The 56591-nt window shown below is 66.0% G+C and carries 56 protein-coding genes (2 of these 56 running past the window's edge); 17 read left to right on the top strand and 39 right to left on the bottom strand.

The window, feature by feature from the left end; translation table 11 throughout:
- The 15 genes from QY917_RS09540 to QY917_RS09470 form a co-directional block, all read left to right on the top strand.
- A protein-coding gene (locus QY917_RS09540) for a sigma-E factor negative regulatory protein (RefSeq protein WP_123675898.1) crosses the window boundary here: on the top strand, nt 1-158 show its final stretch. Its footprint begins 466 nt before the window's first position; 158 of the gene's 624 nt are visible here — the last part of the coding sequence; its start codon lies beyond the left edge, outside the window; the stop codon is at nt 156-158.
- Nucleotides 159-367: 209 nt separating this feature from the next.
- Nucleotides 368-1249, top strand: a complete 882-nt coding sequence (locus QY917_RS09535) for a MucB/RseB C-terminal domain-containing protein (protein ID WP_302076540.1) — start codon at nt 368-370, stop codon at nt 1247-1249.
- A gap of 94 nt (nt 1250-1343) precedes the next feature.
- A complete protein-coding gene (locus QY917_RS09530) occupies nt 1344-2819 on the top strand; it encodes a DegQ family serine endoprotease (protein WP_123675900.1) in 1476 nt (491 codons plus the stop codon).
- 440 nt (nt 2820-3259) lie between these two features.
- The gene (gene lepA / locus QY917_RS09525; protein ID WP_011806391.1) at nt 3260-5068 is read left to right on the top strand and encodes a translation elongation factor 4; all 1809 of its coding nucleotides are present in this window, start codon (nt 3260-3262) and stop codon (nt 5066-5068) included.
- Between the two features lie 5 nt (nt 5069-5073).
- Nucleotides 5074-6051, top strand: a complete 978-nt coding sequence (gene lepB / locus QY917_RS09520; protein WP_088888474.1) for a signal peptidase I — start codon at nt 5074-5076, stop codon at nt 6049-6051.
- A gap of 27 nt (nt 6052-6078) precedes the next feature.
- A complete protein-coding gene (locus tag QY917_RS09515; protein ID WP_123675901.1) occupies nt 6079-6456 on the top strand; it encodes a DUF4845 domain-containing protein in 378 nt (125 codons plus the stop codon).
- A gap of 5 nt (nt 6457-6461) precedes the next feature.
- Entirely contained in the window at nt 6462-7148 is a 687-nt protein-coding gene (gene rnc / locus QY917_RS09510) for a ribonuclease III (RefSeq protein ID WP_123675902.1), read from the top strand.
- The gene (era, locus tag QY917_RS09505) at nt 7145-8158 is read left to right on the top strand and encodes a GTPase Era (protein ID WP_011806387.1); all 1014 of its coding nucleotides are present in this window, start codon (nt 7145-7147) and stop codon (nt 8156-8158) included. The genes rnc and era overlap by 4 nt, the downstream gene beginning before the upstream one ends.
- 253 nt (nt 8159-8411) lie before the next feature.
- Nucleotides 8412-9200 (top strand): DNA repair protein RecO, encoded by a 789-nt coding sequence (recO, locus tag QY917_RS09500; RefSeq protein ID WP_011806386.1) that lies wholly within the window; start codon nt 8412-8414, stop codon nt 9198-9200.
- Nucleotides 9201-9409: 209 nt separating this feature from the next.
- Nucleotides 9410-11098, top strand: a complete 1689-nt coding sequence (locus QY917_RS09495) for a DUF4153 domain-containing protein (RefSeq protein ID WP_302076529.1) — start codon at nt 9410-9412, stop codon at nt 11096-11098.
- 139 nt (nt 11099-11237) lie between these two features.
- Nucleotides 11238-12017 (top strand): pyridoxine 5'-phosphate synthase, encoded by a 780-nt coding sequence (locus QY917_RS09490; RefSeq protein WP_103737430.1) that lies wholly within the window; start codon nt 11238-11240, stop codon nt 12015-12017.
- A gap of 51 nt (nt 12018-12068) precedes the next feature.
- Nucleotides 12069-12461 carry a holo-ACP synthase gene (gene acpS, locus QY917_RS09485; protein WP_123675904.1) on the top strand — a complete coding sequence of 131 codons (393 nt, stop codon included), beginning with the start codon at nt 12069-12071 and terminating at the stop codon, nt 12459-12461.
- Between the two features lie 67 nt (nt 12462-12528).
- Complete coding sequence (gene nagZ / locus QY917_RS09480) at nt 12529-13629, top strand: beta-N-acetylhexosaminidase (RefSeq protein WP_123675905.1); 1101 nt, start codon at nt 12529-12531, stop codon at nt 13627-13629.
- 14 nt (nt 13630-13643) lie between these two features.
- Nucleotides 13644-14696: a 6-phosphofructokinase gene (locus QY917_RS09475; protein WP_123676072.1), complete on the top strand. Its 1053-nt coding sequence runs from the start codon at nt 13644-13646 to the stop codon at nt 14694-14696.
- 228 nt (nt 14697-14924) lie between these two features.
- Nucleotides 14925-15377: a carboxymuconolactone decarboxylase family protein gene (locus QY917_RS09470; RefSeq protein WP_123675906.1), complete on the top strand. Its 453-nt coding sequence runs from the start codon at nt 14925-14927 to the stop codon at nt 15375-15377.
- A gap of 353 nt (nt 15378-15730) precedes the next feature.
- Here the strand turns inward: QY917_RS09470 and QY917_RS09465 are convergent, their stop codons facing one another.
- From QY917_RS09465 to QY917_RS09410, 12 genes are all read right to left on the bottom strand, one after another.
- A complete protein-coding gene (locus tag QY917_RS09465) occupies nt 15731-15952 on the bottom strand; it encodes a hypothetical protein (protein ID WP_123675907.1) in 222 nt (73 codons plus the stop codon).
- Between the two features lie 328 nt (nt 15953-16280).
- The gene (locus tag QY917_RS09460) at nt 16281-16982 is read right to left on the bottom strand and encodes an ABC transporter ATP-binding protein (protein ID WP_085947542.1); all 702 of its coding nucleotides are present in this window, start codon (nt 16980-16982) and stop codon (nt 16281-16283) included.
- 11 nt (nt 16983-16993) lie between these two features.
- On the bottom strand, nt 16994-17761 hold the full coding sequence (gene livG, locus QY917_RS09455; protein ID WP_015913961.1) for a high-affinity branched-chain amino acid ABC transporter ATP-binding protein LivG: 768 nt from the start codon (nt 17759-17761) through the stop codon (nt 16994-16996).
- Nucleotides 17758-18999 carry a high-affinity branched-chain amino acid ABC transporter permease LivM gene (locus QY917_RS09450; RefSeq protein WP_011806376.1) on the bottom strand — a complete coding sequence of 414 codons (1242 nt, stop codon included), beginning with the start codon at nt 18997-18999 and terminating at the stop codon, nt 17758-17760. The genes livG and QY917_RS09450 overlap by 4 nt, the downstream gene beginning before the upstream one ends.
- Entirely contained in the window at nt 18999-19925 is a 927-nt protein-coding gene (gene livH / locus QY917_RS09445) for a high-affinity branched-chain amino acid ABC transporter permease LivH (RefSeq protein ID WP_011806375.1), read from the bottom strand. Before livH ends, QY917_RS09450 begins: the two co-directional genes overlap by 1 nt.
- Before the next feature lie 101 nt (nt 19926-20026).
- Entirely contained in the window at nt 20027-21148 is a 1122-nt protein-coding gene (locus QY917_RS09440; RefSeq protein ID WP_011806374.1) for a branched-chain amino acid ABC transporter substrate-binding protein, read from the bottom strand.
- A 362-nt stretch (nt 21149-21510) separates the two neighbouring features.
- Entirely contained in the window at nt 21511-22179 is a 669-nt protein-coding gene (locus QY917_RS09435) for a mechanosensitive ion channel family protein (RefSeq protein ID WP_047350766.1), read from the bottom strand.
- Between the two features lie 39 nt (nt 22180-22218).
- Complete coding sequence (locus QY917_RS09430) at nt 22219-23244, bottom strand: diguanylate cyclase (RefSeq protein WP_088888475.1); 1026 nt, start codon at nt 23242-23244, stop codon at nt 22219-22221.
- Nucleotides 23245-23317: 73 nt separating this feature from the next.
- Nucleotides 23318-24865 carry a lysine--tRNA ligase gene (gene lysS / locus QY917_RS09425; RefSeq protein WP_123675908.1) on the bottom strand — a complete coding sequence of 516 codons (1548 nt, stop codon included), beginning with the start codon at nt 24863-24865 and terminating at the stop codon, nt 23318-23320.
- Between the two features lie 35 nt (nt 24866-24900).
- The gene (locus QY917_RS09420) at nt 24901-26052 is read right to left on the bottom strand and encodes a hypothetical protein (protein WP_302076512.1); all 1152 of its coding nucleotides are present in this window, start codon (nt 26050-26052) and stop codon (nt 24901-24903) included.
- Nucleotides 26049-26921, bottom strand: coding sequence for a glycosyltransferase (locus QY917_RS09415; protein WP_011806369.1), 873 nt, complete (start codon nt 26919-26921; stop codon nt 26049-26051). The genes QY917_RS09420 and QY917_RS09415 overlap by 4 nt, the downstream gene beginning before the upstream one ends.
- On the bottom strand, nt 26915-28075 hold the full coding sequence (locus QY917_RS09410; RefSeq protein ID WP_302076510.1) for a glycosyltransferase family 4 protein: 1161 nt from the start codon (nt 28073-28075) through the stop codon (nt 26915-26917). The genes QY917_RS09415 and QY917_RS09410 overlap by 7 nt, the downstream gene beginning before the upstream one ends.
- Here QY917_RS09410 and QY917_RS09405 point away from each other — a divergent pair, their 5' ends adjacent.
- Nucleotides 28076-28645, top strand: coding sequence for a bifunctional 2-polyprenyl-6-hydroxyphenol methylase/3-demethylubiquinol 3-O-methyltransferase UbiG (locus tag QY917_RS09405; RefSeq protein WP_302076508.1), 570 nt, complete (start codon nt 28076-28078; stop codon nt 28643-28645).
- Nucleotides 28646-28648: 3 nt separating this feature from the next.
- On the opposite strand, the gene QY917_RS09400 is transcribed toward QY917_RS09405, so the two are convergent.
- Genes QY917_RS09400 through QY917_RS09390 form a run of 3 tightly spaced genes read right to left on the bottom strand, consistent with a single transcriptional unit; the run spans nt 28649 to nt 31716 of the window.
- Nucleotides 28649-29962, bottom strand: coding sequence for an exopolysaccharide biosynthesis polyprenyl glycosylphosphotransferase (locus tag QY917_RS09400; protein ID WP_123675910.1), 1314 nt, complete (start codon nt 29960-29962; stop codon nt 28649-28651).
- Nucleotides 29959-31062, bottom strand: a complete 1104-nt coding sequence (locus QY917_RS09395) for a glycosyltransferase family 4 protein (RefSeq protein WP_123675911.1) — start codon at nt 31060-31062, stop codon at nt 29959-29961. The genes QY917_RS09400 and QY917_RS09395 overlap by 4 nt, the downstream gene beginning before the upstream one ends.
- A 6-nt stretch (nt 31063-31068) precedes the next feature.
- Entirely contained in the window at nt 31069-31716 is a 648-nt protein-coding gene (locus QY917_RS09390; RefSeq protein WP_123675912.1) for an LON peptidase substrate-binding domain-containing protein, read from the bottom strand.
- 85 nt (nt 31717-31801) lie between these two features.
- On the opposite strand from QY917_RS09390, the gene QY917_RS09385 reads away from it, so the two are divergent.
- Nucleotides 31802-32350: a YggT family protein gene (locus QY917_RS09385; RefSeq protein ID WP_123675913.1), complete on the top strand. Its 549-nt coding sequence runs from the start codon at nt 31802-31804 to the stop codon at nt 32348-32350.
- 78 nt (nt 32351-32428) lie between these two features.
- Here QY917_RS09385 and accD read toward each other — a convergent pair whose 3' ends face one another.
- The 24 genes from accD to dnaK form a co-directional block, all read right to left on the bottom strand.
- Nucleotides 32429-33301, bottom strand: coding sequence for an acetyl-CoA carboxylase, carboxyltransferase subunit beta (gene accD / locus QY917_RS09380; RefSeq protein WP_088886263.1), 873 nt, complete (start codon nt 33299-33301; stop codon nt 32429-32431).
- A gap of 60 nt (nt 33302-33361) precedes the next feature.
- The gene (trpA, locus tag QY917_RS09375; RefSeq protein ID WP_088886264.1) at nt 33362-34171 is read right to left on the bottom strand and encodes a tryptophan synthase subunit alpha; all 810 of its coding nucleotides are present in this window, start codon (nt 34169-34171) and stop codon (nt 33362-33364) included.
- Nucleotides 34168-35436: a tryptophan synthase subunit beta gene (trpB, locus tag QY917_RS09370; RefSeq protein ID WP_088886265.1), complete on the bottom strand. Its 1269-nt coding sequence runs from the start codon at nt 35434-35436 to the stop codon at nt 34168-34170. The genes trpA and trpB overlap by 4 nt, the downstream gene beginning before the upstream one ends.
- Complete coding sequence (locus tag QY917_RS09365) at nt 35437-36180, bottom strand: phosphoribosylanthranilate isomerase (RefSeq protein ID WP_123675914.1); 744 nt, start codon at nt 36178-36180, stop codon at nt 35437-35439. It abuts the gene before it with no gap.
- Nucleotides 36177-37001, bottom strand: a complete 825-nt coding sequence (gene truA, locus QY917_RS09360; protein ID WP_123675915.1) for a tRNA pseudouridine(38-40) synthase TruA — start codon at nt 36999-37001, stop codon at nt 36177-36179. Before truA ends, QY917_RS09365 begins: the two co-directional genes overlap by 4 nt.
- Before the next feature lie 70 nt (nt 37002-37071).
- Entirely contained in the window at nt 37072-39729 is a 2658-nt protein-coding gene (locus QY917_RS09355; protein ID WP_123675916.1) for a FimV/HubP family polar landmark protein, read from the bottom strand.
- Nucleotides 39730-39997: 268 nt separating this feature from the next.
- The gene (asd, locus tag QY917_RS09350; RefSeq protein ID WP_123675917.1) at nt 39998-41128 is read right to left on the bottom strand and encodes an aspartate-semialdehyde dehydrogenase; all 1131 of its coding nucleotides are present in this window, start codon (nt 41126-41128) and stop codon (nt 39998-40000) included.
- A 279-nt stretch (nt 41129-41407) separates the two neighbouring features.
- Nucleotides 41408-42181 (bottom strand): SDR family oxidoreductase, encoded by a 774-nt coding sequence (locus QY917_RS09345; RefSeq protein ID WP_123675918.1) that lies wholly within the window; start codon nt 42179-42181, stop codon nt 41408-41410.
- Between the two features lie 163 nt (nt 42182-42344).
- Nucleotides 42345-43418 carry a 3-isopropylmalate dehydrogenase gene (gene leuB / locus QY917_RS09340; protein ID WP_011806354.1) on the bottom strand — a complete coding sequence of 358 codons (1074 nt, stop codon included), beginning with the start codon at nt 43416-43418 and terminating at the stop codon, nt 42345-42347.
- Nucleotides 43419-43518: 100 nt separating this feature from the next.
- Entirely contained in the window at nt 43519-44169 is a 651-nt protein-coding gene (leuD, locus tag QY917_RS09335; protein ID WP_011806353.1) for a 3-isopropylmalate dehydratase small subunit, read from the bottom strand.
- 41 nt (nt 44170-44210) lie between these two features.
- Nucleotides 44211-44618 carry a hypothetical protein gene (locus QY917_RS09330; protein WP_088886271.1) on the bottom strand — a complete coding sequence of 136 codons (408 nt, stop codon included), beginning with the start codon at nt 44616-44618 and terminating at the stop codon, nt 44211-44213.
- A 32-nt stretch (nt 44619-44650) separates the two neighbouring features.
- A complete protein-coding gene (locus QY917_RS09325) occupies nt 44651-44773 on the bottom strand; it encodes an entericidin A/B family lipoprotein (protein ID WP_011806351.1) in 123 nt (40 codons plus the stop codon).
- Between the two features lie 13 nt (nt 44774-44786).
- Entirely contained in the window at nt 44787-46208 is a 1422-nt protein-coding gene (gene leuC / locus QY917_RS09320) for a 3-isopropylmalate dehydratase large subunit (RefSeq protein ID WP_011806350.1), read from the bottom strand.
- Nucleotides 46209-46248: 40 nt separating this feature from the next.
- Nucleotides 46249-47205 (bottom strand): LysR family transcriptional regulator, encoded by a 957-nt coding sequence (locus QY917_RS09315; protein WP_123675919.1) that lies wholly within the window; start codon nt 47203-47205, stop codon nt 46249-46251.
- A 186-nt stretch (nt 47206-47391) separates the two neighbouring features.
- The gene (locus tag QY917_RS09310) at nt 47392-48756 is read right to left on the bottom strand and encodes an MBL fold metallo-hydrolase (RefSeq protein WP_123675920.1); all 1365 of its coding nucleotides are present in this window, start codon (nt 48754-48756) and stop codon (nt 47392-47394) included.
- A gap of 44 nt (nt 48757-48800) precedes the next feature.
- Complete coding sequence (locus tag QY917_RS09305) at nt 48801-49961, bottom strand: cytochrome P450 (protein ID WP_047350750.1); 1161 nt, start codon at nt 49959-49961, stop codon at nt 48801-48803.
- A gap of 63 nt (nt 49962-50024) precedes the next feature.
- Nucleotides 50025-51509 (bottom strand): 4-hydroxy-3-polyprenylbenzoate decarboxylase, encoded by a 1485-nt coding sequence (gene ubiD, locus QY917_RS09300; RefSeq protein ID WP_123675921.1) that lies wholly within the window; start codon nt 51507-51509, stop codon nt 50025-50027.
- A 56-nt stretch (nt 51510-51565) separates the two neighbouring features.
- Nucleotides 51566-52153 (bottom strand): UbiX family flavin prenyltransferase, encoded by a 588-nt coding sequence (locus tag QY917_RS09295; protein ID WP_088886275.1) that lies wholly within the window; start codon nt 52151-52153, stop codon nt 51566-51568.
- Nucleotides 52150-52548, bottom strand: a complete 399-nt coding sequence (locus QY917_RS09290) for a putative zinc-binding protein (protein ID WP_015913934.1) — start codon at nt 52546-52548, stop codon at nt 52150-52152. The genes QY917_RS09295 and QY917_RS09290 overlap by 4 nt, the downstream gene beginning before the upstream one ends.
- Complete coding sequence (locus QY917_RS09285; protein WP_088886276.1) at nt 52545-53063, bottom strand: SCP2 domain-containing protein; 519 nt, start codon at nt 53061-53063, stop codon at nt 52545-52547. Before QY917_RS09285 ends, QY917_RS09290 begins: the two co-directional genes overlap by 4 nt.
- 25 nt (nt 53064-53088) lie before the next feature.
- On the bottom strand, nt 53089-53991 hold the full coding sequence (locus tag QY917_RS09280; RefSeq protein WP_088886277.1) for a U32 family peptidase: 903 nt from the start codon (nt 53989-53991) through the stop codon (nt 53089-53091).
- A gap of 108 nt (nt 53992-54099) precedes the next feature.
- Nucleotides 54100-55146, bottom strand: coding sequence for a peptidase U32 family protein (locus QY917_RS09275; RefSeq protein ID WP_011806341.1), 1047 nt, complete (start codon nt 55144-55146; stop codon nt 54100-54102).
- Nucleotides 55147-55336: 190 nt separating this feature from the next.
- Complete coding sequence (dnaJ, locus tag QY917_RS09270; protein WP_015913930.1) at nt 55337-56467, bottom strand: molecular chaperone DnaJ; 1131 nt, start codon at nt 56465-56467, stop codon at nt 55337-55339.
- 95 nt (nt 56468-56562) lie between these two features.
- Nucleotides 56563-56591, bottom strand: the end of a protein-coding gene (gene dnaK, locus QY917_RS09265; RefSeq protein ID WP_123675922.1) for a molecular chaperone DnaK. It continues 1912 nt past the right edge of the window; 29 of the gene's 1941 nt are visible here — the last part of the coding sequence; the start codon falls outside the window, past its right edge; it ends in the stop codon at nt 56563-56565.

The following is a 56591-nucleotide window of genomic DNA, read 5'->3' as shown; positions in this document are numbered from 1 at the left end:
TGGCCACAGCCGCCGGCCCTGATGGGCAACAGGTCATGTTGCGTGATCCGCGTCTGGATGAGTTGCTCGCGGCGCACAAGCAGTTTGGCAGCACGACTGCACTGCAGATGCCGGCAGGCTTCCTGCGGAACGCCACGTTTGAAGCGCCTGCGCGCTAAAGGGTCGGGCTCATCGTTGGAATGTCTAGGCGAGGGAGTCCAGGCGCGTGATTCGGTGGCGAGTAATGCAGTGCTGCCGCAGGTTGCGGTCATGGTGGTTGGTGTGTGGCGGTTTGATGCTCTGTGGCGTGGCTGCGGCGAACTGCATGTCAGGCCCCGCACCAACGACCCCTGGCGAACCACGCGACGTGGCGGAGTGGGTTGCGCGCATGCACCATGCTTCGCTGTTTCGCAGCTACCGTGGCACGTTCGTGGTTCTTTCTTCCAATGGGGCCATGGTCAGTTCCCGGATCTGGCATGCCTGCGAGGGTGCGCGGCAAATTGAGCGTGTCGAGGCGCTGAGCGGAACACCACGGGTGGTCTTCCGGCGCGAAGAGGAGGTCCGCACCTTCCTTCCGCATGCCCGTGTGGTACGCAGCGAACTGCGCGACGTGCCCGGTGCTTTTCCGCGTGTTGCCGATGCCAAGGGTGTCCATCCTTCGCAGCATTACGCGCTGCGGGCCCTCGGGCAGGAGCGCGTGGCCGGGAGGGATGCCGATCGGCTTTTATTCCAGCCCCGTGATGCCTGGCGATTCGGCTACCAGATCTGGGTGGATCGTGTGTCTGGACTGGTTGTCAAGATGCAGACCTTGGACGGCGAAGGTCGGCTCCTGGAGCAGGCGGCGTTTTCGGAACTGAATCTGGATGTCCCGGCGGATCTGTCGCGCATCGAACAGATGATGGAGGACTTGCAGGGGTATCGTCTCGTGAAGGTCCCTCTTCAGCGGACGACGGCCGAAGCGCAAGGCTGGACCATGGGCAAGGCTGTGGCCGGATTCGTCTCCCAGGGCTGCTATCGCAAAGACGTGATGGCCATGGCGTCCGGCCCGCTATTGCAGTGCATTTACTCAGACGGCTTGGCCACGCTTTCCGTCTTTGTGGAGCCGTTCGATGCCGCACGCCATGCTGCATCTGTGCGCAGTGCCAGTATGGGCGCCACACAAGTGGTGGGCCGGCAGGTGCACAAAACTGCCTGGGTGACCGCTGTGGGGGAAGTTCCTGCTCGCACGCTCCAGCGGTTCATCGAGTCCGTCCGACGCAAGGACGAGTGATGCGTTCCGTTCCCGGTGTACGGGAACCAATGCGTGCGGCTTTCTCACAAACCGCTATTCCCGCTGTTGCGGGTTGTCTGGAAAAGAAAGGCTGATGATGACGAAACTCCGTGCAAAGCGCGCATGGTGGCCCTGCGCTATGGCCATCGCCTTGGCCATGGGCGGCGCAGGCTTGGTGGCGGCGCCCGCTTCGGTGCAGGCCCAGCCTGCTGCCGTGGTGCGTGGCCTGCCTGACTTCACCGAACTGGTCGAGCAGGTGGGACCGTCCGTGGTGAACATTCGCACAACCGAGAAGGTGACGGCGAGGCCCTCCATCGGGGGCATGGATGAAGACATGCTGGAGTTCTTCCGGCGTTTTGGTGTCCCGGTGCCCAACATTCCACGCCAGCAGGGGCCGCAGCGTCCGCAGCCCGAAGAGCAGCCGCGTGGCGTGGGATCGGGGTTCATTCTGAGTCCTGACGGCTATGTCATGACCAACGCCCACGTGGTGGAGGGGGCGGACGAAGTGATTGTGACGCTGACGGACAAGCGGGAGTTCAAGGCCAAGATCATTGGCTCGGACAAGCGCACCGACGTTGCCGTCGTCAAGATCGACGCCACGGGACTGCCCGCGGTAAAGGTGGGTGACGTCGGTCGTCTTAAGGCGGGTGAATGGGTCATGGCAATCGGCTCTCCCTTTGGCCTGGAAAACACCGTGACCGCCGGCATCGTGAGTGCCAAGCAGCGCGATACGGGTGACTATCTGCCCTTCATTCAGACGGATGTGGCCATCAATCCCGGTAACTCCGGCGGCCCTCTGATCAACATGCGGGGTGAGGTGGTGGGCATCAACAGCCAGATCTACTCCCGCTCCGGCGGATTCATGGGTATCTCGTTCGCCATTCCCATTGACGAGGCTATGCGCGTGAGCGAGCAACTGCGCGTGAGCGGTCGCGTGAGCCGTGGCCGCATTGGTGTTCAGATTGGCTCGGTTCCCAAGGATGTGGCGGAGTCCATCGGGCTTGGCAAAACCGACGGCGCGCTGGTGCGCGGCGTGGAGACTGGATCCCCCGCGGAGAAGGCTGGCATCGAGGCGGGCGACGTGATCACGCGCTATGACGGCAAGGCCGTCGAGAAGGTGTCTGACCTTCCCCGCTTGGTGGGCAACACCAAGCCAGGAACCAAGACCCATATCACGGTGTTCCGCCGTGGCGCATTGCGCGACCTGTCGATCACCATCGCCGAGGTGGAGCCTGATGAAAAGGTGGCAGCCAAGGCAGCCGAAGCAGAAGGCAAGGGCAAGTCCTCGACAGCGGCTCAGCAGATCGGCTTGGTCGTTGCCGACCTGACCGCTGCGCAGGCGAAGGAGCTGAAGGTGAAGGGGGGGGTGCGCGTGGTCTCTGCCAACGACGCGGCGGCGCGTGCCGGCCTGCGGGCAGACGATGTGATCGTCGCGCTGGCTAACACCGAAGTCCGTAACCTCAAGGATTTCGAAGCGGTACTAGCGAAGGCTGACATGGGTAAACCCATCAACGTGCTTTTCCGTCGCGGCGAATGGGCGCAATATGCACTGATCCGCCCGAACCGCTAGGCAGCGTCGCCAGGGCTCGCTGGAGCCCTGCGATGCTATAGCGGGGGACGCTCTTTCGCAGGGTCGGTATCAACGGGGCGCTATGTACTTATTGATAGAATAAGTGCGTTTCAAAGGCGCCAATCAATATAACTCCACCTTGGACGTCGCCATGCGGAAAACGCGCTAAGTCATGCACAGGTTTTCCATGGCTTGTTCACTTGTTATTCAGCAATTTGAGATGTGTTGGTTGAATAAGATGTGGATAAGTGCCTCGTTGCAGCCCGGCAACGACCCCGGGCGCTTGTAGGACGCACCCCTTGTCGGGGCCTTTTTGCCTACAATGAAGCTCCAACTATCGCAGTTGCCAAAGATTGTTGGTTCAGGGCGCGTCGCTTGTTTGACGCGCCCTTTTTTCTTGTCATGAGCCTTGCAGTTCAAATACTTGTCGTATCCCGTTGATGAACCACATCAGAAATTTTTCGATCATTGCGCACATTGACCACGGCAAGTCCACGCTTGCTGACCGCATCATCCAACGCTGCGGGGGACTGGCCGACCGGGAGATGGAAGCACAGGTGCTCGACTCGATGGACATCGAGAAGGAGCGCGGGATCACCATCAAGGCGCAGACCGCGGCACTGCAATACAAAGCGCGTGATGGCAAGGTCTACAACCTGAACCTGATCGATACGCCGGGCCACGTGGACTTCTCTTATGAGGTGTCGCGCTCGCTTTCGGCGTGTGAGGGTGCATTGCTGGTGGTCGATGCATCGCAGGGCGTCGAGGCGCAGACCGTGGCCAACTGCTACACCGCGCTGGATCTGGGTGTGGAAGTGCTGCCCGTGCTCAACAAGATGGATCTGCCCCAGGCCGATCCAGACACCGCCAAGGCCGAGATCGAGGATGTAATTGGCATCGACGCAAGCGAAGCCATTGCCATTTCGGCCAAGACAGGCATGGGCATCGACGACGTGCTGGAGCAGATCGTTGCCAAGGTGCCGGCCCCGCGCGGCCAGTCCGAGGCGCCGCTGCGCGCGATGATCATCGATAGTTGGTTTGACTCCTACGTGGGCGTCGTCATGCTGGTCCGTGTGGTCGATGGCCGGCTGCAGAAGGGCGAACGCTTCAAGATGATGGCCAGCGGCGCGGCCTACGAGGCGAACAACCTCGGTGTGTTCACGCCCGCGCAGCAGTCGCGCGATGCGTTGGAGGCGGGCGAGGTGGGCTACATCATCGCCGGCATCAAGGAACTGAAGGCAGCGAAGGTGGGCGACACCATCACGCTGGAAAAGAAGCTGCCCAACAACCTGGGCCCCGCCACGGAGGCGCTGCCGGGCTTCAAGGAAATTCAGCCCCAGGTGTTTGCCGGCCTGTACCCGACGGAAGCCAACCAATACGACGCGCTGCGCGACGCCCTGGAAAAGCTGCAGCTCAACGATGCGTCGCTGCACTTCGAGCCCGAGGTTTCGCAGGCGCTGGGCTTCGGCTTCCGGTGCGGCTTCCTGGGGCTGCTGCACATGGAGATCGTGCAGGAACGCCTGGAGCGCGAATTCGACCAGGACCTGATCACCACCGCGCCCAGCGTGGTGTACGAGGTGGTCAAGGGCGACGGCGAGGTCATTATGGTCGAGAACCCGTCCAAGATGCCCGACCAGGGCAAGATTCAGGAGATCCGCGAGCCCATCGTGACCGTGCACCTGTATATGCCGCAGGACTACGTGGGCCCGGTCATGACGCTGGCCAACCAGAAGCGCGGCGTGCAGATGAACATGCAGTACCACGGCCGCCAGGTCATGCTGACCTACGAACTGCCGCTGGGCGAGATCGTGCTGGACTTCTTCGATAAGCTCAAGAGCGTCTCGCGCGGCTATGCCTCGATGGACTATGAGTTCAAGGAGTACCGCCCTTCCGACGTGGTCAAGGTGGACATCCTGCTCAACGGCGAAAAGGTGGACGCGCTGTCCATCATCGTCCACCGCAGCCAGTCGCAATACCGCGGCCGCGCGGTGGCGGCGAAGATGCGCGAGATCATCTCGCGTCAGATGTTCGACGTGGCCATCCAGGCGGCCATCGGCGCCAACATCATCGCGCGCGAGACCATCAAGGCATTGCGCAAGAACGTGCTGGCCAAGTGCTACGGCGGCGACATTACCCGCAAGCGCAAGCTGCTGGAAAAGCAGAAGGCAGGCAAGAAACGCATGAAGCAGATTGGTTCGGTGGAGGTGCCGCAAGAGGCCTTCCTGGCGATTCTGCAGGTTGAGGATTGATCGCTGTGCAAGTCATGCAATACATCACGGCCGCGGTGCTCGCGGCATTCGTGGGCTATGTGGGCGCGTGGTATTTCGGCGCGCTTGAGGGCAACTTCGCGCTGCTGCTGTTCCTGGCCACGGTGGTGACCGGGGCGTACTGGCTGGCCGAGCGCTTCATCTTCCTGCCCCGGCGCCGCCAGGCCGCGCAGGCACTGGAGGCCGCAGCGGCCCAGCGCCGCGCCGAGTTGGATCGCATGGGCATCCAGAAGGTGGACCAGGACGACCTCCAGGAAGCCAAGGGGCGCATCCTCATGCAACCCTGGTGGCTGGACTGGACGGCGGGGCTCTTCCCCGTGATCGCCATCGTCTTTCTGCTGCGCTCGTTCCTGTTCGAGCCCTTCAAGATTCCCTCGGGTTCGATGATCCCGACGCTGCTCGTGGGCGACCTGATCCTGGTGAACAAGTTCACCTATGGCCTGCGCCTGCCCGTGATCAACACCAAGATCACTGAAGGCAATCCGCTGCAGCGTGGTGACGTGGTGGTGTTCCGCTACCCGCCGCAACCCAACATGGACTACATCAAGCGCGTGGTGGGTATCCCAGGGGATGAAGTGGCCTACCTGAACAAGCGCCTGACGGTGAATGGCACGCCGGTGCCCACCACGGCACTACCGGACTTCTTCGACCCGGACGCGATGCGCTATTTCAAGCAGTTCGAGGAGCAACTGGGGGCACACCCGCACCGTCTTCTCAACAACCCCGAAGTTCCGGCGTTCGTGCAGGGTGCGAGCAATTACCAATTCCGCGATCAGTGCCGCTACAGCGTCGAGGGCGTGACCTGCAAGGTGCCTGAAGGGCACTACTTCATGATGGGTGACAACCGCGATAATTCGCTCGATTCGCGCTACTGGGGGTTCGTGCCGGACGGGAACATCGTAGGCAAGGCCTTCTTCGTGTGGATGAACTTCGGTAATCTCAAGCGCATCGGACCGTTCAACTAACCAGTATTGGCAGAGAGGGAAGCAGACATGGGAGCACAACGCACCACCACTCGTTCGCGTCAGCGGGGGCTGTCGTTCATCGGCGTGATTTTCGTGGGCCTGATCGCCGTGGCCGCATTCGCGATTGGCGGGCAGTCCGTACCCATCTTCCTCGAATACTTCGCGATCAAGAAGGCCGCGGTGAAGGCGGCGCGCGACGGCTCGACGGTGCCCGAGATCCGCGCAGCGTTCGACCGGGCAGCAGCCATTGACGACATCCATTCCATTGCCGGCAAGGACCTGGAAATCACCAAGCGCAATGACAAGATCGTGGTGTCATTCAGCTATTCGCGTGAAATTGCCCTGGCGGGACCGGCCTTCCTGGTCTACCGCTTCCAGGAATCGACCCAACCCCCGAATTACTAGTCTTAGTGCAACCGGCCAGTCTCTCCACGCTGCAGCAACGCCTGCAGCATCAGTTCTCCGATGCGTCGCTGCTGCAGCGCGCGCTCACCCACCGCAGCTTCAGCGCGGACCACAACGAACGCCTGGAATTCCTGGGCGACTCGGTGCTGAGCCTCGCGGTCTCCAGCCTGCTGTTTCGCCGCATGCGCGACCTGCCCGAAGGGGAGTTGTCGCGCGTGCGTGCACTGCTCGTCAAGCAGGACTCGCTACACCAGATCGCCGTGCGGCTGCAGTTGCCGCCGGTGCTGCGCCTGGGGGAGGGCGAGGCCAAGTCCGGCGGCAAGCTGCGCCCGTCCATCCTGGCCGATGCATTGGAGGCGATCATCGGCGCGGTGTACCTGGATGCGGGCTATGAGTGCGCCGAACGGCTGGTGCACCGCCTGTTCGAGGGCGTGGAGTTGAGTCCGCGCTTGCAGGAGGCTGCGAAGGATGCCAAGACCGCGTTGCAGGAGTGGCTGCAGGGCCGCAAAATGAATCTGCCTCAGTACCGGGTCGTCTCCACCACGGGCGCAGCGCACAACCAGGTGTTCCATGTGGAGTGCGAGGTGGTCGAGTTGCAGCGCGTGGAGCGCGGCAGCGGCGCATCGCGCCGCGCCGCTGAGCAGGCCGCCGCCGGTGCCATGCTGGCCCAGTTGAAAGCGAAAAACGTATGAATGCTACTGAAACCGTAGCTGGTAGCGCAGACGATTCGGGCGCTAGCGGCCAAAATGACCTGGAAGCCATGCTGGCGGCCGCGCGCCCCGGCGGCGATGCCCCGGCCGAGGCCAGCGGGCAGCGCTGCGGGCTGATCGCCATCGTGGGCAAACCCAATGTGGGCAAGTCCACGCTGATGAATGCGCTGGTGGGGCAGAAGATTTCCATCACCAGTCGCAAGGCGCAGACAACGCGGCACCGTATCACGGGCATCCGCACACGCGGCGCCACGCAGTTCGTGTTCGTGGACACGCCGGGCTTTCAGACCCGGCATTCCACCGCGCTCAACAAGTCGCTCAACAAGACCGTGATGGGCGCGATTGGCGACGTGGACCTGATTCTCTTCGTGGTCGAGGCCGGCAGCTTCACGCTGGCCGACGCCAAGGTGCTGTCGCTGTTCAAGCCGGGCATCCCCACGCTGCTCATCGCCAACAAGCTCGATACCGTGCATCGCCGCGCCGAGATCGCACCCTGGCTGCGGGACATGCAGGGCCGGCACCCGTTCGCGGAGTTCGTGCCCATGTCGGCCAAGAACAAGGGCGATATCGAGCGCCTTTACGGCATCTGCGAAAAGTACCTGCCCGAGCAGCCCTGGTGGTATGCCGAGGACGAGTTGACCGACCGCAGCGAGAAATTCCTCGCCTCTGAAACCGTGCGCGAGAAGCTGTTCCGCTTCACGGGCGACGAATTGCCCTACACCTCCACGGTGGTCATCGACAAGTTCGATGAGGAAAAGAGCAAGCAGCACAAGCGCTTCATCCGCATCGCGGCGACCATCGTGGTGGAGCGCGACGGCCACAAGGCCATGGTGATCGGCGAAAAGGGCGAACGCCTGAAGCGCATCAGCACCGAGGCGCGGCAGGAGCTTGAAAAGCTCATGGATGCCAAGGTGTTTCTGGAGGTCTGGGTCAAGGTACGTTCCGGCTGGGCCGATGATGAAGCGCGCGTGCGCTCCTTCGGTTATGAATAGGACCGTCCCGTGAACGGCTGTGCCGTCTTCCCCTGCGCGCGGCGCTGCGTTTCGCGGGCACAGGAGTGACGCGGTGGCTGGGCAAGGCTCGCTCCGCGCAGGCTTCTGGCGTGGCCCGTTTCGCTGCGCTCTGACGGGTGGTGCAGTGGCGACGTCACGCGGCGCGGGTGATGCTTGCACGCGGATTTTCAAGCAAATCAGCCTCCAGCGCTCATCTGTCAAGCGCTGGGAGCTATTAAAAAAATAGCAATTCATGGCCGCCCGCCGCATCGCCGACGAGCCCGCCTACGTACTCCACAGCTACGACTGGAGCGAATCCAGCCTGATCCTGGAGACGTTCACGCGCCATTACGGCCGCGTGGCGCTGGTCGCCAAAGGGGCGAAGAAGCCCACCTCCAACTTTCGGCCCGTGCTGCTGCCGCTGCAGCCGCTGCGGGTGACCTACACGCTGGGCGGCGAGGGGCATGGCGAGATCCATGCGCTCAAGGGCGCGGAGTGGGCGGGTGGCCATGTCATGCCGACGGGCGATGCGTTGCTATCGGGCCTGTACCTCAACGAACTGCTCCTGCGGCTGCTGGCGCGTGAGGACACCCACGCGCCGCTGTTCGATACCTATGCCGGCGTGGTGCGCGTGCTGGCAACCGTGGACCACGAGGGGGAACATGGCGATGCGCTGGAGCCCGTGCTGCGCAGCTTCGAGCTGCTGCTGCTGCGCGAGATCGGCCTGCTGCCGGGCCTGGATGCCGAGACCTCCACGCTTGCTCCGCTGCACGCGGCGGCGCGCTACGCGCTCGTACCGGAGGCCGGCCTGCGCCCGGCCGTGCCGGCCGACCGGGCGGCGCTTTCGGGAGGCCAGTGGCTGGCCCTGCAGGGCGCGCTGGACGAGCCCGCGCGCTACACCGCCACGCTGCGGGCCATCGCGACAGCCGAGGCGCCGGTGGCGGCCGATCTCAAGACGCAGTTGCGTGCGCTGCTGCAATACCACTGCGGCAGCCCCTTGCTGCGCACGCGCCAGTTGATGATGGATCTGCAGAAACTCTGAGAGGCTGTCCTCAGGCTTTCCTCGCGGCGCTTGGCACCGCACCCGGCGGCGTGGCATATCTTGCCAATGGCACGCGCTGTCGGCGCCCGATGTGCCGTGCAGACGGGCCAGTCCGCGAGAATCGCTTCCGCGATGGGTTTGAGGGCAGCTTCTGAAACACAGACAACGGGAGGGAACAGGGCATGGAGCATGGCAGGGCAAGAGGGTGGATGATCGGCTGGGCGATCGCGCAGGGCGCCGCATTGTGGGCGTTGCACGGGCTGCTGCCGAAGGGCGACGCCGCTGTGCTCTGGCCGCTCTACGCCGTGGTGCTGGCGGTGCCGCCGACCCTGCAACTGCTGGCAGCGCACCGTGCACGCCGCCTGCTGTGGGTGCACGCAGCGGCCCTGGCCATGGTGTTCGCCGCGGCCGCGGCTTATGCGGGCCATGCCTCGCTGGGTGAGAACCGCGGCCGCGCCGCCATGGCCCTGGGGGTGCTGCTGTCCTGCAGCTGGTTCGTGCTGCTGCCTTTTGCCGAGCAACGCCTGGCCAGCGGCACCTGGGCGCGCGACTACGCCCGGCTCTTCGCCACGGCCTGGCGCCATGCCTTCCAGTTGCTGTTGGCGGGCCTGTTCGCCGGGCTGTTCTGGGCGCTGCTGTTCCTGCTGGCCGGGCTGTTCAAGGTGCTGGGCGTGTCGCTATTTCTGGACACATTCACCAGCCGCCCGTTCGTCTACATGGCTACCCCGATGGCGTTCAGCATAGGGTTGTCGCTGTACGCGGCGCGGGAAGAAGCGTTGGCGGGTTTCTGGCGTTCGATGCTACAGGTGCTGGGCTGGCTGTTGCCGCTGGCCTGCCTGATCGCTTTGCTGTTCCTCGTGGCGCTGCCGGTGCGCGGCCTGGCACCGCTGTGGAAGACCGGGCACGCCACGGCGCTCATGCTCGGTCTCATGGCGTGGCTGGTGTTTCTGTTCAACGTGGCCTGGAGCGACGGCCGGGCGGAAAGCCAGCGCTTCAGCCCCGGGCTGCAGCGCTTTTGCGCGGCCGGCCTGCTGGCAATGCCCGTGTATGCCGCGCTGTGCGCCTATGCGCTGGGACTGCGGGTGACGCAGTACGGCTGGAGCGCGGACCGCGTCTGGGCCGCGCTGGCCGTGGCTCTGATGGCGGTCTACGCCGTCGGGTATGCGGTGGCCGCACTGCGGCGCGGTGCGCCCTGGATGGCGCTGGCGCGGCGGGTGAACGTGGCGGCGGCCTGGCTGGCCGTTGCGCTGGCCTTGTTGACCTGCACGCCCGTGCTGGACCCGGCGCGCATCGCTGTCGCCAGCCAGCTGGCGCGCCTGCAGGCGCAGCGCGTGGACGTGCAGGCCTTCGACTTCCGCTACCTGCGCTGGGACGCGGGCCGGGCCGGTCGCGCGGCGTTGGAGCAGTTGGCGCAGGAGCAGAGCCACCCCCAGGCCGCGCAGATCCGGGAACAGGCCCAGGCCGCCCAGCAGGACACGCACCGGTACGCGCGGGGCCGTGGAACGCCTGTTTGGACCGCCGAGACCCTGCGCGCCCGGTTGCAGCCGTTTCCCGCCGACGCGGCGCCCGATGCCGCATGGCTTGAATTCCTGCTCACCCAGCTGCGGGGGAACCAGCTGTCGCTGACCTGCACCGAGGCCGCGCCCTGTCCCGTGCTGCGCATCGACCTGGACGGTGACGGGCAGGCGGAGCAGGTGCTGCTCAGCGGCTATGCGAGCCAGGTGTTCGCGCGGGACGGTGCGCAGTGGCGGACGGTGGGGCGTCTGCAGGGCAACCTCCGGCATGTGCAGGGCGCGCGGGCCGGGCAGTGGGTGGAGCAGGGCGTCCAGACCCAGCCGCCCCGCTGGCGCGACCTGGTGATCGGCGGCGAGCGCTACTCGGTGCGCGAGACGGACTGAGGTGGCCCGGCGGCGTTGCGCAGGCGCCCCGGCGCGGCCGCAACCCGCGCCGCCGCGCGCCGCGGCCTTGCGCAGCGTCGTCCCCGCCCCCGTCGCAGATTGCTATATTGCCTAGCTTCACGCCACCGCTTCGCATCCCATGACCACCTCCCACGCGCGCACCGCCCTCTCCGTGAACGTCAACAAAGTGGCGCTGGTGCGCAACACGCGCCATCTGGGCATTCCCAGCGTGCTGCGCGCCGCGCAGCTGTGCCTGGAGGCGGGGGCGCAGGGCATCACCGTCCATCCGCGCCCCGACGAGCGGCACATCCGTGCGCACGATGTGTACCAACTGGCCGAGCTGCTCAAGCAATGGCCGCAGGCCGAGTACAACATCGAGGGCAACCCCACGCACAACCTGATGGAGTTCATCCGCCAGGTGCGCCCGCACCAGGCCACCTTCGTGCCCGACAGCCAGGACCAGTTCACCAGCGACCACGGCTGGAGCTTTCCGCAAGATGCCGAGCGCCTGGCGCCCCTGATTGCCGAATGCCGGCAGTTGGGCGTGCGCGTGAGCCTGTTCATGGACCCCGTGCCCGAGCAAATGGCCGCCGCGCGCGCCGTGGGGGCCGACCGCGTGGAGCTGTACACCGAGCCTTACGCCGCCGCCTGGGGCACGCCGCAGCAGGCAGCGCAACTGGAGCGCTACCGCGCTGCCGCCCAGGCCGCGCTGGATGTCGGCCTGGGGGTGAACGCGGGCCACGACCTCAGCCGCGACAACCTGGCGGACTTCCTGGCCCACGTGCCCGGCGTGCTGGAGGTGTCCATCGGCCATGCGCTGATCGCCGATGCGCTGGAGTTGGGCTACGGCGACACAGTGCGCGCCTACCAGCGCTGCATCGCCCAGGGCATGACGGAGCGGGGACTCCTGAAACCATAGCTGCTGGCGCTTGTTGGATAAGCGCTAGAGACCTATTTGACTCATTACCCCATGATCTACGGCATCGGTACCGACATCTGCGACGTGCGCCGCATCCGCGCCAGCCTGGCGCGCCATGGCGATCGCTTCGCCGAAAAGGTGCTGGCCGATGGCGAACTGGCCACCTGGCGCGCACGCTCGGCGCGCTGGCCCGAGCGCGGCGTGCGCTACCTGGCCACGCGCTTTTCTGCCAAGGAGGCCTTCAGCAAGGCCATTGGCCTGGGCATGCACATGCCCATGACCTGGCGGCACTGCGAAGTGGCCAACCTGCCCAGCGGCCAGCCCATGATCGTGCTGCACGGCGCGCTGCAGGACTGGTTTGCCGCGCGCGGCCTGCGCTGCCACCTGAGCGTGACTGACGAGAGCGACTACGCCGCCAGCTTCTGCGTGGTCGAGAAAGATTGAAGCCAAATCAGCCCGCAGCGCTTGTGTGGCAAGCGCTGGTAGCTATCAAAATGAAAGCATGCAACCCATGACAGAACACGCACCCCTCATCATCGATGTGGCCGGCACGCAGCTCACCGCCACCGATCGCCAGCGCTTGGCCCACCCGCTCGTGGGCGGCGTGATCCTGTTCGCGCGCAACTGGGAGCACCGCGCGCAGTTGCTGGAACTCACCGCCGCCATCAAGGCCGTGCGGGGCGACCTGCTGATCTGCGTGGACCATGAGGGCGGTCGCGTGCAGCGCTTCAAGACCGATGGCTTCACGCACATCCCGCCCATGCGTGCCTTCGGCGAGCTGTGGATGGACGACGGCAAGGGCAGCAAGCACCGCGAAGGCAGCGGCGCCCTGCGCGCCATGGACGCCGCCACGGCGGCGGGCTACGTGCTGGGCAGTGAGCTGCGCGCCTGCGGTGTGGACTTCTCCTTCACGCCGGTGCTCGACCTGGACTACGGCGCCAGCGGCGTGATCGGTGACCGGGCCTTTGCCCGCGACCCGCGCGTGGTCGCCATGCTGGCGCGCGCGCTCATGCAGGGCCTGCTGCAGGCGGGCATGGCCAACTGCGGCAAGCATTTTCCCGGCCATGGCTTCGTCAAGGCCGATTCGCACACCGAGATTCCGGTGGACCGCCGCAGCCTCACGGCGATCCTGGCCGACGACGCGGCGCCGTACCCGTGGCTGTCCACGGTGCTCACCAGCGTGATGCCCGCGCATGTGATCTACCCCAAGGTGGACAACCGCCCGGCGGGCTTCTCCACCAAGTGGCTGCAGGACATCCTGCGCGGACGGCTGCGCTTTGACGGCGCCATCTTCAGCGACGACCTGAGCATGGAGGGCGCCCGTCGTTTGAACGGCCTGGACGGCGAGGTGGTCAGCTACACCGACGCCGGTGTAGCCGCGCTCAATGCTGGCTGCGACCTGGTGCTGCTGTGCAACCAGAGCCTGGGCGGCGGCGCGGCGGTGGACGAACTCATCGATGGCCTGGCCGCCGCGCAGGCCGCGGGCCGCTGGCAGGCCAGCGGTGCGAGCGAGGCGCGCCGCCTGGCCCTGCTGCCCGAGACACTGCCCCAGCCGTGGGACGACCTCATGGTGCAGCCAGCGTACATGCACGCGCTGGACCTGTTGCCTTAAAACGGGTGGCGGCGATGCGTGTCGGCGTACTCACCGGCGGGGGCGACTGCCCGGGGCTGAACGCGGTGATCCGCGCGGTCACCAAGTCGCTGATCCACCACGGACACTGCGAGGTACTGGGCATCGAAGACGGCTTCGAGGGCCTGATGGGCGAAGCGTCGCGCGCGCGGCTGCTCACCTGGGACCAGGTCTCGGGCATCGTGCACATGGGCGGCACCATCCTGGGCACGAGCAACAGCGCCAACCCGCTGAAGGACGAAGCGACGCTGGCCCAGGTGGAGCGCAACGTGCGCGCGCTGGGCCTGGACGTGGTGGTGGCCATTGGCGGCGACGGCACCATGAGCCTGGCCCATGGCCTGGCGCGGATCGGGCTGCAATGCGTGGGCGTGCCCAAGACCATCGACAACGACATTGCCCTGTGCGAGCGCAGCTTCGGCTTTGACACCGCCGTGGCCACGGCCACCGACGCGATGCGCCGCATCGAGAGCACGGCTTACAGCCACCACCGCGTCATGATCGTCGAGACCATGGGTCGCCATGCGGGCTGGCTGGCCCTAGAGAGCGGCATTGCCGCCGCGGCCGACGTGATCCTGCTGCCCGAGGTCGACTACGACCTGCAGCCCATCATCGAGCGCTGCCGTCGGCGCGAGCAGCGCCAGCGCTACACCATCATCTGCATCGGCGAAGGCGCCAAGGAGCGTGGCGCCGGCCTCACGGTACGCGAGCAGGTGGCCCACAGCCCCGACCCGGTGCGCTTGGGTGGCGTGGGCCATGTGCTGCGCCAGCGGCTGCAGCCGCATCTGCAAAGCGAGGTGCGCACCACCGTGCTGGGCCATGTGCAGCGCGGGGGCGACCCGACCGCGTTCGATCGGGTGCTGGCCACGCGCTTCGGTCACCGGGCGGCGCAACTGGTGATCGATGGCCAGTTCGGCCACATGGTCACGCTACAGGGCGGGCACATCGCCAGTGTCCCCATCGCCCAGGTGGCCAACACCCAGCGCAAGGTGCCGCTGGACCATGAACTGATCGCCATCGCGCGGGCGATCGACGTGTGCCTGGGGGAGTAGATAGGCCGGTTGTGCTTCATGTTTAGGAGCTGCTCGCGCTTGATGCGCAAGGCTTAGAGGCAAATTCGATTCGCATTTTGTCCTGCATGCCATTGCGGTCTTATGACCGTGCCGGCCGGGTGTTCTGCCGCGCATCTGAGACGATCAGGGCTGGCCGGCACTGTCGGGCCAGCCCGCGGTAGCCCATCGCTGGCGCCGTTTTTCTGCCGGACAGGCATCGGGAGCGGTATGCGTGAACGAGTGAATCTTGGAAAGAGCGCCCCCGCGCTGTATCAGGCGGTGGTGGAGTTGGACCGGTTGGCGTCCGAGGCTGCGGCACAGGCCGGCATCGCGACGGGGTTCGCGCACCTCCTGCGCCTGCGGGCATCCCAGCTCAACCAGTGCGCCTTCTGTGTCAGGCTGCACGCACGGGACGCGCTGGCCAGCCAGGAGAGCGGCGACCGCATTGCGGTGCTGCCCGCGTGGCGTGAGACCGATTACTTCAGCCCGAAGGAGCGCGCCGCTCTGGAACTGGTGGAAGCCGTCACCTTGGTCGCGGACGGGCAGGTGCCCGATGCCGTTTACGCGCAGGCAGCAGGCGTCTTGTCCAAGGAGGAGATAGCCGCCGTTGAATGGCTGGCGGTGGTCATCAACGCCTGGAACCGGATCGCCATCTCCAGCCGCTACCCGGTCAGGGCCTGACGGCGGCGGGCCGCCGCAGCGGCCTATGCCCTTACGTGAAGTCCGCCGCACGGTGCGGGCCCTGGACAAGCGCGCGTGGGGACGACACGCCCTGCGGGCGGCGGCATGGCTGGATGGGGAAGGATGTTCACACGCATCAGGTGGGCCTGAACGCACTCACCGCGCCTTTGGTGCGAATGACGAGGGTGCCGCGGAGCTGTGCGCTGGGTGCCAAGCCAGCGGTGGGCGGTAATCGGCCGCGCTGTTGGGGCCGGGAAACCCGTTCGGGAGATTGGTAGACGGCGGCAGCGGCGGTGCCTGCCCGCAGGTGCCGAAAGCGCTTGCGCGCCCAGGCACCGTTGGGGTTACCACATTCAGCGATCCTGCTGGTTCTGCTTGCCGCCCATTTGGTTGGGGCTCTGCTGGCTCTGCAATTTCTGCTGATCTCGCTGATCTTGCTGGTTCAGGTTCTGCTGCCGGCTCGGATCCTGCTGGCCTTGTTGGCCCTGCTGTTGGTTCTGCTGGTTTTGCTGGTTTTGCTGGTTTTGCTGCTGTTGTTGTTGCTGATTCTGGGTTTGGTTGCCTTGCTGTGCCATGGTCGTTCTCCAAAGAGGTGGACAGGCGGGATTGCCTGCAGGTCCATTGAAATGGTCGCGTACAGGGAAACAGGTCAGCGGTTTCCTACCTGCGTGGTAGGAGGCACGCTACTGCGGCGGCCATTCTTTGGGCTGCGACGTGGAGCAGTCCCGGCACTTGCCACGGGAAACGCGGGGGCCTCAGCACCGCACGCGTTGCAAGCGGGGCGCGCTTGTCGTTCAGGTGGAATCTGAAGAAAATATGATTCCAAGCCTTATGGGGTAAGCGCGAGCAGCTATCAAAAGAAAAGCGGCCTGTAGGCCGCTTTCGTGTCGCACCAGCTTTGCGTCAAGCGCCCAGATAGGCCTTGCGCACGTCCGCATTGGTGAGCAGGGCGGCGCCTGTGTCCTCCAGCACCACGCGGCCGTTTTCCAGCACGTAGCCGCGGTCGGCGATCTGCAGGGCGCGGTTGGCGTTCTGCTCCACCAGAAACACGGTCACGCCCTCGGCACGGATGGCCTGGATGATCTCGAAGATCTGCGCAATGATCAGCGGCGCCAGGCCCAGCGTGGGCTCGTCCAGCAGCAGCAGGCGGGGCTTGCTCATCAGCGCGCGGCCGATGGCCAGCATCTGCTGCTCGCCACCCGACATGGTGCCGGCACGCTGCGCTGCGCGGTCCTTCAGGCGCGGAAACAGCTTGAACACGTGTTCCATGCCCTCCTCAATGGCAGCGCCGTCCTGGAAGAAGCCGCCCATCTTCAGGTTCTCGACCACGGTCAGGTTCGAGAAGATGCGGCGTCCCTCGGGCGAGACGGCGATGCCCTTGCGCATGATGAGGTGTGTGGGTTGCTGGGTGATGTCCTCGCCCTCGAAGCGCACGGTGCCACCGCTGGCGCGCGGCGTGCCGCACAGGGTCATGAGCAGCGAGGTCTTGCCCGCGCCATTGGAGCCGATTAGCGAGACGATTTCGCCCTGGTTCACGTGCAGGCTCACGCCATTCACGGCGCAGATCGCGCCGTAGTGCGTGGACAGGTTTTCTACTTGCAGCATGGGCTGGGCCATCACGCTTCCCCCAGATAGGCCTTGATGACCCGTTCGTCGTTGCGGATGGCGTCGGGCGTGCCCATGGCGATGGGCTTGCCGTATTCCATGACCAGGATGCGCTCGGAAACGCCCATCACCAGCCCCATGTCGTGCTCGATGAGCAGCACCGTCACTCCGTACTGGCGGCGCAATTGGTCGATCAGCGCCTGCAGGTCCTTCTTCTCCTGCGGATTCAGGCCCGCGGCGGGCTCGTCCAGCATGAGCAGGCGCGGCTTGGTGATCATGCAGCGCGCGATCTCCAGGCGGCGCTGGTGCCCGTAGGCCAGGTTGCCGGCCTCGCGGTTCACGAACTCGCGCAGGCCCATGACGTCCAGCCAGTGCATGGCTTGATCGATCTTCTCGGCCTCGCTCCGGCGGTAGCGCGCGGTGTTGAACAGGCCCGCCAGCAGCGGCGCCTGTGACTGGTGGTGCTGGGCCACCAGCAGGTTCTCCAGCACCGTCATGCCCTTGAACAGGCGCACGTTCTGGAACGTGCGCACCACGCCCTGGCGCGCGACCTGGTGGCTGGTGTAGCCCGCGATGGCCTGGCCCTGCAGCGCGATCTGGCCGCTGCTCGGTTGGTAGAAGCCGCTGATGCAGTTGAACACCGTGGTCTTGCCCGCACCGTTGGGGCCGATGATGGCAAACACCTCCTGCGGTTTCACGTCGAAGGCCACATGGTCCACCGCCAGCAGGCCGCCGAAGCGCATGCACAGGTCCTTGACCTCAAGCAGGGGGGCGCTCATGCGGGCACCTCCACATGGTGGCGTTTCATGGGCAGCAGGCCCTGCGGGCGCCACACCATCATCAGGATCATGACCAGGCCGAAGATCAGCATGCGGTACTCGGAGAATTCGCGTGCCAGTTCGGGCAACACGGTGAGGATGATGGCCGCCACGATTACGCCCAGCTGCGAGCCCATGCCGCCCAGCACCACGATGGCCAGGATCAGCGCAGACTCGATGAAGGTGAACGACTCGGGGTTCACGATGCCCTGGCGCGCCGCGAAGAACGCGCCGCCGAAGCCCGCGAACATGGCGCCCAGCGTGAAGGCCGAGAGCTTGATCTTCATGGGGTTTAGGCCCAGCGACCGGCAGGCGATCTCGTCCTCGCGCAGTGCCTCCCAGGCGCGGCCGATGGGCATGCGGATCAGGCGGTTGCTGATGAACAGCGTGACCACCGCGAGCAGCAGCGCCATCAGGTACAGGGCGATCACCATGTGCAGGGAGTTGAACTCCATCCCGAAGAACTGGTGGAAGGTGGTGCCGCCCTCCACGGTGGGCGAGCGCGTCATCTCCAGGCCCAGCACGGACGGCTTGGGAATGCTGGAGATGCCGTCCGGTCCACCCGTCCAGTCGGTCAGGTTGACCAGCAGCAGCCGGATGATTTCGCCAAAGCCCAGCGTCACGATGGCCAGATAGTCACCCCGCAGGCGCAGCACTGGAAAGCCCAGCACGAAGCCGAACAGCGCCGCCGCCGCGCCGGCCAGGGGAAGGGCTTCCCAGAAGCTCCAGCCGGCCCAGTGGAACAGCAGCGCATAGGTGTAGGCACCCACGGCATAGAAGCCCACGAAGCCCAGGTCCAACAGGCCGGCGAAGCCCACCACGATGTTCAGACCGAGGCCCAGCATCACGTAGATCATGGCCAGCGTGGCGATGTCCACGGCGTTGCGGCCGGCGAAGAACGGCCACGATGCCGCGATCATCAGCGCCACGAAGATCAGCACCTTGCGCTGGCCCGGCGCCGCCTGAGGCAGGCTGGGCAGCGACAGCTTGGGCAGCCGCGCACCCAGCAGCGGGCGCAGCAGTTGCACCACGAACACGGCGAGGCACCCCCACAGCAGCGTGCGCCACTCGGGCACGATGATGGTGCGCGTGCCTGCGCGCTCCAGGTGCAGCGTGAAGATGGGCAGTACCACGATGGCCGCCAGAAAGGTGGCGATCAGCGCGTTCTTGAGATGGGAAGAAAAACCGGTGGCGTGCATCAGACTTTCTCCACTTCAGGCTTGCCCAGCAGGCCCGTGGGGCGCACCAGCAGGATGAGCACCAGCAGGCCGAAGGCCACGATGTCCTTGTACTCCGACGAGATGTAGGCGGCGGCGAAGGTCTCGGCCACGCCCAGGATCACCCCGCCCAGCATGGCGCCGGGAATGGAGCCGATGCCCCCGAGGACGGCCGCCGTGAACGCCTTGATGCCTGCGATGAACCCGATGAAGGGGTTGAGCTTGCCCACGGCGAGCGCGATCAGCACGCCGCCCACGGCCGCCAGCATGGCGCCCAGGATGAAGGTGAACGAGATCACGCGGTTGGTGTCGATGCCCAGCAGGTTGGCCATGTGCATGTCCTGCGAGCAGGCGCGCGAGGCGCGGCCCATGCGCGAGTGCTGGATGTACAGCGTGAGCGCAATCATCAGCACCACCGCCACGGCGATGATGAGGATGCGCGAGTAGGGCACGTAGACCTCGAAGCCGCCTTCGCTGCCAAAGCGCAGCGCGCCGGGGATCAGCGAGGGCACGGCCATGTCGCGCGCGCCCTGGCCCAGCGCCACCCAGTTCTGCAGGAAGATGGACATGCCGATGGCCGAGATCAGCGCCACCAGGCGCGGGCTGCTGCGCAGCGGCTTGTAGGCCACCTGCTCCACCACGAAGCCGTAGACGCCCGTGATGGCCACCGCTACCACCAGCATCAGGGCGATGATCGCCCACACCGGCAGGCCACTCTGCACGCCGACGGCCGACAGCGTGACCAGGCCGATGTAGGCGCCGATCATGTAGATGTCGCCATGGGCGAAGTTGATCATTCCGATGATGCCGTAGACCATCGTGTAGCCGATCGCGATCAGCGCGTAGATGGCGCCCAGCGAAAGACCATTGAACAGCTGTTGTACCAGCTGGGGTATGAGATCAGACATGCATGCCACCCCTCAACAGGAAAAGGCCCCTCCAGGGGCCGAATGCAATGGACCAAGGGTGCGTGGCTTGCGCAACGCACCCTTGGGACGGGGAGGTGGGTTTACTTGGCGGCCAGGCTCTTGCTGCCGTCCTTGTGCCACTGGAAGACCTGGAAGTCGAAGCTGTTCAGGTCGCCCTGCTTGTTCCAGGACACGGGGCCCAGCACCGTTTCGATGGTGCTCTTGTGCAGGTGGTCGGCCACCTTGGCAGGGTTGTCGCCCACGGCCTTGATGCTGTCCAGCAGTGCCTGGGTGGCGGCGAACGAGGTCAGTTGGAAGGCGCCGGACGCATTGCGCTTCTTGTCCTTGAAGGCGGCCACGACGGCAGCGTTCTTCGGGTTGGCAGCGAAGTCGGCCGGCAGCGTCACCAGCATACCTTCCACGGCGTTACCCGCAATGGCGTTCACCTCGGGGTTGCCCACGCCCTCGGGGCCCATCATGCGCACCTTCAGGCCTTGCTCGCCGGCCTGGCGCAGCAGCAGGCCCATCTCGGGGTGGTAGCCGCCGTAGTACACGAAGTCCACGCCAGCGCTCTTGAGCTTGGTGATGACGGCGGAGTAGTCGCTGTCGCCGGCGTTGATGCCTTCGAACAGCGCCACGGTGATGCCGGCCTTCTTCAGGTCGTCACGCACGGAGGAGGCGATGCCCTGGCCATAGGACTGCTTGTCGTGCAGCACGGCGACCTTCTTGGGCTTGGCCTTTTCAGCGATGAACTTGGCAGCGGCAGGGCCTTGTTGGTCGTCACGGCCGATGGTGCGGAAGATGAAGTGGTAGTTCTTGCCGTCGGTGAGCGCCGGGGAGGTGGCCGACGGGGTGATGACGACCACGCCCTCGTTGTTGTAGATGGGAGCGGCAGCGATGGAGGCACCCGAGCACACCGGGCCGATCACGTAGCCGATCTTGGCATTCACCACACGGTTGGCGGCCACGGGGCCTTGCTTGGGTTCGCAGGCATCGTCGATGGAGACCAGCTCGATCTTCTTGCCGCCCACGCCGCCAGCGGCGTTGGCCATCTCGACGGCCGTGGTCACGCCTTCCTTGACCATGTCACCGTACTGCGTCAGCGGGCCAGTGGTGGGCATCACCATGGCGATCTTGACTTGTGCATGCGCGGTGGAGAACAAAGCGGCACCGGCCAGACCCAGTGCGGCAACGACGGTGTGCATGCGGAACGGAATGCTCATAGGACTCTTTCAACTTTGGGTAAAGCGGTCTGAAAAATCAACAGGCCCCGGTGGGGGCCTGAGACGTAGGCCGCAAAGATTAACGGGATGTGTGGCGTTGGCAACAGGGTAACCGGGGGTGGCCCTGCCGGAAGGTTTTTGCTAGGGCTGTTGCCGAAAGACGGGCAGCGTTGTCCGCGGGGCTTACGGCGGACTGACATGCGCGGGGGCGATAGGGTTTTGCCCGTCACCCGGGGCGCAGTGACCGCGCTGTGCGGCCGTGGGGTGCCCGAATATATGTCAAAAAGGCCTGCAGCGTCCGCCCATCAAGCGCGGACAGCTATATTTTGATGAGCATCAACCCCGTCGAGGCACTTGGGCCATCAAGGAAAGCTCGCCGGCTTGGGCGCGGGCGTGCTGGCGGGTTCGCGAGCGGTGGCGGCGCAGGCAGCGGAATCCGGAGCAGGATGTAGCCGTGACTCCGGCACCGGCGTGCCGGCACGCCAGCGGCGCACCACGCGCTGGAAGATCAGTGTGTTGGGAATCTGCAGCAGCGTGCCAGGCTCGGGGGCGGTGGCGTCCTCCAGCGTGGTGTAAAGCAAGTTGATGTCCATCACGCGGCCCAGGGCGCCGGGCTTGTCGGCGGTGTCCAGCAGTTCGATGTGGTCTCCCACGCGGAACGGGCCGACGGTGAAGATCAGAAAGGCGCAAAACAGATTGGACAGCACGCTCCATGCCGCGAAGAACGCCACCGCGCCCACTGTGGCGAAGCCGGTGAAGGCCGTCCACAGCACGGCCGCTGACACCCCCAGGCGCTCCAGCACCAGCAGGCCGGCGCTGCCCAGGATGAGCCAGCGCACCACGGCGTTGATGGGTGTGAGCAGTTCGTGCGGGAACTGGTAGTGGTCGCTGGCCCGCATGATGATGCGCAGCAGCAGGCGCTGCAGCAGCAGCGCGGCCAGGACGATGAGCACAATCTGCACACCGGGCACGATGATGTCGAGCCAGTCGTGCATCCAGACGGGAAGGGCGGTTTTCAGTCGCGGCAGCATGTCATGGGCAATGAACGGGTGGGCAAGCGCTGGCGCGGCTCAAATCTGCCGCTGCTCGATGGTGTCCATCTGCATCTCGAAGCTGAAGAAGCGGTCCCGGCCCTGGGCCTTGGCGGCATACAGGGCCTCGTCGGCGCGCATGAGCATGGTCTCGGCGCTGGTACCGTCGTCGGGCACGCACGTGGTAATGCCACCCGACAGCGTGAGCGTTTCGCCGTTGGGCGAGCCCGGATGGGCGATGGCGCGGGACTTCAACAGCTTGCCCAGCGCGCGCGCGAACGTCATGGCACCCGAGCGCGGCGTGTTGGGCAGGATCAGTGCAAATTCTTCGCCGCCATAGCGCGAGGCCACGTCGCGCGGGCGCATGCAGACGTCGTGCAGCACGCGGCCGACCTCCTTCAGGCAGGCATCGCCCTGCACATGGCCCAGGGTGTCGTTGTATCTCTTGAAATGGTCCAGGTCGCACAGCATCAGCGTGAGCGGCACTCCGTCGCGCCGCGCGGCGAGGATCTCGCTGTGCAGGATGCGGTCGAAGCCGCGGCGGTTGACCAGCCCCGTGAGCGGGTCCATCTCCACCATCTCGTTGAGGTGCTGGTTGGCCACGTGCAGCTCTTCGGTCAGTTCCACGAGGCGCCTGCGCATGTCGCGCAGCCGGCGCATGGCGCGCAGCTTGGCGGCCAGAACGATCGGCTTGACGGGCTTGACGAGGTAGTCGTCTCCGCCGGCTTCGATGCCGCGCCACACATCCAGGTCGCCATCCAGCCCCGAGAGGAAGATGATGGGCGTCCAGCCGCCGGGTTCTGCCTCGCGCATGCGCTGAGCCACCCAGTAGCCGTCGTTGCCGCCAGGCAGGCGTATGTCCAGCAGCACCAGGTCGGGACGCCGCAGCTTGAACAGCTGTAGCGCCGCGTCGGCCGAGGCGGCCTCCAGTACCTCCGACACCCCCACATGGCGCAGCTCGCCTGCCAGTGTGGCGCGCACGGACGCCTGGTCCTCCACCAGCAGCACGCTGAAGGGCTCAAGCAGGAACTGCGGAAATGCGTTGGCGCTGGCAGGAGGGCTCATGAGGTGGCGCAGTGGAGGCCGCTGGTGCGGCGGGATGTCAGCGTGGCCACGTACGGCCACGCATGCCCACGGGTCAGTGCTCGCGCCGCAGGGCCGGGAACAGGATTACGTCACGGATGCTCGGGCTGTCGGTGAGCAGCATCATCAGCCGGTCGATGCCGATGCCGCAACCACCTGTGGGCGGCATGCCGTATTCCAGCGCACGTACGAAGTCGTGGTCGAAGAACATGGCCTCGTCATCGCCCGCGTCCTTGGCAGCGACCTGCGCATGAAAGCGGGCGGCCTGGTCTTCGGCGTCGTTCAGCTCCGAGAAGCCATTGCCGAACTCGCGGCCGGTGATGTAGAGCTCGAAGCGTTCCGTCACCTCGGGGCGCAGGTCGTTGGCGCGCGCCAGAGGGCTGATCTCGGTCGGGTGCTCCATGATGAAGGTCGGCTGCCAGAGCTTGTCCTCCACCTCTTCCTCGAAGTAGAGCACCTGCAGGCTGGCGAGGGTCCGGGTGGACAGGCGGTCCTTCTCCTCGGTCATGCCCAGTTTCTTGAGCGCGCTGATGAGCCAGGCGGCATCGTCCACATGTGCGCCGGCCTCGGTGTGCTGGTAGATGGCCTCGCGGATCGTGAGGCGCTGGAAGGGCTGGGCCAGATCCACCGCGCGGCCACCGTAGGTGAGCTGCAGCGTGCCCGTGGCCTTGAGTGCGGCATCGCGCACCAGCGCCTCGGTGAAATCCATCAGATCGCGGTAGTTCCAGTAGGCCGCATAAAACTCCATCATCGTGAACTCGGGGTTGTGGCGCACCGAGATGCCTTCGTTGCGGAAGTTGCGGTTGATCTCGAACACGCGCTCGAAGCCGCCGACGATCAGGCGCTTGAGGTACAGCTCGGGCGCGATGCGCAGGAACATCTCCTGCTCCAGCGCATTGTGGTGGGTGACGAAGGGCTTGGCGTTGGCGCCGCCGGGAATGGGGTGCAGCATGGGCGTTTCCACCTCCAGGAAGCCGTGCTCCACCATGAAAGAGCGGATGCTGCCCACAGCCTTGCTGCGCGCGACGAAGCGGCGGCGCGCGGCCTCGTCGGTCATCAGGTCCACGTAGCGCTGGCGGTACTTGACCTCTTGGTCGGCCACACCGTGGAACTTGTCGGGCATGGGGCGCAGGCTCTTGGTGAGCAGGCGCAGGCGCGACACCTTGACCGATAGCTCGCCGGTCTTGGTCTTCATCAGTGTGCCTTCGGCACCCAGGATGTCGCCGAGGTCCCAGCGCTTGAAGTCGGAATAGGCTTCTTCGCCAATGGCATCGCGTGTCACGTAGAGCTGGATGCGCCCGCCGGTGTCACCCAGCGATCCATCCTGCAGGGTCGCGAAGCTGGCCTTGCCCATGACGCGCTTGAGCATCATGCGGCCGGCCACGCTCACTGTGATCGTCTGGGCTTCGAGCGCTTCTCCATCCAATGTGCCGTACTGCTGCTGCAGCACTGCGGCATGGTGCTGGGGCTTGTAGTCATTGGGAAATGCCACGCCTTGGCCCTGGGCCTGGTTCTCGCGCAGAGCCTTGAGCTTTTCACGGCGTTCGGCGATGAGTTGGTTTTCGTCCTGGGGGGCTGGTGCAGGAGTGGCTTCAGTGGACATGGCGGAGTGCTGGCTGGAACTTGGGCAGAAACCCTCTATTTTGCCATCCAGGCCGACAGCATCAGCAGCCCAGTGGTGCAAAGGCCGGCGAGCCACCACAGGTGCACCTGCGGCGTCCAACCCAGGGGGGCGAGCAGCACCATTATCTGCATGATATTGAAACCTATGGTCAGCAATGAGTAGCGGCGCGCCAGTCCCTGCTGGAAGGGCCGATGGCTCAGTGCCGCGAAGATGCATGCGCTACCCTGCCACAGCATGATGGGCAGGATATAGGGCAGCAGGCCCTGCCATGTAGGCGCCAGCAGTGTGGTCTGCAGTACGGCGGCGCTCCCCAGACCGATCAGCCCTGTGACCAGGGCAGCTCCCATCCCTACGCCCAGCGACTTCAAGCGTGAGGGCCGCGCTTGTGCCAGCAGCACTTGTGACCAAGCCGCGTGCACGATGGCGGGCATTAAGCCGAACAGCCGTAGCAGCACTGCCAGATAGCTGGCGTCCGCCGTGCCATGCTGCCGCTGCCAGGCCAACACCAGAGCTACGCCGGCCACGGCATCCATTACCGCGTGCGCCATGCGCAAGAGAGCGCTGCGGCCGTCGGATTGCCTTGCTGCGGATTGAGGTGGATGGTCGGTGCGGCTACCGTGAAGCAACCAGAGCGCCCCCACTGCATAGCCGCACGCCGCCGCGGCCAGTAGGCCGGTGGCGTTGTCAGCGTTTCCACGCATACCCAGCCCGGCGGCCAGCGCCAGCGCCAGCAAGGGGGGGGCTGTGCGTACGCAGGCGGCGGACATCGGTGATGCCGTGCGCAATACCCAGGGCTGGGCCAGGTACCAGCCCATTTGCAACAGCGCTAGCAGCCCGGCCCAGGCCACCACGGTGGTCAAAGGGAGGACGGGACTCGACCACCATAGGGCTGCGGCCACCAGGGGCAGCAGCAGTATCCAGCGCAACAGGCTGGCGCGCAGAGCAGCACGAAGCGCCCGCTGTGGGGGCAGGTGTGCGTCGGCAAGGAACTGAAGTGGGCTTTGTGCCAGTGCCAGCGTGACCCAGAAAAACGCCACTTGTGCTACGACGGCGAAGTGGCCTGCCGCCGTGGGCGTGAAGAAGTGGAGCATGGCCGCACCCATGAGCGCTTGTGCGATCAGCGCGATCAGGCTGGCTCCGGCCATCAGCAGCGAGGTGCGGTTCACGGGCACAGCCCCAGGCGGCGCCAGAGTGCCAGTCGTTCAAGTACGCGCGGCCATGCCAGTGTGGATACATCAGGCACCACGCAGCCAGCCATGTCTGGTATGGGCAGGTAGGCAAAGCGCGCTCCGTGCCGCGCTTCGAAGGCCCGCACCCAGTCGTAGTCGGTGCTGACCACTGGCAAACCTGCCGCGCAGTATTCGATGAGTTTGGTGGACGTCTGTTGGCTGTACGGCAATTGGTCAGGAACCAGGTTCAGTCCGTAGCGCGCGCGGCGCAGCAGGGTGGGTACCTGACCGTGCGGAACGCGACCCGTGACGTGCCCCAAGGTGTGCAGTGTTTTACGCAGATCGACAGGCGGCTCGCCAATCAGCAGAGTGCGCTGGCCTGCCTGTTGTAGTGCGGTCAAGAGTGGCACAAACTGCCGCAGGCGTTGCATGTCCCCCAGATAGACTCCGTCGAACTCGGGCGCAGCCCGTCTCGCACACGTGGCAAGAAAGGATGGCTCCACGCCCATGTCACGGAACTCGTACGGCACGCCGTCGGAAAATCCCAGCCGATCGCGCACCCAGGTATTCTGGAAAAGGCGGTACTGCGGCACGGGCTGCAGGGCGCGCTTGGCCCGGTCCTTGACCTTGGGCCAGGGCGGCACTGAAGCCGATGCGTATTCATGGATGTGAAAGGCATGGCTGAGCCGCCGCGCCGCGTCGTGCGGCACGCGGCCGCACATCCACCAGCAGATGACCGCATCTGCAGGCACGCTCGCAGGGCGGGAATGCACCTGCGCGCTGTGCCCCAGCGCCGCAAGGAAGTCGCCATATGCCGCCAGTTCGGGCAGGTAAGCGCTGCCGGGGTGAATGAAGTGGATCAGCACGCCGCCTCCTGCAGCACGCGTTGCCAGTTATGCGAAAAGCGCTCAGGACTGTAGCGGCGCAGCACCTGGGCCATGTCGTGCGCCAGTTGTTCGGGTGGCATGGCGCACACGGTTTGCACGGCGCGAGCGAGCGCAGCCGCGCTGCAGTCGTGGGCCAGCGCATAGGGCATGTCTGGCCCCAACATTTCGCGCAGCGCGGGGATAGGCAGGCCTACGCAGGGCCTGCCAGCGGCCAGCGATTCCAGCGCTGCCATGGGGCAGCCTTCGTAGAGCGATGCGAGCACGGTAACTTGCCATGGGGCGTACACCGTGGCCTGTACGAGGTGAAAAGGGCGCAACTCCAGCCGACCGACTTGCTGCAGGTCAGCACCGGCTGCACACAGCGCCGGTTGTGAAGGGCCATCGCCTACCATGCAAAGCCGATAAGTAGTCGGCAGCAAGCGCAGCATCTGCACCAGCAATTCGGGCTGCTTCTCCGGCGCAAGCCTACCCACGAAACCCAGGTATTGCGGTGACGCGCCCATTGGCGCGGGCTGCCAATCAGGATGGGCGTTAGGAATCACCTCCAGGCGTTGCCCTGCCGCTGCACCGCCCGTGAATTCAAGGAACGAGTCGCGTGTGTGGGCTGAGACGAACACCACCCAGCGTAGTCGGCGATACAGCCAGCGCAGCCAGGCGCGTTTGGCAGCACTGGCATGGGCGTGCTCCAGCACCTCCTGCGTGGGGCCGTGAAGCCATGCCACCACGGGCCGGCGCAGCAGCATGCCCAGCAGCCAGGCTGCATAGGACGGTAGAAAGCCGTTCGTGGCTACGATGATGTCGGCCCGCCAAACGGCACGCAGAAGCGCTCCGATGCGCGTATTGCGCAGAGCCAAGGCGACCGGTATCTGGCCTGCGCACCGCAGTGCATTCGCCAGCGCCTGTGTGGCGGTGTGAATACCGCCAACGGCCATGTCTTCTTGCAACAGCAGGATGTAGCGCGTGTGCATTCTGGTGGAGGGCGCGCCAATAATCGCACGATGCCACACATTGAAACCTATTTGCTGGGCGAGGCTTTCAGCGACGATTTGCCTTTCAGGCCGGGGATTATCGGACATGCCCAGCCACGCGGTGATTTGCTGGCCGGCTGGGTCGCGCAGCAGTGCGTGCTGCATGTGGGCTTTGCCGACCATGCACCGCTGATTGCACGTCGCGCCTCCGACGGCAGTTGGTTGCACGCGCTTCTCAGCCGCAGCGCACGGATCTGCCATGGTATCGACATCAACGCCACCGCTGTGGACACGGCGCGCAGCCTGGGTTTTGACCACGTGCAGCAGCTCGACGTGTTCGCTCCCGAGGCCCCGCAGGTGCTGGCCCGGTGTGCGCCCGACATGGTGCTGGTGCCTGATGTAATTGAACACCTGCCTGACCCCGCCGCGTTCCTGCGGCGGCTGGCGCAGTGCCTGCCACAGGCGGAGTTCGTCGTCAGTGTGCCCAATGCGTTGTCCCTGCGCAATGCGCTTCACGGCGTGTGCGGGGTGGAGCATGTCAACACCGACCATCGGGCGTGGTTTTCACCCTTCACACTACTGAAGGTGCTGGCGGATGCAGGGCTAGTGGGCGCCGAACTGCACAGCTGCCAGGTGGCGGCACCGGGGACGATGAAGGGATGCCTGTTGCATCGGCTGGCAGTGCGCAGGCCGTTGTGGGCGGATGTGCTGGTTGCGCGAGTGAAGGCACGTTGACAACTAGCGCGCTCCGAAACCTGTGAGCACCGTGCGCACCGTCTTGTAGGCAATGAGCAGATCCAGAGCCATGGAGCAGTGCGTCACGTAATACAGGTCATAGCTCAGCTTGATAGCGGTCTGCTCGGCGCTATCGGTATAGCCATGCTGCACCTGCGCCCAGCCCGTGAGACCGGGGCGCACCAAGTGGCGGTAGGGGTAGGCGGGCATGGCTGCGGCAAAGTGGTGCGCGAACTCTGCCTGCTCGGGACGCGGGCCGATGAGGCTCATTTCTCCGCGCAGTACGTTCCAGAGCTGGGGTAGTTCATCGAGCCGCGTGCGGCGGATGAAGCGGCCAACTGACGTGATACGGTCGTCCTGCTGTTTGGCGAACTGAACGATGTGGCTGGCAGGCTCGTGACGCATGCTGCGCAGCTTCCATATGCGGAAGCTGCGTCCGTGGCGACCCATGCGCTGCTGCGAGTACAACATGGGGCCGGGTGAATCGAACTTCACTGCCAGCCCCGCGGCCATACACAGCGGAACCCATAGCGGCACCGTGATGAGGGTCAGGCCCAAGTCCAGCATGCGCTTGGCGATGTCGTAAGCAGGGTAATTGGTCAGTTGCCATAGATCTTGCTCGCCCAGCGTCCCGGTGATTTTGCGGCCCGACAGCATTTCCGCTGCCGCTTCTGCGCTGTAGAGAGGGATGCGCTGGAGTTTGAGCTCGCTGATCCATTGTTGGCGTTGCGGGTCGGGATCAGCCAGCCGGTCTAGCACCACACCGTCCACGGCTACGCGCTGTTTTCGCGCTGGTAGTCCGGCCACCCAGCTGGTCAGGCGCAGTCGGTCATCGCCTTGCTCCTGCGGGCGCAGCATTTGGCGCAGGACGTAGGGTAAGTCGGCATCCACGTAGGCCAGGTGCAGCGTACGACGGGTCCCCCACAGCGCATGCCCGCACAGCAGCCAAGCCAAGGCCAGCATGTAGGCCATCAATACGGCGCCGCGCGAATAGGGCGCTTGCAGCAGTGCAAAGCCCAACGGGGTGAGCAGAAAGGCCACCGTGATCACCACCAGCAAAAAGCCACCCTGCTCCCGCGGCGGTAGATGGGCGCCCTGGTGCAGCCAGCGTGTTGCCAACAGGTAGGACACCGCACACCACAGCACGGTGGCGGGGAACAGCGGTGTGACCCAGCCTGCGTGTTGCATCTTGTGCGCTATGGCGTAACCCAGCGCTTGAGGCAACAGGCCGAGCAGGCTCCACCACAACAGCGCGCCATCACGCCGTGCCGGGTCGGGTTCGGCGCAGGGTCGGGAGGTGACAACAGGCTGGGTCATGCACGGACCTGGGTGTAGATGGCGAGTATGGCCGACGCCATGCGTTCCGGGGCATGATGTTCTTCGTAATGGCGGCGGGCCATTCGGCCCATTTGCTCGCGCAGCGCGGGGCTGCGGATTAGGCGCTCCATGGCTTGAGCGATGGCCTCCACGTTATTGGACACCAGGAATCCGTATTGTTCGGAGGGGAGCAATTCCGCCATCCCAGGCAGTCGACTGACCACGACGGGCAGCCCCGCCCGCATGGCTTCGATCACGGAGATGGGAAGCCCTTCGTGGTCAGACAGCAACACGAAAAGGTGGTGATGCGCGAGGCGCTGGGGCACATCATCCACGTCGCCCACGAAACTCACTTGAAATAAGCCCAACCCGGATGCCAGCGCCTGCAAGGCCGTGCGATCCGGGCCATCGCCAATGATGCTAGCCGCTACCTCATGCCCCAGGCCATCGCGCAGCCGGACCAGGGCATGCAGGAGCAGGTCGGGGCGCTTGGGTGCGGCCAGCCGGGCTACCATGGCGACGCGCACGGGTTCCAGCCCAGGCTGAGCGCGTTGGCTATTGTTTTCTATGGCATTGGGTACGACGGTCAGCCGGTCAGCGCGAATCGGCAAACCTCGGGCAAGTTGTCGCTCGTGCTGCGATACACACACCATGTGCTCCGTCCAACGCGCCAGCAACCATTCACAGCACCACGCCACTGTGCGGCGTACCCGGGGTACTTCGGGTTTGAAAGCGAAGCCATGCACTGTGTAGATCACGGGCTTGCGGCACAGTCTGCCCGCCAGGCGTGCGACTACGCCCGATACGGCGCTGTGCGCGTGCAACATGTCGGGTTCGTGCTCGCGGATAAGGGCGCGCAGTTGCAGTACCGAACGGAACAGATGCCAGGGCGCCAGCGAATTGCGCAGGCTTGGCAGGCGGTAAATCGGCAGTCCCAGCGTGTGTAGGTCGCTTTCGAGCGGCGTGGGACCCGTGCCGCCAATGACAGCGCTGAAATGGATGCGGGAGGCCAGAGCCTGGCACAAGGTGCGCACATGGGTCTGGGCACCTCCTCGTTCGCCCTTGGTGATCACTTGCATCACCTTCAGTTTGGCCTGCATGCAACGCTAGCCAGAAATGCCGGTACGTTCCAGGATGTCACTCACCAGCTCCAGCCGCACCAGCGGGTTGTCCAGTTGCATGAGCTGCTGCTTGAGTTCCAACGGAATGGGCAATAACTCGCACCAGCGATTGGCAAGCCAACCGCAGTCTTGGAGATCTGTGCGTGAGGGCTGTGCGTGTGCGGTTGGTCCCCCGGCTGCTCCTGCCGCCTGCTCGCGCAATGACGACAACACCTGCGTCAGTGTGCTAGCTGCACGCTGCAAGTCTGGGGGAACTTGGACCGGCGTGTCGCAAGGGATCTGTTCCACATTGGCGGTCCACAGCCCGTGGGGCAGCAGTTGTTGGCGCAGGACACGAAAGCGGGCGATCCCCCGGCAACGTACGTGCATCAGCCCCGCTTGCAGTTCTTCTAAATGCTCGATCATGGCCAATGTGCCGACGCTGTACAGGCTTTCCGGCAGGGCTCCCGCCTGGCGCACCTCATGGCCGCGGGCCAGGGCCACGACGCCGAAGGGGGCACCCGTGCGGTGGCATTTGCGCACTATGTCCAGGTAACGCACCTCGAACACACGCAGCGGTAGAACACCACCGGGAAACAGCACGGTGTTGAGCGGAAACAGGGGCAGGGAGGTCAGCGTGAGGGGATCGGACATGGCGGCATGCGTAGCGTCGCTATCATCCCACGTTGAACCCGTGTGCGGCGCACTGCAACGGGGTCGACCTATTTGCTAATCGGCCATGCTGTTTCAAATTCTGTCTTTTCTCCTCGACGTTGCCAGCGGCCTGCTTACCGGGGCTTGCCTGTTGCGGCTGTACATGCAGCTGCAGCGGGTGTCGTTTGCCAATCCCGTGGGCCGTCTCGTGTTTGCCCTGAGCGACTGGCTTGTGCTGCCACTGCGCAAGCTCGTTCCGTCGGTGGGGCGGTGGGATCTGTCCTGCCTTGCGGCGGCGCTGCTGCTGCAACTGGTCCAGTATCTGCTGCTGTGGCTTCTGGTGGGCGGGGGGATGGGACTGGCCTGGCTGCCGTGGATGGCGCTTTTTGGCCTGGCGCGCGTGGCCGTGTCGGGACTGATGGGCTTGCTGATCGTTTATGCCGTGCTCTCGTGGGTGCAGACGCGATCGCCCATCAGCGATGTGATCACCCGCCTGTGCGAGCCGTTGTTGCGCCCCGTGCGCCGTGTTCTGCCGCTACTGGGGGGGGTGGATCTGTCGCCGTTGGTGGTGCTGGTGCTGCTGCAGGTCATGATGATCGTGCTGGGGCATCTGCAGGCCAGCGTCATGATGTAGCGACATTGTTCTCAATAAAAATAGCTGCTAGCGCCCGTCCAGCAAGCGCTAGCAGCTATTGTTTTTGATGTCCGTGGTTCAGGCTACCGCGTCGGCCGGCAGGCGCTGCAGCATGGACAGGCATTGCGCCACGGTCTGGCGCAGTTCGCGGCGGTCGCAGATGAAGTCCACAGCGCCCTTGGTCTGCAGGAACTCCGCGCGCTGGAAACCCTCGGGCAACGTGACGCGCACGGTGGATTCGATCACGCGCGGGCCGGCAAAGCCGATCAGGGCCTTGGGCTCGGCGATCACGATATCCCCCACGAAGGCGAAGCCGGCCGACACGCCACCCATGGTAGGGTCGGTCAGCACGCTGATGTAGGGCAGGCCTTTCTTGGCCAAACGGGTGAGGGCCGCATTGGTCTTGGCCATCTGCATCAGGCTGAGCAGGCCTTCCTGCATGCGTGCGCCGCCCGTGGCGGTGAAGCAGATGAAGGGCACCTTCTGCTCGATGGCGGTTTCCACGCCGCGGACGAAGCGCTCGCCCACCACGGAACCCATGGAGCCGCCCATGAAATCGAATTCGAAGCAGGCCACCACGACGTTGATGCTCTTGACCGCGCCGCCCATCACGATGAGCGCGTCGGTTTCGCCGGTGTTCTCCAGGGCTTCTTTCAGGCGTTCGGGATACTTGCGGCTGTCCTTGAACTTGAGAGCGTCGACCGGCAGCACTTCCTGGCCGATCTCATAGCGTCCCTCGCCGTCCAGAAAGGCGTTGAGCCGCGCACGGGCACCGATGCGGTGGTGGTGGCCGCACTGGGGACAGACGTTTTCGTTGTGCTCCAGATCGGTCTTATAGAGCACGTTCTCGCAGCTCGGGCACTTGATCCACAGGCCCTCGGGCATCTGGCGACGCTCGGTAGGGTCGGTCTGCTGGATTTTGGAAGGCAGGAGTTTTTCGAGCCAGGACATAGGTTTCCTCTGTTCAGATCGCGGCTGCGCGCGGGCCGTGGCCGGCGCGCAGGGCCGTCATTATGCGTCCAGCGCCTTGCGCACCCCACGCAGAAAGTCCACGGTGATACCGACCACTTTCTCATGGGGCTGGTCTTCGATGAGCTGGATGATGCGGCTGCCGATGACCACCGCATCGGCCACGCGGCCGATGGCCTGCGCGGTGGCGGCATCGCGAATGCCAAAGCCCACGCCGACGGGGACCTTCACATGCTCGCGGATGCGCGGCAGCATGGCCTCGACGGCGGCCGTGTCCAGCGCGCCGGAGCCGGTCACGCCCTTGAGCGAAACGTAGTAGACGTAGCCGCTGGCTACGCGAGCCACCTGCTGCATGCGTTCCGCCGTGGAGGTAGGCGCCAGCAGGAAGATCAGGTCGATGCCGTGGCCGCGCAGGTCGGCGGCGAACTGCTCGCACTCCTCGGGCGGGTAGTCCACGATCAGCACACCGTCCACGCCGGCTTCGCCCGCGTCGCGGGCGAAGGCGCCCTTGCCGTGGCGTTGCTCGTAGCGCTCCACCGGATTCGCGTAGCCCATCAGCACCACGGGCGTGGTGCTGTTGCGCAGGCGGAAGCTGCGCACCATCTCCAGCACCTGGGCCAGGCCCACGCCCAGTGCCAGGGCCTTCTCGCCCGCCTTCTGGATGACGGGGCCGTCGGCCATCGGGTCGGAAAAGGGCACGCCCAGTTCGATCACATCGGCGCCGGCCTCGACCATGCCGTGCATCAGGGCCGGTGTGATGTCGACGAAGGGAAAGCCTGCTGTGACGTAGGGGATGAGCGCCTTGCGGCCCTTGGACTGCAGCTCTGCAAAAGTGTCAGCGATGCGGCTCATGCGGCGGGTCCTCCCTTGACGGTCAACCCGCGCATGGAAGGACGGTCGTAGAAGTCCACGCCAGACAGGTCGGCCACGGTGCCGATGTCCTTGTCGCCGCGGCCGGACAGGTTCACGAGGATGGATTGCTGGGGCGTCATGGTCTTGGCGAGCTTGAGCGCGTAGGCCACGGCGTGGCTGGATTCCAGGGCCGGGATGATGCCCTCGGTGCGGCACAGGTAGTGAAAGGCTTCCAACGCTTCGGTATCGGTGATGCCCACGTACTCGGCTCGCTTGATTTCCTGCAGCCAGGCGTGCTCGGGGCCCACTCCGGGGTAGTCCAGGCCGGCGCTGATGCTGTGCGTCTCCGTGATCTGGCCATTCTCATCTTGCAGGATGAAGGTGCGGTTGCCGTGCAGCACGCCACTGGAGCCGCGCTGCAGGCTGGCGGAATGCTTGCCGCTGTCCAGGCCTTCGCCTGCGGCTTCCACGCCGATCAGGCGGGTTTTCTCGAACGGGATGTAGGGGTGGAAGATGCCCATGGCATTGCTGCCACCGCCCACGCAGGCCACGACGGCGTCGGGTTGCTCGGCGGCGATCTTCTGTTCGGCCAGCATGGCGGGCATCTGCGTGAGGCATTCCTTGCCGATCACGCTTTGGAAGTCACGCACCATCATGGGATAGGGGTGGGGGCCGGCCACGGTGCCGATGATGTAGAAGGTGTTGTCCACGTTGGCCACCCAGTCCCGCATGGCCTCGTTGAGCGCATCTTTCAGCGTCTTGCTACCCGACTCGACGGGCACCACGGTGGCACCCAGCAGCTTCATGCGGTAGACGTTGGGGCTTTGGCGCTTGACGTCCTCGGCGCCCATGTACACCACGCACTCCAGGCCATAGCGCGCGCAGATGGTGGCGGTGGCCACGCCGTGCTGGCCGGCGCCGGTCTCGGCAATGATGCGCGGCTTGCCCATGCGCTTGGCGAGCATGGCCTGGCCGATCACGTTGTTGATCTTGTGTGCGCCGGTGTGGTTCAGGTCTTCGCGCTTGAGGTAGATCTGCGCGCCGCCCATCTCGCGGCTGGTGCGCGCCGCGTGGTAAACCGGCGAGGGGCGGCCCACGAAGTGCGCAAGCTCATAGTGGAATTCCTTGAGGAACTCCGGGTCGTTCTGGTAGCGCGCATAGGCTTCGCGCAGTTCATTGATGGCGTGCGTCAGCGTCTCGGAGACGAAGCTGCCGCCATAGGGGCCAAAATGGCCCGAAGCATCGGGTTGGGTATATGCAGGCATTTACAAATAAGGAACTGGTGCTGCATCGGCCGCGCGTACGGCGGCGATGAAGCGGTCGATCTTGCCGGCGTCCTTGATCCCCTTCAGGGGCAGACCATCGGGGCCCGTGGCCTCCACGCCGGAACTGACATCAACGGCCAGCGCCCGGCAACGCGGGCGCACTTGCCGTATGCCATCGGTCACGTTTGCAGGCGTGAGTCCACCAGACAAAACGAGATGACAGTCGACGTTTGTTGGAAGGAGTGACCAATTGAATGCCTTGCCACCGCCGCCATAGCCCTCGACATGGGCGTCGAGCAGGATGGCGCGGGCGTGAGAGTGATCGTGGGCGTATTTTACGAGGTCGAACCGTGCCGCACCTTCGCCCAGGGGAATGCGCGCGGCGCGCAGGAAGGGAATGCGGCCCCCGTCGCTGGAGCGCAGGCAGTCCTCGGGTGTTTCGTCACCATGGAATTGCGCTGTGGCGCCCGGTACAGAAGCGCAGGCAGCTATCACATCAGTAGCATGGGCATTCACGAACAACAGCACTGGCGTGACAAAGGGCGGCAGCCGCCGGGCCAGTTGTGCTGCGCGCTCTGGGGTGACGGCGCGCTGGCTCGCGGGATAGAGCACGAAGCCGACCGCGTCGGCACCGCTGGCGACGGCCGCGTCCACGTCCTGCTCGCGCGTGAGGCCGCAGATCTTGATGCGTGTGCGCGCGGTGGAGTGGACGGGGGTGCTCAGTGCTGCGGTCGGGCTGCTCATGGCAGCCAATCATACGCAGCCGTGCGCGTCGGCAGGCCCCATTCCGCGCCGTATACCGGGCCCTGGAAGTACAGGCCATCGGGCGAAAAGGTAGGAGCAGCCGCGTCGCGCGACCGCGCCTCCAGCACCGTGCGCATCCATTCGGGCGGATACAGCCCCTGGCCGATGGCGACGATGCAGCCCATGATGTTGCGGATCATGTGGTGCAGGAACGCATTGCCTTCGAATTCAAAGCGCCAGTAGCAGGGGACACACCCGTGGGTGCCGGTGGACTCGCCCGCTGGCGGAGCCCGGCGTGTGATGTCGATGCGGTGCAATGTCTTCACCGGCGACTTGGCCTGGCAGGCCGAGGCGCGAAATGACGTGAAGTCATGCTCGCCCAGCAACTGCTGCACGGCCCTGTGCATGGCCTGCTCATCGAGGGCATGAAACACCCAGCCCACGCGCCCGGCATCAACGCTAGGGCGTACGGGCGATTGCAGCAATACGTAGGCGTAGCGCCGGGCCACGGCGCAGGCGCGGGAATGAAAGGCATCGGGAACGGGTTGCGCCCACTGCACGGCGATGTCCGCCGGCAGGAAGGTGTTGGTGCCGCGGACCCATGAAAACGGCGCACGCTGGAGTTCGGTGTCGAAGTGCACCACCTGCATCAGCCCGTGCACGCCGGCGTCGGTGCGCCCGGCACAGATCGTGTGCACCTCCTGCGTGGCAAAGCGGCCCAGGGCCGCTTCCAGACGGTCTTGCACCGTGTTGCCAGAGGGCTGACTCTGCCAGCCGTTGTACGCCTGGCCGTTGTAACTGACGCCCAGGGCCATCCTCATCGGATGCTCCTTTCGGAGGGCAATGGCACGTCAGCGCGGCAATGGCCGCGTGCCCACCGCCGCATGGACATCAGCCCAGTTCGGCGAGCAGTCGCTGGGCGCGGGCCTTCAGCTCACCGGACGATTCGGCGATGACCTCTTCCACCAGGGCCCGCGCGCCTTCGCTGTCGCCAATGGTGTTGAACTCTTCCGCCAGTGCGAGCTTGGTGGCCAGAGGGTCGTCCGGCAGCGCGTCGGCAGCGGAGGACGCTGCCTTGGCGGCGACGGAGGGCGCGACGGGAGCGGCCGCCGTGGGGGTGTCAAGGTCCAGCGACAGATCGCCGAGGTCGAACTCCAGGGATTCCGAGGTGGCGGCCTTCGCGTCGCGGCTGGTCAGGGGGGCGACGCCGGAGTCCATCAGGGACAAGTCATCGTCCAGGTTCAACGGAAGAGGCGCGCTTTGCACGTCGGGCTCTGTCGTCGCCTGCGGCGTCACCGCTGGCTCGTCCCAGGAGGCCTGGGGTAGTTCCAGGTCGCCTAGATCCAGGGACGGGACGGGCGCCTGGGCGGTTGGCACTACCGGCGCGGCTGCGGCGGTGTTGTTGGCTGCGGCCATGGCAAACGTGCTTGGCGCCGGGGCCGGGGCCGACGGTGCTTCGTGCAGATCGAGATCCAAGTCCAGATCGAGGTCTGGCAGCACAGAGTCCGGTCCGCCCGTGGGTGCCGCGGGAGCAGTTGCTGCGCCCAGCGTGCTTGCAAAGGCCGCGGTCGATGCAGCGGCCGCTGTGGCGCTGGCGGCAACGGCAGGACGGCCACCGGGCTGGTACAGCGGATTTTCGGGGTCGAGCGTACGGCCCAGGTCGGACACGCGGGTCCAGTCGGGCCCCTGGCCGTTGGTGAGCCTGAACACGTCGTTGGCGACGGACTCCAGCGCCTTGCGGTCCTGGCGCTTGGCATAAATCTCGGCCAGTTTGGCGGGGATGGAGACGCGCTCCGGATGGTGGCGCAGCGCCTCCTTGAGAATTTCCTCCGCCTGCAGGTCACGGCCGTAGGCGAGGTAGACGTCGGCTTCCGCCACCGGATCCACATCGCCACCGGCATCCAGTTGGCTGGGCGAATAGGTCATGGACGAGGAGCCGGTCGTGAGTTCGCTGTTGGCCGTGTCCACACGCTGGCCGCCACTGGCGCCGAAGAAGGAATCCGGCTGCAGGCTGCTTTCCGAGAACGAACTGTCCAGGGCACCCTGGTTGCGGCGGCTTTGGACCACGCGGTAGCCGCCATAGCCCAGCAACGCAAGTACGAGCGCCAGTGCGCCTCCTGCCAGCAGCGGGTCCTCCGTGAGGGCATCCAGGAAGCTGGGCTCTTCGTAGGGAACGGGCTGGGGGGCTGGACGCGGGGCCACGGCGGCGGGAGCGGGTGCTGCGGCAGAGGCCTGGGATGCTGCTTCGGCGGGAACAGCCGCCTCGGCGGCAGAGGCCTCGGGCGCTGGTGCGGCAGCTTCTGCCGTGGCAGTGCTCATGTCGGCGCTTGCAGCCGCGGTAGCGGGTGCGGGCAACCCCCCGGCGGCGGGTACTGCCACCGCCGGCTGGCTGGCAGGGGCGGAAGGCGCCGTGGCTCCTGGCGCAGCTGCGCCAGCGCCGGCTGGCGCGGAGGCGCCGCTGAGCTGGTTCAGGTCGGAGATGTTCTTGGACAGCTCCGCCATGCGGGCGCTGTTCTGTTCGGCCTGCTTGTCGCGGGCCATCTGCTCCTCGGTCTTCTGGGCCTGAACGCTGCCTTTGGAGAGAGTGAGCTTATCGGGGCCGGCAGCGGCGGGCTTGCTCTCGTCCACCTGGGTCTGCACAGTGCCGCGCGCGGAGCGCTCTGCGGCCGCAACCTCGGCCTTGGGAGCTGTCGCAGCCATGCGGCGGCGGAATTCATTGAAATCGCGGCTTTGCGCGGCGACGATCTTGCGAGCTTCGGTGGCGTCCGTGGCTTGCGCCTCCGTTTCGCTAGGCATCTGCAGCACTGCGCCGGAACGCAGACGATTCACATTGCTGTTGACGAACGCGTCCGGATTGGCGCGCATCATTGCTACCAGCATCTGGTCCAGCGAGACGCCAGCGGGGCGATGGGCTTCCGCGATGCGGCCGGCCGTGTCACCGGGGCGCACGCGAATCTCGTCACCGCCAGCGGACGCGGGTGCGTCTGCGGGGGTGGGACGGCCGGCTACGGCGGGTGCGGGAGGGGTTGCTGGGCGTGCGGTAGGCGCGGGCGCCGCGGTAGTGGCGGGGGCGCGCGGCGCAGTTGCCGCGGCACGGGGTGACGTTACCTGAGGGGCTGCGGTCACCGCCGCCTGCGGGCGGCTCGCCGGCGGGTCGAACAGCATCGTGTAGCTACGCACGATATGGCCGGAACTCCAGGTCGCATCGATAACCAAATCCACGAAAGGATCGTTGACCGGGCGGGTACTGCTCAAGCGCAGCACCATGGAGCCATTCGTGCGGCGGTGCAGTTGCACTTGCACGCTGTGCGCAGCGGGGGAATATTCCATGCCCTGGCTGCGGAAAACTTCAGGGCTGGCGGTGCTCACGCGCAGCGATTCGGCCTCGGCAGCAGTGATCTGGGGCAGTTCGACCTCCGCGCGCAGGGGCTCGCCAAGTGCCGACTGGACATTCACGCGGCCCAGGGCGAGAGCACTTGCATCGGTGGTGTAAAGACCAGCCGAGAGGATGGCCGCGGTGGCCAGGACAGAAAATTTCCAGCGATGCATGTGTGCGACGAATGAAGAGATGGATGGTGCCGAGGGGGCGGTATTTTTCTGGTCGTGATCGAGCCGCCCAGGCGCGTGAAAATATGTAAAAAGCACCATAGCATCAATGTTTTGCACTGACAAGCTGAGGTGCCGCGCCACGTTTTATACGGTGCAGGAAGAGGCCGGGACGGCCTTATTCCTGTTGGTAATGGACAACGATCGGTAACAGGCCGTATCAATCTATGACCTTGAAAAAACGCCACCCGAAGGTGGCGTTGAATCGGCGTCAGGCGTCCAGCAGGATGCGCAGCATGCGGCGCAGCGGCTCGGCGGCGCCCCACAGCAACTGGTCGCCGATGGTGAACGCGCCCACATACTCCGGACCCATGGCCAGCTTGCGGATGCGGCCGACGGGAATGGTCATGGTGCCGGTGACGGCCACGGGAGTCAGGTCCTTCAGCGTCGCCTCACGCGTATTGGGAACCACCTTCACCCACTCGTTGTCAGCAGCGATCATGGCCTCGATGTCGGCTACGGGCACATCCTTCTTGAGCTTGAAGGTCAGTGCTTGGCTGTGGCACCGCATGGCGCCTACGCGCACGCAGAAACCGTCCACCGGCACTGCGGCGGTGTTGAAGCCTTCCCCCTGGCCCAGGATCTTGTTGGTCTCGGCCATGCCCTTCCACTCTTCCTTGGACATGCCGTTGCCCAGGTCCTTGTCGATCCACGGGATGAGCGAGCCGCCCAGCGGCACGCCGAAATTGGCCGTCTCCGCGCCCGACAGGCTGCGCTGCTTGGCGATGACCTTGCGGTCGATTTCCAGGATGGCGCTCTTGGGGTCGTCGAGCAGGGCCTTCACCTCGGCATTCAGCGTGCCGTACTGCGTCAGCAGTTCGCGCATGTGCTGCGCGCCGCCGCCGCTGGCCGCCTGGTAGGTCTGGGTGCTCATCCACTCGACGAGCCCGGCCTTGTACAGCGCACCCACGCCCATCAGCATGCAGGACACGGTGCAGTTGCCGCCTATCCAATCCTTGCCGCCGTTCGCCAGCGCGTTCTTGATGACGGGCATGTTCACCGGGTCGAGCACGATGACCGCGTTCTTTTCCATGCGCAGGGCGGAAGCGGCGTCGATCCAGTGGCCGTTCCAGCCGGCCGCGCGCAGCTTGGGGTACACCTCGTTGGTGTAGTCGCCGCCCTGTGCGGTGAGGATGATGTCGCAGCGCTTGAGTTGTTCGATGTCGAACGCGTCCTGCAGCGTGGTCTCGTTCTTGGCCTGGGTGGGCGCCTTGCCGCCTGCGTTCGAGGTGGAAAAGAACAGGGGCTCGATCAGATCGAAGTCCTTTTCCTGCGTCATGCGGTCCATCAGGACCGAGCCGACCATGCCGCGCCAGCCGACCAAACCTACCAACTTGCTCATTTCATCGCCCTTTCAAAGTAAAAAACAGTACGCACGCGACCGGTGGCTGCTTTCTTCCGCCCCCGGCTCGTCTAGGCCAGGGAGGGCGCACGACGATGCCGGAGCTGGATCAGCCCGTAATGGTCGTGGTTTTGGTGATTGCGCGCGCAGCCTTGCGTGCCTTGACGGCAGAGGCGGTGTTCAGGGCGAACGGGCGGGCGGCAAACATAGCTGGGCATTGTAGCGGAACCCATGCAGGCCATGGCTGGGCATGCCGCCGCCATCGCCGCTGCGCTGTGGTCATCCCCGCTGGATGGACACCCCACCATCCACCAGCATGGCTGTCCCGGTGACGAACGATGCCGCGTCGGACGCCAGGTACAACGCGGCCTGGGCAATTTCCCGGGGCTGCGCCAGGCGCTTGAGTGCATGCAGTTGGGCGACCTGGGCCAGCGCCTCGGGTGTTCCGTTCATAGCGCGCGCCATGGGGGTGAGGGTGCCGCCGGGCAGCAAGGCATTCACACGGATGGCCTTCGCTCCGAACTCCGTGGCCAGTGCCTGGGTCAGGCCGATCAGGCCGGCCTTGCTCGCGGCATACGCGGCCGTGCCCGCAAATGCGGCGGTATACCCCACGAAGGTGGAGGTGAGGATGATCGAGCCACCTCCGCGCGCCAGTATTGCGGGAATCTGGTGCTTGGCGCCCAGGAAGGCACTGGTGAGGTTGGTCTCCAGGGTGTCGCGCCAATCGCTCGACTGCACGTCCGGCGTGGGTTGCAGCGGCCCCATGGTGCCCGCATTGTTGAAGGCGATATCGAGGCCGCCAAAACGCTCCACGGCAGTGGCGACGAGCGCTTGTGCGTAGGCCTCGTCGCGCACGTCGCCGGCCACTGCCGCAGCCGACCCTCCCTGCTGGGTGATGGCAGCGACGAGTTGGTCCAGCTCCGCTTGGCGCCGTGCGCCCACGACGACGGCCGCGCCGGCCTCCGCGAAAAGCAGGGCCGCTGCGCGGCCGATGCCGGAACTGGCGCCGGTGACGATGGCGACGCGATGGGAGAGGGACGGTTGGTGGGACATGGGACGCTCCTTCGGGTTGGGTGAAGGAAGAGTCTCCCGGCCCGCGGGCGACGCGTCTGGCCGGATCCGGACTTGCGATGCCGCTTGTGCCGCTGGTGCTGCTTGCGCGCCACGAAAAAGCGGCCCCGAAGGGCCGCTGGCGCGTTGTGCGGGAGGCCGCCCGTCAGGCAGCGAGGGCCTTCACCACGGCATCGCCCATCTGTGCCGTGCCCACCTTGGTGGTGCCGTCGCTGTAGATGTCAGGCGTGCGCAGGCCTTGGGCCAGCACCTGCTGCACCGCGGCTTCGATGCGGCGCGCGGCTTCTTCCTGGTTCAGGCTGAAGCGCAGCATCATGGCGGCGCTGAGGATGGTGGCCAGGGGGTTGGCCACGCCCTTGCCGGCGATGTCCGGGGCGCTGCCGTGGCTGGGCTCGTACAGGCCTTGCTTCTTGTCGTTCAGGCTGGCCGAGGGCAGCATGCCGATGGAGCCGGTGAGCATGGAGGCTTCGTCGGAGAGGATGTCGCCGAACATGTTGCCGGTGACGATCACGTCGAACGCCTTGGGCGCTTTCACCAGCTGCATGGCCGCGTTGTCCACGTACATGTGCTGCAGCTCCACGTCGGGATAGTCCTTGTGCACCTCGGTCACGACGTCCTTCCAGAACTGGAAGGTTTCCAGCACGTTGGCCTTGTCCACGCTGGTCACCTTCTTGTTGCGCTTGCGCGCGGCCTCGAACGCGACGCGGGCGATGCGCTCGATCTCGGGCTTGCTGTAGCGCATGGTGTCGAATGCTTCCTCGGCGCCGGGGAAGTGGCCGTCGGCGGCGGTGCGACGCCCGCGCGGCTGGCCGAAGTAGATGTCGCCGGTCAGCTCGCGGATGATGAGGATGTCCAGGCCGGCCACCAGCTCGGGCTTGAGGCTAGAGGCGTGCGTGAGCTGCTCGTAGCAGATCGCGGGACGGAAGTTGGCGAACAGGCCCAGGTGCTTGCGCAGGCCCAGGATGGCCTGCTCGGGGCGCAGCGGGCGCGCCAACGTGTCGTACTTCCAGTCGCCCACGGCGCCGAACAGGATGGCGTCGGCACTCTTGGCAAGATTCAACGTGGACTCCGGCAGCGGGTGGCCCGCGGCCTCGTAGGCGGCGCCGCCCACGGGTGCCGTCTCCATCTCCAGCTTCAGGTCCAGGGCTTCGAGCACCTTGACGGCCTCGGCGACGATCTCGGGGCCAATGCCGTCACCCGGCAGAACTGCGATTTTCATGGTCATTCACTTCTGTTTTGATAGCTGTCAGCGCTTGATAGGTAAGTGCTAGAGGCTGATTTTGCTTGTAATCTATCTGTCGGCCAGGGCCGGTGGCAGGTCACGCGGCCATGGTGTGGCTCAGCCACGGCTTGCTGGCCAGGCGTGCGGCTTCGAACGCGCGGATCTTGTCGGCATGGCGCAGCGTCAGGCCGATGTCGTCAAAGCCGTTGAGCAGGCAGTACTTGCGAAACGGCACCACGTCGAAGGGGATCTCCTCGCCCTGGGGACGCACCACCACCTGGCGCTCCAGGTCCACGGTGAGCTGGTAGCCGGGGAAGGCGGCCGCTTCGTTGAACAGCTGGTCCACCGTGGCTTCGGGCAGCACGATGGGCAGCAGGCCGTTCTTGAAGCAGTTGTTGAAGAAGATGTCGGCGAAGCTCGGCGCGATGATGGCGCGAAAACCGTATTGGTCCAGCGCCCAGGGCGCGTGCTCGCGGCTGGAGCCGCAGCCGAAGTTTTTGCGCGCCAGCAGGATGCTCGCGCCCTGGTAGCGCGGCTGGTTCAGCACGAAGTCGGGGTTGGGCTTGCGCTGCGATTCGGGCACGCCCGGCTCGCCCTTGTCGAGGTAGCGCCACTCGTCGAACAGGTTGGGGCCGAAGCCCGTCTTCTTGATCGACTTGAGGAACTGCTTGGGGATGATGGCGTCGGTATCGACGTTCTCGCGGTCCATGGGAGCGACGAGGCCCTTGTGGAGGGTGAATTTCTGCATGGTGGTGTGTCCGGAAAGAAGTGGCGTTGGGGCCAGCGTGCTTACTGGCCGTTGGTCCAAGTGCCGGCCTTGATCTGTGCGCTGGAGGTTTCGCAGGCCTTGCGCTTGTCCTGCAGCGCATCGGCGGTCAGGTTGTAGTAGTAGGCATCCACGGGCTGACCCATCAGCCCCTTGCAGGCGCCGCTGGCCGGGCGCGGGCACTGCGGCAGGTAGCTCACCTTGCCGGGCTTGCCGCCCAGTTGGGCGGACATCTGCGCCAGGCCGCCGCAGCTGCCCTTGATCTGGTCGTCGGGCACGCCGGCGGCGAATTCCATGCAGTCCTTGACCTGCGTGGTCTTGCCACTGAAGGTGATGCTGCCTTCGATGACGCAGGCGCGGTTGGCGGCCCACGACAGGGCGGGGGTGGCCAGCAGCAGCGTGGTGGCGAGGCAGGCGAGGGCTTTCTTCATGCGGAGCTCCTGGGATGACGGTGTGGAGGGGCTTACTTGGCGGCGCGTTCGATGGCGCTGCCGGCGCGCTGCACGTCCTGGCCCATGCCCTTGACGGTGTTGCAGCCGGCCAGCACGAAGGCCAGCGCGAGCAGGGCGGCGAGAGACTTGTTCATGGTGGGAGGCTCCTTAAGCGAACTGGCGGATGTCCACGAAGTGGCCATGGATGGCGGCGGCCGCGGCCATGGCGGGGCTCACGAGGTGCGTGCGCCCGCCCGCGCCCTGGCGGCCTTCGAAGTTGCGGTTGGACGTGGAAGCGCAGCGCTCGCCGGGCTCCAGGCGGTCGGCATTCATGGCCAGGCACATGGAGCAACCGGGCTCGCGCCATTCAAAGCCCGCGGCCTTGAAAATCGCATCCAGCCCCTCGCGTTCGGCCTGTTCCTTCACCAGGCCTGAGCCAGGTACCACCATGGCCAGCTTGATGTTTTTGGCGACCTTCTGGCCGAGCTTCTTCACCACGGCGGCGGCTTCGCGCATGTCCTCGATGCGGCTGTTGGTGCACGAGCCGATGAACACCTTGTCCACGAAGATGTCATCCATCGGCTTGCCGGGCTGCAGGCCCATGTAGGTCAGCGCACGCTCGATGGCGCCGCGCTTGGACGGGTCCTTCTCCTTGTCCGGGTCTGGCACCACGGCGTCGATGCCCAGCACCATCTCGGGGCTGGTGCCCCAGGTGACCTGCGGCACGATCTCGGCGGCGTTCAACTCCACCACCGCGTCGAACTTGGCGTCCGCGTCCGAGTGCAGCGTCTTCCAGTACGCCACGGCCTGGTCCCACTCCACGCCCGTGGGTGCGAGCGGGCGGCCCTTCACGTAGTTGATCGTCTTGTCGTCCACTGCCACCAGGCCCGCGCGGGCGCCGGCTTCGATGGCCATGTTGCACACGGTCATGCGGCCTTCCATGCTCAGGTCGCGGATGGCTTCACCGGCAAATTCAATCGTGTAACCCGTGCCGCCGGCGGTGCCGATCTTGCCGATGATGGCCAGCACGATGTCCTTGGCCGTGATGCCAGGGGCGACCTTGCCATTCACTTTGACCAGCATGTTCTTGGCCTTCTTGGCCAGCAGGGTCTGCGTGGCCATCACGTGCTCCACCTCGCTGGTGCCGATGCCGTGGGCCAGCGCGCCGAACGCGCCGTGGGTGCTGGTGTGGCTGTCGCCGCAGACCACGGTCATGCCCGGGAGGGTGGCGCCGTTCTCGGGGCCGATCACGTGCACGATGCCCTGGCGCTTGGACAGGAACGGGAAGAACGCCGCCGCACCGGACTCCTGGATGTTCTTGTCCAGCGTGACGATCTGCTCCTTGCTGATCGGGTCGGCAATGCCGTCGTAGCCGCGCTCCCAACCGGTGGTGGGGGTGTTGTGGTCGGCCGTGGCCACGATGGAGCTCACGCGCCAGACCTTGCGGCCCGCCTCGCGCAGACCCTCGAAGGCCTGCGGGCTGGTCACCTCATGCACCAGGTGGCGGTCGATGTAGAGCACGGCGGTGCCGTCCTCTTCCGTGTGGACGACGTGCTCGTCGAAGATCTTGTCGTACAGGGTGCGTCCCATGGCAGTCTCGTTTCTTGGGTTCAGTGGGGTGGTGAGAATTCTAGGTGGGGGTGTCGCCGTCCTCGGCGGGCGTCACGGCAGGCGCGGGCGCCAGGTGTTCGACCAGCAGCCGTGCCGTGACGGGCAGGGCCTCGAAGTCGCGCGCCACCAGGCGCAGCGCGCGCCGGGCCCAGGGCTCGTCCAGCGGCACGGCGGCCAGTTGCCCCACGCCGCGCATCAGCGAAAACGCCCGGTCGGGCAGCAGGCCCACGCCCAGGCCGTTGTCGATCATGCGGCACATCGCGTCCAGGCTGGTGACCTGGATGCGCTGGCGCAGCGGGCGCGCGGCCTGCGCGGCGGCCTGGCGCATGGCCAGGCTGATGCTGCTGCCCGCGTGCAGCCCGACGATGTCCCAGTCCAGCACTTCTTCAAAGCGGATCGATGCGCGGGTCGACAGGGCGTGCGTCTGGGGCACGACCAGCACCAGCCGGTCGCTGCGGTAGGGGCGGCTTTGCAGGCCTTCGTGGGCGGCCGTGGCGGGTACGTTGCAGATCCCCAGATCCGCCGCGCCTTCGTGCACGGCCTGCAGCACGTCGGGCGAGAGGTGCTCCTGCAGATCGATCTTGATCTGGCTGTGTGCCTGGGCGAACGCGCCCAGGTCCTCGGGCAGGAACTGCACGATGGCAGAGATGTTGGCGTGCATGCGCACATGGCCGCGCACGCCGTCGGCGTACTCGGAAAGCTCACCCTGCATGCGCTCCAGCCCGAACAGCACGTTGCGCGCGTGGTGCAGCAGGCTTTCGCCAGCGGGGGTCAGCGTCACGCCGCGGCTGTGGCGGTACAGCAGGGCCGTGTCGACCGCAGCCTCCAGGTCGGACAGGCGCTTGCTCACCGCCGAGGCGGCGATGAACTCCCGCTCGGCCGCGCGGCCGATGCTGCCCAGTTCGCAGACGGCCACGAACAGTTGCAGCGAGGTGAGGTCAATGCGGCGCGCAAAGCTGCGCTCTGAGCTTTTCATCGGGGGTGGAGCGACTTCTCGTTTGACGAGGTGAGTCCCCTATTTTCCCCTGTATATCTGCCGGTTGTCATCGCGATACGCGATGGCTCACATGCCGCTGGATGGGGCGTAGCGGCGGATTTGCTATGAAAAATATAGCTTCCAGCGCTCATCAAATAAGCGCTGGAGGCTGTTTTGGCTCTTGTATTAGAGCGTCACGCTGTCGCCATGCTCGGGAACCTCCACGGGGCAGCCCAGCGCGTGGTCGATGCGCTGACGCAGCATGTCGGCCGCTGCCATCTCCCCATGCACCACGTAAACCTGCCGGGGTGTGGAGGGCATGGAGCGCAACCAGGCCACCAATTGGTCGCCATCGGCGTGGGCCGAGGCCGTGGCCAATTGCACCACCTCAGCACGGATGGCCACGTCGCGCCCGTGGATGCGGATGGTTTTTTCGCCCGCGGCGATGCGGGCGCCGCGCGTGCCGCCCGCCTGGTGCCCGGTGAGGATGATCATGTTGCGATGGTCGCCCGCGTGCAGCGCCAAATGGTGCAGCACGCGCCCGCCGGTGGCCATGCCGCTGGCCGACAGGATCACGCGCGGCCCGTGCAGGCGGGCCAGCGCCTTGGACTCGTCCACGCTGTGCACCAGCGTCGTGCCGCGCGCCATGGCGTGCAGTTCGGAGCGGTTGATCCGGGTCTCGCTCAGGTGGTTCTGGAACAGCTCCGTGGCGCTCACGGCCATGGGGCTGTCCAGGTACACGCGCAGTCCGGAAGGCACTTCGCCGCGGGCCTTCAGCTGGGCGATGGCGTACATCACCGTCTGCGCGCGCCCCACGGCGAATACCGGCACCACCGCCACGCCGCCACGCGCGGCCAGGCGTGCCAGTGCGGGCCCCAGCTCGTCCAGCACCGTGCCGGGCGGGTGGCTGCGGTCGCCGTAGGTGGACTCGATGAGCACGGTGTCGGCCGCGGGCGGCGCGTCGGGCGTATGCATCAGCAGGTCGTCCGGGCGGCCCAGGTCGCCCGAGAACAGGATGCGCCGCCCTCCCACCTCCAGCAGCACGCTGGCCGCACCCAGGATGTGGCCTGCATTCTGGAAGGTGGCGCGCCAGCCGCGCAGGGGCTCGAAGGTCTGGTGCGTGGGCTGCACTTGCAGCAGCGACAGGCAGTGCTGCGCGTCCAGGCGCGTGTACAGCGGCAGGGCGGGTTCGTGCTTGCTGAGCTTGTGCCGGTTGAGGAAAGCCGCGTCTTCTTCCTGCAGATGGCCGCTGTCGGGCAGCAGGATGGCGCATAGATCGCGCGTGCCGGCCGTGCAGAACACCGGCCCGCCAAAGCCGTCCTTGGCCAGCAGCGGCAGGTAGCCCGAGTGGTCCAGGTGGGCATGGGTGAGCAGCACGGCGTCAACGTCCTGCGGCGCCACCGGCAGCGGGTTCCAGTTGCGCAGGCGCAGCGGCTTGTAGCCCTGGAACAGGCCGCAGTCCACGAGCAGCGCCTGGCCGCCGTGGCGTACGAGGTATTTGGAGCCGGTGACGGTGCCGGCCCCGCCGAGGAAAGTGATGCTGACGGACATGGAATGGCTTTGTGAAGTGACGACCGTCAGCGTAGCAGGCGGCGCTACGCGGGTGTTTGATGCAAACGCACCCGCAGCGCGGCGTAGCCGGCGTCCGGGGCTGTGGCCCGCGTAGGCGCATGGCCGGCGGGCAGCGCGATGGCGCTGGTGCGCGCCAGCAATTCCTCCATCAGCACCCGCAACTCCAGCCGCGCCAGCGGCGCGCCGGGGCAGACGTGGATGCCCGCCCCGTACAGCAGGTTGAGCGCGGGATCGCGGTCCATGCGAAATTCATCCGGGTCGCCGAACACCCGTGGGTCGCGGTTGGCGGCGATCCAGTGGATGGACAGGCGCTCGCCCATCGGCACGGGGCAGCCGCCCAGCGTCACGTCGCGGGTGGTGATGCGGCGGTTGGCCACGAGCGGGCCGTCGATGCGCAGCACCTCGTCGATGGCCGTGGGCAAGAGGCCGGGCTGCGCGCGCAGGCGTTGCTGCCAGTCGGGGTGGCTCGCCAGCCAGTGCAGCAGGATGCCGATGGAGGCGGCAATCGTGCCGACCTCGCCCACCGTCCAGTTGCGCAGCACGCTGGCAAGCTCGCGCAGGTCCAGCAGACGGCCCTCCACACGGGTGTGCATCAGTTCGCTGGTGATGTCCTGCGTGGGCGGCGCCTCCAGGCGGGCCTGGCGCACGCGCCCGACCAGGTCTTCGAACTCCTGCGCAACGGCCGAGGTCTGCGTGCGGTCGCCCGAGCGGGTGGCGGCCTGGCTGCGGCGCAGCCAGCCGAGCAGCTCGTCTTGCAGCAGCGTGGGCCAGCCGAGGAACGCGGACTGCACGCGCACCGCGAAGGGCAGGGCGAACTCGTGGGTGATCTCCAGCTCGCCGCCCAGGGCCAGGGCCTCCTGCACCGTGGCGGCCGACAGCGCGCGACACACGGGCTCGAAGTGCGCCATGCGCTCGGGGGCGAAGAACGGGTCGAGCGCGCGGCGGTACTGCGTGTGCAGGGGCTGGTCGTAGCCGTTGGGCACGGCCGGGTGGGCCGACACCGCGCTGCTGAAGGTGGCGTGATCCTGCAGCACCTGCATGACCTCGGCGTGGCGCAGCACGGACCAGTGCTGCGCGTCGCTGTGCGCCAGCGGGCAGCGCTCGCGCAGCTGGTCGTAGGCGGCGCGCTGGTCGCGCAGGACTTCGGGCGCTTGCGGGTCCCAGCGGGGCGGTGTCGTGGTCATGGCAGTCTCCTTGGAAGGCTTCCTGCGGCTTCGCCCACCCGGCGAGGCGATCGCAGACGGGTTCTACAGTCCCAGCGCGTCGGCCAGCGCGTTCATGCGCTGGCTCACGCCGGCATCCATGGCCATGGGGCGGCCCCATTCGCGCTGGGTCTCCCCGGGCCATTTGTTGGTGGCGTCCAGTCCCATCTTGCTGCCCAGGCCTGCCACGGGTGAAGCGAAGTCCAGGTAGTCGATGGGCGTGTGCTCGATCAACAGGGTGTCGCGCGCCGGGTCCATGCGTGTGGTCAGGGCCCAGATGACTTCCTTCCAGTCGCGCGCGTCCACGTCCTCGTCCACCACCACGATGAACTTGGTGTACAGAAACTGGCGCAGGTGGCTCCACACGCCCATCATCACGCGCCGTGCATGGCCCGCATAGGCCTTGCGGATGCGCACTACCGCCATGCGATAGCTGCAGGCCTCGGGCGGCAGGTAGAAGTCGATGATCTCCGGGAAGGCGCGCTGCAGCAGCGGCACGAACAGTTCGTTGAGCGCCAGGCCCAGCATGGCCGGCTCGTCGGGTGGTTTGCCGGTGTAGGTGCTGTGGTACAGGGCGTCCTGGCGCTGCGTGATGCGCTCGACGGTGAACACCGGGAACTCGGCGCACTCGTTGTAGTAGCCAGTGTGGTCGCCGTAGGGGCCTTCCAGCGCGTGCTGCCAGCCGCTCTTGTGGTTGGCATCGGGATGGATGTGGCCTTCCAGCACGATCTCGGCGCTGGCCGGTACCGACAGCGGCACTCCTAAAGCGGGCGCCACCTCGGTGCGCGCGCCGCGCAGCAGGCCGGCGAACTGGTATTCCGACAGCGTGTCGGGCACGGGTGTGACGGCGCCCAGGATGGTGGCCGGGTCGGCCCCGATGGCCACGGCCACCGGGTAGGGCTGGCCGGGGTTGAGCCGGCAGTGGTCGGCAAAGTCCAGCGCACCGCCGCGGTGCGACAGCCAGCGCATGATGAGCTGGTTTTTGCCCAGCAGCTGCTGGCGGTATATCCCTAAGTTCTGGCGTGCCTTGCGCGGGCCGCGCGTGATGGTGAGGCCCCAGGTGACCAATGGCGCCACGTCGCCAGGCCAGCAGTGCTGGATGGGCAGGCGGGTCAGGTCGACGTCGCTGCCCTCCCACACCACCTCCTGGCAGGGCGGGCGGCGCACGGTGGCCGGGGCCATGCTCCACAGCGTCTTGAGCAGATCGCGCTTGCCCCACAGGTCCTTCATGCCGCGTGGCGGCTCGGGCTCCTTTAGCTGTGCCAGCACCTCACCAAAGGCGCGGATCTCCGGCAGCCCCGCCACGCCCAATGCGCGGGCCACGCGCCCGGGCGTGCCGAACAGGTTGGCGAGCACCGGCATGGTATGGCCCGTGGGGTGCTCGAACAGCAATGCGGGGCCGCCCGCGCGCAGTACGCGGTCGGCCAGCGCGGTCATTTCCAGGTGAGGGGATACGGGCTCGGCAATGCGGCGCAATTCGCCCGCGGCCTCCAGCTGGGCCATGAAGTCGCGCAGGTCGCGGTAATGCATGCTTTGAATGAAATCAGGCTCCAGCGCTTATCCAACAAGCGCTAGCAGCTATTGTTTCAGGAGTCCAACGGCAGACCCTGCCATTGCGGCGCCAGGGCGTGCTCCAGCCCCAGCAGGTCCAGCACGCGGGCCACGCTGTGGTCCACGATCTCGCCCACGCTGGTGGGGCGCTGGTAGAACGCGGGCATGGGCGGGCACACGATGCCGCCCATCTCGGTCACCGTCGCCATGTTGCGCAGGTGCACCAGGTGCAGAGGGGATTCGCGCACCATCAGCACCAGGCGGCGCCGCTCCTTGAGCACCACGTCGGCCGCGCGCGTGAGCAGGTTGTCCGCCAGGCCGTGGGCCACGGCCGCCAGCGTGCGCATGGAGCAGGGCGCCACCACCATGCCGTGCGCGGCGAACGAGCCGCTGGCAATGCTGGCGCCCACGTTGGCGAGGTCGTGCACCACGTCCGCCAGCGCCTCGACGCTGGCGCGGTCCATATCCAGCTCGTGGCGCAGGTTGCGCCAGCCGGCGTCGGAAACAACGAGGTGGGATTCCACATTGGGCATGTCCTGCAGCGCCTGCAGCAGGCGTGCGCCGTACACGGCGCCGCTGGCGCCCGAGATGCCCACGATCACGCGGCGGGGCGGCGGGCTCATGCGGCGGCCTTGGAGCGCAGGGGATGGTCGTGCAGGTCGGCCTGGATGCGCGCCAGCACCTGGGCGGCCTCGGCCGGGTCGAAGTCCTGGTGGTTGCGCTTCTTCACGCCGTACTCATGCAACTGGAAGTGGCGTGCCGGCGTAATGCCGTGGCGCGCCAGGCTGCTCTTCACGCACACCAGGGGGCAGCCGTCGAGCGCGATGATGGGACGGCCCGAGCGCGCCAGCTTGACCAGCTTGGGCACGTCGCCCCCTACGCCAGCGATGCACGACATCTCCGCCACGCCCTCACGGTCCAGCCGCACGGCGACATGGTTGGCCAGCTGCGCGGCGCTGGAGCAGCCGGAGCAGGAATAGACCAGCGGGTGGACATCGCAAGGGGCAGGTTCCGTCACGAACGACCTCCAAAGAAGGGCGGAAGAGGCGGCAATTGTCGCGCAAGCTGCGGGGCCCAGCGCGAGAGCACGGCGCGCGGCGCCCAGTGGCGCGGGTCGAGCACGGGCAGGTCGATGGCGTCCAGCGCGTTCTTGACCACCAGGCCCAGCTCGGTGTCGCCCTCCATCACCAGGCGGCGGTTGAAGAACAGCGTGTCCGGGTCCTGGCGGCGTTGCGCCAGCAGCACGAAGTCCTGCGCATTGGCGCTGATCGCGAGGTCCGGGTTGGCCTGCGGCGCGCTGGGCGCAAAGCGCTGGCCGTTCCAGGTGAAGTCGAAGGCCACGCGCGCGTCGCGCACGCGGATGGACAGGCGCTTGTCCTTGAGCAGGTCCTTCACGTCCTGAGGCAGATGGTGCGACAGGGCCAGGTTGATGGCTGTAACCAGCAGGACCGAGCCCGGATAGGCGGGCAGACGCGAGAGCACGGCGCCCACGGGGCGCGGCAGGGTGAACGGTGCGGGTGGGGTAGCGGTCATGGCTTGAAGGAGTAAGTGCGGTGGCTCAGGATGTCACGGCGGGCTGCACCAGATCCAGTCCGGGCTTGCCGTGCCAGTAACCGTTGCAGGGGGCCTCGGGCATCAGGGGGCGCATGCGGTCAAGGGCACCTGCATCGGGTTGGGGCGCCTTGCGGGCTGCGTCGAAGGCGGCGATAACCTCTGCCATGTGCTGCGATTGGGGGGACAGGCGCAGCAGTTCCACGCCCAGCGCGCGCAGCGCAGGTACGTCCTGGATGAGGTTGTGCACGCGCGCCGACTGGGTCTGGATGCCGTTGAGCACCAGGAAGCCCTCGCCTTCGCGGGTGGCCAGCAGCTGGCCGTCCGGGTGCTCGATGCAGCGAAAACCGCAGTCGTCCTTGGGCAGGTTGTAGTGGCGTGCCGTGAAGCAGCGCGCCGAGAACGCCAAGGGCATGCGGCCGTAGGCGAAGACTTCGGTCTCCAGCCCCGCGGGTTTGTGTTGCTGCAGCACGGCCAGGTCGGCCTGGCGCATCTCCAATGGCATGACCCAGCGGCTGGCGCCCAGGCCGACCATCCAGTTCAGCGAATCGGCATTGAACAGGTTGAGCTGGGGGCCGGCGACGAAGGCGCGCTTGCCTGCGAGCTGGTGCACGGCGCCCATGTCGTTCGCCTCGATGAGGAATTCCTCGTCCTGGGCGATCTTGTGCATGGCGGATACGTCGGACGTGGATTCCAGCAGCACCATGGTGGAGAGCACCGCCTGCTTGCCGGCGTCGCGCAGCATGCGTGCGATGTCGATCCAGTCGCTCTGGCGCAGCTCGCGGCGGCGCGAGCACACGGCTTCGCCAAGGTAGACGACGTCCACCGGCGTCTCGGCCATGGCCTGGTAAAAATCAAAAACGGTATCGCGCGGCCAGTAGTACTGCAGCGGGCCCAGGGCTAGTTTCATCTTGATGCTCTCAGTTCTTCAGGGGGCCAAGCGCAGTCCCCGCCGCATAAATCGGCGTGACCCAGGCCCAGGCTGCCGGGCAACGGCACAGGGGGTGTTCTTCGCACTTCATTTCCAGGGGCGGTGGTAGGCGCCCAGCGTGTGCTGCTGGCCCTCGGCCACCTGGTCCAGGCTGGCCATCCAGGCGGTCTTGGGGCTGTACAGGTGGCCTTGCGCCATGCAGTGGTCGATGGCCTCGCGCCAGACCTTGGTCACCTGGGCCACGTACGCGGGGCTGCGCTGACGGCCCTCGATCTTGAAGGCACGCACGCCCATCTTCACAAGCTTGGGCAGCAGTTCCAGCGTGTTGAGGCTGGTGGGTTCCTCCAGCGCGTAGTAGTTGCTCTCGTCGCCCACGTCGAAGCGGCCCTTGCAGAGCGTGGGGTAGCCAGCGTTCTCGCCGTTGCCGTAGCGATCGATGAGCACGCCATTCAGGCGCGACTCCAGGCCCTTGGGCGTCTCCTGCCAGCGCACGAACTTCGCGGGTGAGCACACGCCGTGCGTGTTGGGCGACTCACCCGTGGCATAGGACGACAGCGCGCAGCGCCCTTCGACCATCACGCACAGGCTGCCGAAGGCGAACACCTCGATCTCCACCGGCGTGCGGTCGATCACCTGGCGCACCTGCTCCAGCGAGAGCACGCGCGGCAGTACGGCGCGCTGGATGCCGAACTGCTGGTGGTAGAAGTTGATGGCGTCGTGGTTGGTGGCCGAGCCCTGCACCGACAGGTGCAGCCGCAGCTGCGGATGGTGGCGCATGGCGTATTGCATGAGGCCGGGATCGGCCATGATCACGGCGTCGATCCCCCAGGCGGCCGCGCGGTCCAGGGCGGCGCGCCAGGGGGCGGGGTTGGCGGCCTGCGGGTAGGTGTTGAGTGCCAGCAGCACCTTGCGCCCGCGCGCATGGGCGTAGGCAATGCCGTTCTGAATGGCCGCCTCATCGAAGTTCAGACCCGCGAAATTGCGTGCATTCGTCGCGTCGCGCAGGCCGAGGTAGACGCAGTCGGCTCCGCCGTCAACGGCCGCCTTGAGTGCAGGCAGGCTGCCGGCGGGGCAGACCAGTTCGGGTGCGGAAGGGATGTCGGGGGAAGTCGGTTGGCGGGCTGGGTCGGTCACGGGGGCGCTCTTTCGGCTGGCTTGTGCGCGGATCGTCTGATCCTGCGCAGGCTGCGTACCTTAGGTCGCGGTGAATACCCATAACCTGATTTTTGTCAACGATGGGCCGGTCGTTCCTGAATAAACAGATCGGGATTGACCAAAGCCCAGGCAAAAAAAGGCCCGCTGTCCGCGGGCCTTGTCCAGGGGGTCAGCTGAAGAAGCTCTTGAGCCGGTCGGTCCAGCTCTCGGTGGACGGCGAATGCTTGGCGCCGCCCTTCTTGAGCGACTCGTCCAGTTCCTTGAGCAGCTTGCGCTGGTGCTCGGTGAGCTTGACCGGGGTTTCCACGATGATGTGGCAGTACAGATCGCCGGGGTAGCTGGCGCGCACCCCCTTGATGCCCTTGCCCCGCAGGCGAAACTGTTTGCCGGCCTGTGTGCCTTCGGGGATATCGATGGCCGCCTTGCCCTGCAGCGTGGGCACCTCGATCTCTCCACCCAGCGCCGCGGTGATGAAGCTCACCGGAACCTGGCAGTGCAGATCGTCGCCGTCGCGCTCGAAGATGTCGTGCTTCCTGATGCGAATCTCGATGTACAGGTCGCCCGGCGGTCCGCCATTGGTGCCCGGTTCCCCGTTGCCGGTGGAGCGGATGCGCATGCCGTCGTCGATGCCGGCGGGGATCTTCACCTCCAGCGTCTTTTGTTTCTTGACCCGGCCCTGGCCGTGGCAGGCCGTGCAGGGCTCGGGAATGATCTTGCCCGTGCCGCGGCAGTGGGGGCAGGTCTGCTGCACGCTGAAGAAACCCTGGCGCATCTGCACCGTGCCTGAGCCCTGGCAGGTGCCGCAGGTCTTGGCGCTGGTGCCGGGTTTGGCGCCGCTGCCGTGGCAGGTCTCGCAGCTTTCCCAACTGGGAATGCGGATCTGCGCTTCCTTGCCCTTGGCAGCCTCTTCGAGCGTGACGTCCATGGCGTAGGACAGGTCGTTGCCGCGGTACACCTGCCGGCCGCCGCGCCCGCGCGCGCCGCCGAACATGTCGCCGAAGATGTCTCCGAAGGCTTCGGCAAAGCCACCAAAGCCCTCGGCGCCACCCATGCCGCCACGCATGTTGGGGTCTACGCCCGCGTGGCCGTACTGGTCGTAGGCGGCGCGTTTCTGTGCGTCGGACAGGATCTCGTAGGCCTCCTTGGCCTCCTTGAACTTCTCCTCGGCGGGCTTGGCAGCGTCACCCTGGTTGCGGTCAGGGTGGTACTTCATGGCGAGCTTGCGATAGGCTTTCTTGAGCTCGTCGTCCGAGGCGTTCTTGGGAACGCCAAGGACCTCGTAAAAATCTCTCTTGGACATGGGCAATCTTCAGGCCGGTTGGGAGCACGAACGCCGCGCGAACCCCGGCTGGCGGGGCCCGACGCGGCGGCTAGGCACGGGATGCGCTGGCGCGATCAGCCCTTCTTGACTTCCTTGACCTCGG

This window comes from Diaphorobacter sp. C33, from assembly GCF_030503915.1.
Taxonomy (GTDB): Bacteria; Pseudomonadota; Gammaproteobacteria; order Burkholderiales; family Burkholderiaceae_C; genus Diaphorobacter; species Diaphorobacter nitroreducens.
Note: the sequence above shows the minus strand (reverse complement) of the source record. Positions and strands in the feature narration are given on the sequence as shown.

Excerpts from the sequence above, each read along its gene's own strand:
- QY917_RS09535 (WP_302076540.1), top strand. The coding sequence starts at position 368 with ATGCACCATGCTTCGCTGTTTCGCAGCTACCGTGGCACGTTCGTGGTT.
- QY917_RS09530 (WP_123675900.1), top strand. The coding sequence starts at position 1,344 with ATGATGACGAAACTCCGTGCAAAGCGCGCATGGTGGCCCTGCGCTATG.
- lepA (WP_011806391.1), top strand. The coding sequence starts at position 3,260 with ATGAACCACATCAGAAATTTTTCGATCATTGCGCACATTGACCACGGC.
- QY917_RS09515 (WP_123675901.1), top strand. The coding sequence starts at position 6,079 with ATGGGAGCACAACGCACCACCACTCGTTCGCGTCAGCGGGGGCTGTCG.
- era (WP_011806387.1), top strand. The coding sequence starts at position 7,145 with ATGAATGCTACTGAAACCGTAGCTGGTAGCGCAGACGATTCGGGCGCT.
- recO (WP_011806386.1), top strand. The coding sequence starts at position 8,412 with ATGGCCGCCCGCCGCATCGCCGACGAGCCCGCCTACGTACTCCACAGC.
- QY917_RS09495 (WP_302076529.1), top strand. The coding sequence starts at position 9,410 with ATGATCGGCTGGGCGATCGCGCAGGGCGCCGCATTGTGGGCGTTGCAC.
- QY917_RS09490 (WP_103737430.1), top strand. The coding sequence starts at position 11,238 with ATGACCACCTCCCACGCGCGCACCGCCCTCTCCGTGAACGTCAACAAA.
- acpS (WP_123675904.1), top strand. The coding sequence starts at position 12,069 with ATGATCTACGGCATCGGTACCGACATCTGCGACGTGCGCCGCATCCGC.
- nagZ (WP_123675905.1), top strand. The coding sequence starts at position 12,529 with ATGACAGAACACGCACCCCTCATCATCGATGTGGCCGGCACGCAGCTC.
- QY917_RS09475 (WP_123676072.1), top strand. The coding sequence starts at position 13,644 with ATGCGTGTCGGCGTACTCACCGGCGGGGGCGACTGCCCGGGGCTGAAC.
- QY917_RS09470 (WP_123675906.1), top strand. The coding sequence starts at position 14,925 with ATGCGTGAACGAGTGAATCTTGGAAAGAGCGCCCCCGCGCTGTATCAG.
- QY917_RS09465 (WP_123675907.1), bottom strand. The coding sequence starts at position 15,952 with ATGGCACAGCAAGGCAACCAAACCCAGAATCAGCAACAACAACAGCAG.
- QY917_RS09460 (WP_085947542.1), bottom strand. The coding sequence starts at position 16,982 with ATGCTGCAAGTAGAAAACCTGTCCACGCACTACGGCGCGATCTGCGCC.
- livG (WP_015913961.1), bottom strand. The coding sequence starts at position 17,761 with ATGAGCGCCCCCCTGCTTGAGGTCAAGGACCTGTGCATGCGCTTCGGC.
- QY917_RS09450 (WP_011806376.1), bottom strand. The coding sequence starts at position 18,999 with ATGCACGCCACCGGTTTTTCTTCCCATCTCAAGAACGCGCTGATCGCC.
- livH (WP_011806375.1), bottom strand. The coding sequence starts at position 19,925 with ATGTCTGATCTCATACCCCAGCTGGTACAACAGCTGTTCAATGGTCTT.
- QY917_RS09440 (WP_011806374.1), bottom strand. The coding sequence starts at position 21,148 with ATGAGCATTCCGTTCCGCATGCACACCGTCGTTGCCGCACTGGGTCTG.
- QY917_RS09435 (WP_047350766.1), bottom strand. The coding sequence starts at position 22,179 with ATGCTGCCGCGACTGAAAACCGCCCTTCCCGTCTGGATGCACGACTGG.
- QY917_RS09430 (WP_088888475.1), bottom strand. The coding sequence starts at position 23,244 with ATGAGCCCTCCTGCCAGCGCCAACGCATTTCCGCAGTTCCTGCTTGAG.
- lysS (WP_123675908.1), bottom strand. The coding sequence starts at position 24,865 with ATGTCCACTGAAGCCACTCCTGCACCAGCCCCCCAGGACGAAAACCAA.
- QY917_RS09410 (WP_302076510.1), bottom strand. The coding sequence starts at position 28,075 with ATGCAGCACGCACTGCTGCGCGACCCAGCCGGCCAGCAAATCACCGCG.
- QY917_RS09400 (WP_123675910.1), bottom strand. The coding sequence starts at position 29,962 with ATGACCCAGCCTGTTGTCACCTCCCGACCCTGCGCCGAACCCGACCCG.
- QY917_RS09395 (WP_123675911.1), bottom strand. The coding sequence starts at position 31,062 with ATGCAGGCCAAACTGAAGGTGATGCAAGTGATCACCAAGGGCGAACGA.
- QY917_RS09390 (WP_123675912.1), bottom strand. The coding sequence starts at position 31,716 with ATGTCCGATCCCCTCACGCTGACCTCCCTGCCCCTGTTTCCGCTCAAC.
- QY917_RS09385 (WP_123675913.1), top strand. The coding sequence starts at position 31,802 with ATGCTGTTTCAAATTCTGTCTTTTCTCCTCGACGTTGCCAGCGGCCTG.
- accD (WP_088886263.1), bottom strand. The coding sequence starts at position 33,301 with ATGTCCTGGCTCGAAAAACTCCTGCCTTCCAAAATCCAGCAGACCGAC.
- trpA (WP_088886264.1), bottom strand. The coding sequence starts at position 34,171 with ATGAGCCGCATCGCTGACACTTTTGCAGAGCTGCAGTCCAAGGGCCGC.
- trpB (WP_088886265.1), bottom strand. The coding sequence starts at position 35,436 with ATGCCTGCATATACCCAACCCGATGCTTCGGGCCATTTTGGCCCCTAT.
- QY917_RS09365 (WP_123675914.1), bottom strand. The coding sequence starts at position 36,180 with ATGAGCAGCCCGACCGCAGCACTGAGCACCCCCGTCCACTCCACCGCG.
- truA (WP_123675915.1), bottom strand. The coding sequence starts at position 37,001 with ATGAGGATGGCCCTGGGCGTCAGTTACAACGGCCAGGCGTACAACGGC.
- QY917_RS09355 (WP_123675916.1), bottom strand. The coding sequence starts at position 39,729 with ATGCATCGCTGGAAATTTTCTGTCCTGGCCACCGCGGCCATCCTCTCG.
- asd (WP_123675917.1), bottom strand. The coding sequence starts at position 41,128 with ATGAGCAAGTTGGTAGGTTTGGTCGGCTGGCGCGGCATGGTCGGCTCG.
- QY917_RS09345 (WP_123675918.1), bottom strand. The coding sequence starts at position 42,181 with ATGTCCCACCAACCGTCCCTCTCCCATCGCGTCGCCATCGTCACCGGC.
- leuB (WP_011806354.1), bottom strand. The coding sequence starts at position 43,418 with ATGAAAATCGCAGTTCTGCCGGGTGACGGCATTGGCCCCGAGATCGTC.
- leuD (WP_011806353.1), bottom strand. The coding sequence starts at position 44,169 with ATGCAGAAATTCACCCTCCACAAGGGCCTCGTCGCTCCCATGGACCGC.
- QY917_RS09330 (WP_088886271.1), bottom strand. The coding sequence starts at position 44,618 with ATGAAGAAAGCCCTCGCCTGCCTCGCCACCACGCTGCTGCTGGCCACC.
- QY917_RS09325 (WP_011806351.1), bottom strand. The coding sequence starts at position 44,773 with ATGAACAAGTCTCTCGCCGCCCTGCTCGCGCTGGCCTTCGTGCTGGCC.
- leuC (WP_011806350.1), bottom strand. The coding sequence starts at position 46,208 with ATGGGACGCACCCTGTACGACAAGATCTTCGACGAGCACGTCGTCCAC.
- QY917_RS09315 (WP_123675919.1), bottom strand. The coding sequence starts at position 47,205 with ATGAAAAGCTCAGAGCGCAGCTTTGCGCGCCGCATTGACCTCACCTCG.
- QY917_RS09310 (WP_123675920.1), bottom strand. The coding sequence starts at position 48,756 with ATGTCCGTCAGCATCACTTTCCTCGGCGGGGCCGGCACCGTCACCGGC.
- QY917_RS09305 (WP_047350750.1), bottom strand. The coding sequence starts at position 49,961 with ATGACCACGACACCGCCCCGCTGGGACCCGCAAGCGCCCGAAGTCCTG.
- ubiD (WP_123675921.1), bottom strand. The coding sequence starts at position 51,509 with ATGCATTACCGCGACCTGCGCGACTTCATGGCCCAGCTGGAGGCCGCG.
- QY917_RS09295 (WP_088886275.1), bottom strand. The coding sequence starts at position 52,153 with ATGAGCCCGCCGCCCCGCCGCGTGATCGTGGGCATCTCGGGCGCCAGC.
- QY917_RS09285 (WP_088886276.1), bottom strand. The coding sequence starts at position 53,063 with ATGACCGCTACCCCACCCGCACCGTTCACCCTGCCGCGCCCCGTGGGC.
- QY917_RS09280 (WP_088886277.1), bottom strand. The coding sequence starts at position 53,991 with ATGAAACTAGCCCTGGGCCCGCTGCAGTACTACTGGCCGCGCGATACC.
- dnaJ (WP_015913930.1), bottom strand. The coding sequence starts at position 56,467 with ATGTCCAAGAGAGATTTTTACGAGGTCCTTGGCGTTCCCAAGAACGCC.